This window comes from Amycolatopsis sp. 505 (assembly GCF_031625235.1).
In the GTDB taxonomy this organism is placed as follows: domain Bacteria; phylum Actinomycetota; class Actinomycetes; order Mycobacteriales; family Pseudonocardiaceae; genus Amycolatopsis.
The window spans coordinates 398,514-453,443 of record NZ_JACKQP010000006.1; the positions used below are offsets into that span (position 1 = coordinate 398,514).

Genomic DNA, 54,930 nt, shown 5'->3' on the forward strand with positions numbered 1-54,930 from the left:
GGCGATGAACGCGCGCAGCAGCGCGGCCAGGTTGGCGCCGCGCAGGCCGTAGAACGCGCGGGCGAACACCGGGAACGGGATGCCGTACTTCGTGCCGGCGTGGCTGTTGAGCAGCATCGGGGCCAGCACGATCAGGTTGCCGATGGTGATGGTGATCAGCGCCTGCACCCAGTTCATGCCGAGCGCGATGAGCGACGCGGCCAGGGCGTAGCTGGGGATGTTGTGCGCCATCCCCATCCAGAGCGCGAAGTAGTTGTAGGTGGTCCAGGTCCGTTTTTCGACGGGGACGGGGGCCAGTTCCTCGTTGAAGAACCGGCTGCCTTCGAGAGACCGGACGTCGGCGGGGTCGAGTTCGACCCGGCCGTCGTCGTGCACGCGCTGGGCTGCGGGTGTCGGCGCCATTGCGGAATCCTGCGCGCCTGGTCAGCGCCGGGGCAACGGCAGTCTGTTCACTCTTCGCTGATCAGGAGTGCAGTCTGTCGATTGCGCGAAGGGGCCTCGGAGTGCATGACCTGCGTCACACATCCGGCCGTCACGAACCGGCAAAGAGGGTGAAACGTCTCCACAGGATCTTCACACTTCACACGAACCGTCTCCACCGGGGGTGCTTAGGGTCGTGGTCATGGAACCGGGAGTGCGGCGGGTGCTCGTCGTCGAAGACGACGTCACGATCGCCGCGTCGATCGCGGCCCGGCTGCGGGCCGAGGGCTTCGGGGTGGACGTCGTCCACGACGGACCGGCCGCCGTCGCGGCGGAGGCGTCCGGGGAGCCGGACCTGGTCGTGCTGGACGTCATGCTGCCGGGTTTCGACGGCCTCGAGGTGTGCCGCCGGATCCAGGGGCGGCGGCCGGTGCCGGTGCTGATGCTGACCGCGCGGGCCGACGAGACGGACCTGCTGGTCGGGCTCGGCGTCGGCGCCGACGACTACCTCACGAAGCCGTTCTCGATGCGGGTGCTGACGGCGCGGGTGCACGCCCTGCTGCGCCGCGTCGACCGCTCGGCTTCGGTGGCGGGCACGCGGATCGTGCTGGGCGACCTCGAGATCGACGTCGACCAGCGGCGGGTGGCCCGGGCGGGGGTCGCGGCGCAGCTGACGCCGATCGAGTTCGACCTGCTGGTGCACTTCGCCCGGCGGCCGCGGGTGGTGCAGCCGCGGGAACGGCTGCTGTCGGAGGTGTGGGACTGGGACGTCCACAGCACGTCCGCGGGCACGCGGGCGGTGGACAGCCACATCAAGGCGCTGCGGCGGAAGCTGGGGGCCGATCTGATCCGGACCGTGCACGGCGTCGGCTACGCGTTGGAGGCGGGATCGTGAGCTTCATCCCGCGTCCGCTGGACCGGATCCGGTCGATCAAGCTGAAGCTGGCGATCCTGATGGTCGCCTCCGGCGGGATCGCGTTCGCGTTCTTCAACTGGCAGATCGGCTGGCTGCCGCCGAAGACGACGATCACCGCGATGGTGCTCGCGCTGGTGCTGTCGCAGGTGCTGGCCCACGGCATGACGCGCCCGCTGCGGGAGATGACGGCGGCGGCGCGCGCGATGGCCAAGGGCGACTACACGCGGCGGATCCGGGCGACCACCCGCGACGAGGTGGGCGAGCTGGCGCAGGCGTTCAACCAGATGGCGGGGGACCTCGGGGACGCGGACCGGCAGCGCCGCGAGCTGATCGCGAACGTGTCCCACGAACTGCGGACGCCGATCACGGCGTTGGGCGGGGTGCTCGAGAACCTCGTGGACGGCGTCGAGGAACCCGATCCGGGGACGCTGAAGACGGCGCTGCAGCAGACCGAGCGCCTGGCGACCCTGGTGGACGAGCTGCTCGACCTGTCCCGGCTCGACGCGGGTGCTTCTTCGCTGCACCTGACGTCGTTCTCGTTGTGGTCCCTGTTGTCCGAGGTGGTCGGGGAGGCGGCCTTCGCGGGCCGCGGGGTGACGTTCGAGGTGTCGGTGTCGCCGGAGGGGGCGGCGGTGACGGCGGACCGCGGGCGGTTGTTCCAGGTGGTGGCGAACCTGCTGGAGAACGCGGCCCGCCACGGCCCGGCGGGTGGGCAGGTCCGGGTGGTGGCCCAGGTGCGGCCGGGCGAGGTCCGCATCGACGTGTGCGACGAGGGGCCGGGCATCGCGCCGGCGGACCGGGAGCGGGTGTTCGAGCGGTTCACCCGCGGCGAGCGGCCCTCCGGCGGCGGGACGGGGCTCGGGCTGGCGATCGCCCGGTGGGCGGTGGAGCTGCACGGCGGGACGATCGGGGTGGTGGACCCGTCGCCGGGCACGGGGAGCCGGATCCGGGTGACGCTGCCGGCTTAGGTTCCGGGTTCCGCCCGGCTCCGGTGTCGCGAATGACTCATTCGGGACGCCCGAGGTCCCGAATGAGTCATTCGCGACCTTGGGGCGCCGGGCTCGGGCGGTGATGTTCGCTAAAGCAAACACAAAGGTGGGCGAGATGCCGAAGAGCAGTGTGGGCGGGGAACCGGGGAACCGGGTGCCGCGGGGGAAACGGACGGTGCGGGACGCGGCGGCGGCGGCCGACGGTGGGCCTGGGGTTGGTGGGGGTTCGGCGGGGGGCCGGTTGGCGGCTGAGGGTGGGCCGGGGGTTGGTGGGGGTTCGGCGGGGGGCCGGTTGGCGGCTGAGGGTGGGCCGGGGGTGGCTGGGGATTCGGCGGGGGGCCGGTCGGCGGCTGAGGGTGGGTCGGGGGTTGGTGGGGGTTCGGCGGGGGGCCGGTCGGCAACCGGCGGTGGGCCGGGGGTTGGTGGAGGTTCGGCGGGGGGCCGGTTGGCGGCCGAGAGTGGGCCGGGGGTTGGTGGGGGTTCAGCGGGGGCCCGGTCGGCAGAAGGCGCGGCTGGGGGCAGGCGGAGAAGCGGCGGAAATTCGGCCGGCGGGGTGGGAGTCCGCGAAGCCCCGGGCCGCGGTTCCGCCGCCTTCGCCGGCCCGGGTGGTCCGGTCTCCGGCGGTGGTGTTGCCGTCGCCGCTCCGTCCGTTCTCCTCCGGCCGATGCCGCCGCCGAAGTCCGCTGTCGTCCCCTTGCCCGCCGCCGTTCTGCCGGCAGCCGGGCTGGCCGGGGTGGCCGGGGCCCTGCTGCTCCCCGTCGACCGGCCCGGGGTCGGGTGGCTGCTCTGCGGGCTGGCCGTCGTCGTCGCCGTCGTGGTTGCCGATCGGCGCTCCCGGGACGGCGAGCCGAGCGCTCTCACCTGGCGCAACGCCGGGTGGGCCGCCCTCGCGCTCGCGTTGCTCGCCGTGGGCACCGTGCGGGCCTCCGGGTGGCTGTTCGCCCTCTGCGTCGTCGCCGCCGTCGTGGCCGGGTCCCTCTCCGTCGTCGGGGAACGGACCGTGCACTCCGTCCTCTACGACATGCTCGCCGTCCCGATCGAGGCCTTCCGGGCCATCCCGTGGGTCGGGCGCGGAGCCGGGCGCTTCGCCGGTCGCCGTGATGGGGTCGCGCGGCGGATCGCGCTCGCCGTGCTCGCCGCCGCCGGGCTCGTCGGGGTCTTCGTTCCGCTGCTGGCCAGTGCCGATGCCGCCTTCGCCGCCGTCGTCAGCGCGGTCGTGCCCGAGCTCAGCGTCGCGACGCTCGTGCGGTGGTGTTCCGTCTTCGCCGTCGTCACCCTGGTCGCCGCCGGGGCCTGCTACTTCCTGGCCGCTCCGGCGCCGCGTGCGTCCGCTGATCGTCCACATCGGACCGAATATGGTCTGGAGTGGACGTTCCCGCTCGGCGTTCTCGTGCTGGTGTTCGCCGTCTTCGTCGGGGTCCGGCTGGTCGTGTTGTTCGGCGGCACCGAGTACGTCCTGCGCACCAGCGGCCTGACGTCGGCCGAGTACGCCCGTGGCGGCTTCTGGCAGCTGTGCGCCGTCACCGTCCTGACGCTGGGCATCGTCGCCGCTGCGCTGCGGTGGGCGCCGAACGCGACGAAGGCCGACCGGCTCCGGCAGCGCGCCCTGCTCGGAACGCTCAGCGCGCTGACCCTGGTGCTCGTCGGCTCGGCGCTGAGTCGCATGTGGACATACCAGGAGGCGTACGGCTTCACCGTGCTGCGGCTGCTCGTCGAGGTCTGCGAACTCTGGTTCGGCGCGGTCTTCGTGCTGGTGCTGGCGGCACTGGTCCGGCTGCGCTCGGCGTGGCTGCCGCGCGCGGCGATCGGCACGGCCGCGGCGGCGCTGCTCGTCCTCGCCGTGCTCGATCCGGAACGCCTGATCGCCGACGCCAACCTCGACCGCGCGGCCGCCGGCAAGTCCCTCGACGACCGCTACTTGGCCCGCTTCTCCGCCGACGTGGTCCCGGTCGTCTCGGCCCGCCTGCCCGAACCGCTGCGCACGTGCGTGCTGCGGCAGGTCCTGCGCGACGACACCCCGGACGGCTGGCCGGCCTGGAACGCCGGCCGCTCGGCGGCCCGGGACATGACCTTCGGTCCGGTCACCGGCTGCGGCTGAACCGGACCGGTGGGTGGCGCGTGGTTAAGAGGTACGCGGAGCCACCGGGCCGTCGTGGGGGCGGCCCGGCGGCTTCCGCGCGTGCGAAAGCGTTCGAAAGCGGTCGGATGCGCTCAGAACGCGAAGACTTCGTCCGAATCCCGGTCCGCCTCGCAGCGGTTCGCGTAGGTCGTGTTGAACGACACCGGCTTGCCGTGCCAGGTGCCGATCGCCGTGGCCTCCACCGGGGCGTAGATCAGCGTGCACGCCTGGTGCCGGGCGTTGATCCGGGAGAAGTCGCCGCCGGCACCGGACAGCACCGCGCACGCCTTGTCGCGTTTGGGGTGCGTGCCACCCACCGGGTCGCACGTCAGGAGCACCGAGCCGATCCGGCCGGCGGTGTCGTGGGTGGTCAGCTGCAGCGTCGACGCCGGGGGTTGCGCCGGCGCCAGACAGCCGAGGCTCAGCAAGCAGGCTGCGAAGGGGAGTAGGGCCATATCGGTGTCATCGGCCGCCCGGAGTCGATCACTGTGCTGCACGTCCGGGTGAGTCTTCTTCGCTCGGCCGGGTGAGGTCCCAGGCCAGCAGCGCCACATACAGCGACAACATCGACTCCGGGTCCTCCAGCCGGACACCGAGCACCTGCTCGATGCGGGCGAGCTGCTGGTAGTAGGCCGTCCGCGAAGTGTGGGCCGCCGCGGCCGCCGCCGACTTGTTGCCGCCCTGCTCGCAGTAGTGCCGCAACGCCTGGACGAGCCGGCTGCCCGACGCCGCGTCGCGCTGGAGCAGCGGCCCGAGCTCTCGCGCCGCGAAGGCCGTCACGCGCTCGTCGCCGGAAAGCAAGTGCAGCAGGCCGCGCAGGCGGACATCGGACAACCGGTGCACCACCCGATCGGTGCCGGTGCCCAGCGCCGCCGCCGCGACCTGGCTCGCCTCCAGCAGCGTCCGGCGGGCTTCGGCGGGGGACGACACCGTCGTGCCGACCGCGAGCACGCCCGGGGCGCTGCCGCGGGCTTCGTGGACGTCGGTGGCGAGCCGGTGCAGCACGGCGTCGGCGTTGGCCTCCGGGGACAGCGCGATCAGCGCCCGCACGCCGAGGTCGTCCGTCGCCACCAGCGCCGACACCTTCGCGCGGCGGGCCGCCAGCACCGTCGCCTCGGCCAGCTCGCGCAGCACCGGCGGGGTCGACAGGGCCGGGCGCGCGGTCCCGGTCAGCCGCGGCCGGACCGCCAGCCCGGTCAGCTGCCGCCCGGGCAGCGGCACGGCCAGTGCCGAGGCGCGGGCCAGCAGCTCCGCCGTCGGCGCGGGTGAGGCGAGCAGCTCGGCGAGCACCGCGCGGTGGGCCTGGCGTTCGAGGCCGTCGGATTCCTTGGCGACCAGCCGGTGCACGGCCAGCGCGGACGCCGCCCGCTCGGCGACCACCCGGTGGCGGTGCGGCGGCTGGTCGGCGCAGACGAGGATCAGGCGTCCCCAGTCGTGCCCGCGCGCGCCGACCACGGTCACCAGCCAGCCCGAGCCCGGGTGGTAGCCGGTCCGCTCGCCGACCTGGACCACCCGCGAGCGGGCCGGCCAGCCGGTGAGCAGCTCGGCCGGGTCGGTGCCCGCCGCGTCGTAGGCGAGGACCTCGTGGGAGAGCGTCTCCAGCACCACCGGCTGCTCGGTGAGCCGGGCGACCTCGCCCAGCACGACGCCGGGTTCGGCGCCCGCGACCGTCAGCGCGGTGAACGTCTCGTGCACGCGCTCGGCGGCGCGCAGCTCGGCGACCTGGGCGTCGACGATCTGGCCGTTCACCGCTTCGGTGACGCTCACGAACCGCGTCTCCCGCGAGAGCGTGACCAGCGGCAGGCCGTGCTCCTCGGCCGCGCCGACCAGCGCCGCGGGCAGCTTGTCGCTCCAGTGCCGGACCAGCTCGACCACCACGCCCGCGGCGCCGACCCCGGCCAGGTCGGCGACGTACCGGGCCAGCGCCGGGCCGTCGTCGGGCAGCGCGACGCCGGTGGTCAGCACCAGCTCGCCGCCGCGCAGCAGGTGCGCGATGTCGGCGACTTCGGCGACGTGCGCCCAGCGCACCGGGGCGTCCAGCCCGGCGGCGCCGGCGACGACGTGCGGGCGGCCCTGGCGCAGCACCGGCAGCGCGAGGACCTCGGCGACGGTCGGGTACATGGCTCCTCGAGATGATCGGCAGGGACAGACTGTACGGCCGGCAGCCAACTGACGTACACGTTGCCGATGGCCTGGCGTGGCGCCTGCCCGGAGACTCGGGACGGGATGTTGCCGAGTGCGAGGAGTGCCCGCCGTGACCGACCGCATCAGCCACTGGATCGACGGGAAGCCGTTCGGCGGGACCGCCGCGCGTTCCGGCGAGGTCTTCGACCCGGCCACCGGGGAGGTCCGGGCGCACGTCGACTTCGCCGGTGACGCCGAGGTCGAAGCCGCCGTCGCCGCGGCCAAGGCCGCGCTGCCGGGCTGGCGCGGGACGTCGCTGGCCGGCCGGACGCGCGTGCTGTTCGCCTTCCGCGAGCTGCTGTCCGCGCGCAAGCACGAGCTGGCGAAGATCATCACGAGCGAGCACGGCAAGGTCGAGTCCGACGCGGCGGGCGAGATCGCCCGCGCGATCGAGAACGTCGAGTTCGCGTGCGGCGCCGCGCAGCTGCTCAAGGGCGGCTTCAGCGAAAACGCCTCGACCGGCGTCGACGTCTATTCGATCGCCCAGCCGCTCGGCGTGGTCGGTGTGATCTCGCCGTTCAACTTCCCGGCCATGGTGCCGCTGTGGTTCGTCCCCAACGCGCTGGCCTGCGGGAACACCGTGGTGCTCAAGCCGAGCGAGAAGGACCCGTCGGCGGCGGTGTTCATCGCGGAGCTGTTCGCCGAGGCGGGGCTGCCCGCGGGCGCGCTCAACGTGCTGCACGGCGACAAGGCCGCCGTCGACGGGCTGCTGACCCACGCCGACGTCAAGGCGATCTCGTTCGTCGGGTCGACGCCGATCGCGCGCTACGTCTACGAAACCGGCACCCGGCACGGCAAGCGCGTCCAGGCCCTCGGCGGGGCGAAGAACCACATGGTGGTGCTGCCGGACGCCGACCTCGACCTGGCCGCGGACGCCGCGGTGTCCGCCGGCTTCGGCTCGGCGGGGGAGCGGTGCATGGCGGTGTCGGTGGTGGTGGCCGTGGACCCGGTCGGCGACGCGCTGGTGGAGAAGATCACCGAGCGGATGTCCCGGCTGCGCGTCGGCGACGGCCGCGACCCCGCGTCGGAGATGGGGCCGCTGGTGACGGCGGCGCACCACACCCGTGTTTCGTCCTATGTGGACGCCGGGGTCTCCGAAGGTGCTTCGCTGGTCGTGGACGGCCGCGGGATCGAGGTGCCCGGGGACGGCTTCTGGCTCGGCCCGACGCTGTTCGACCACGTCCGCCCGTCGATGTCGATCTACACGGACGAGATCTTCGGCCCGGTGCTGTCGGTGGCCCGCACGGCTTCGTACGACGAGGCCCTGGAGCTGATCAACGCGAACCCGTACGGCAACGGCACGGCGATCTTCACCGGCGACGGGTCCTCGGCGCGGCGGTTCCAGAACGAGGTCGAGGTCGGGATGGTCGGCGTGAACGTGCCGATCCCGGTCCCGGTCGGGTATTACTCGTTCGGGGGCTGGAAGGACTCGCTGTTCGGCGACAGCCACGCGTACGGGCCGGAGGGGTTCCACTTCTTCACCCGGACCAAGGTGGTCACCTCCCGGTGGCCGGACCGCTCGCACGCCGGGGTCAACCTGGGCTTCCCGCGGAACTCCTGAGCGCGGCCCGGCTCGCGTCGTCCGCGGGACGGCCGATCAGCAGCTGCTGGCCGGCGTCCCGCACCGGCACGAGGACCTCGAAGTCGACGGTGAGCACCCCGGCGCTCGGGTGGCGCAGCACCTTGCTCCCGCGGCCGGTGCCCCGGACGTCCCGTTCCGCCCACCACCGCGCGAACTCCTCGTTGCCGCTGGTGCATTCGGCGATCAGCGCGGTCAGCACGGGGTCGTCCGGGTGCGCGGCCCACGCGGCGCGCAGGTGGGCGATCCCCTCCCGCACCACGCGTTCGCGGTCGACGTAGTACGCGCGGATCTCCGGGTGCACCAGGCACAGCCACATCGCGTTCCGCCGGGCCGGTGGCAGCTCGGCGAAATCCAGCAGCAGGTGGGCCATCTCCGCGTTCCACGCGAGGATGTCGAAGCGGTGGTTCAGCACCATGGTCGGCAGGGGCGACAGGTCTTCGACGAGCCGGGCGAGCGCCGGCTCCGCGGTGGTGACGGGGTCGCCGGTGCCGCGGGGACGTTGCCCGGTCAGGTCGTAGAAGTAGGCGCGTTCTGCCCCGGTCAGGCGCAACGCCGCCGACAGCGCCTCCACCACGGACGCCGAAGGGCGCAACCCGCGTGCCTGCTCCAGCCGTACGACGTAGTCGACGCTGACGCCGGCCAGCTCGGCGACCTCTTCACGGCGCAGCCCCGGGGTCCGCCGCGACCGGCGTACCGGCAGGCCGAAGTCGCGCGGGTCCAGGCGTTCCCGCCGGGTCCGCAGGAACGCGGCCAGCTCCCGGGTAGCGGTGATCATGCCCGGTCCAACCACCGGGGTGGGACTCGTGTTCCCAGGAAGTTCCCTCCCTTACCCCCGGTCCGCGGTGGTCCGAGGCTGGTGCCCGACGACCGAGCACAGGAGGACTCCGATGGCACTCACCCTCGACACCTACCGGCTGCTGGGCCGGTCCGGGCTGCGGGTTTCCCCGCTGGCGCTGGGCACGGCGACCTTCGGCACCGAGTGGGGCTGGGGCGCGGAGAAGGACGAGGCGCGCCGGCTGTTCGACACCTACGTCGAGCGCGGCGGCAACTTCGTCGACACCGCTCCCACCTACACCGGCGGCAGCTCCGAGCGCCTGCTCGGCGAGTTCGCGCGTGACCGTCGCGACAGCCTGGTGTTCGCGACGAAGTACTCGACGCTGCGCCGCCCCGGCGACCCGAACTCCGGCGGCCCGCACCGCAAGAGCTTGTTCGCGTCCGTCGAGGCCAGCCTCCGGCAGCTGGGCACGGACTACCTCGACCTGCTCTTCCTGCACGTCTGGGACTTCACGACACCGGTGGAGGAGATCCTGCGCGGCCTCGACGACCTGGTCCGCCGGGGCACGGTCCGGTACGTGGCGATGTCGAACGTCCCGGCCTGGGAGGTCTCGCGGATGCAGGCGATCGCCGACCTGCGGGGCTGGTCGCCGCTGATCGCGCTGCAGGTCGAGTACAGCCTGATCCGGCGGGACGCCGAACGCGACCTGATCCCGATGGCGCGGGAGCTCGGCCTCGGCGTGACGCCGTACTCGCCCCTGGGCGGCGGCGTGCTGTCGGGCAAGTACCGCGGCGCCGGGTCCGGGGAGAGCACCCGCCGCGGCTTCAACGCCGGGCTGGGCCTGGTCACCGACCGCACGCTCGCCGTCGCCGACGCCGTGACCGAGGTCGCGGCGTCGGCGGGGCACACGCCCGCTCAGGTCGCGCTGGCCTGGACGCTGCGGAACCCGGGCGTGACGGCCCCGATCGTCGGTGCCCGCACGCTCGCCCAGCTGGAGGGCAACCTGGGTGCCCTCGACGTCGAGTTCACGCCGGAGCAGCTGGCCCGGCTCGACGAGGTGAGCGCGATCGAGCTCGGCTACCCGCACGACCTGCTCGGCGGCGACCACCTCCGCGCGGTGACCCGCGGCGACCTGGTGATCGAGCCCCGGGCTACGCCGGGAGGACGTTGATCAGCAGCTTGGACCGCGGCGCGATCAGGACGGTGTTGTTCCGGCCGGGCTCGATCCGCTCGCGGAGCTTCCGATCGAGGGGGTAGGTCCGGCCGCCGGCGCGGAGGCTGAACGACTCGAGGCTCTTGAACCCTTCCGGGCTGCGGTGCAGGGCGATCGGGTACTCGTCGGTGAGGCGGCCGCTGTCGAAGTCGTGCGTCCAGCCGGTGACCGCGACCAGCCGGCCGCCGAACGCGTCGGCGAGCCGGCGCCAGCAGACGAACGCGAACCAGCCGGTGATCGCCAGGAGCGGGACCACCGTGCCCAGTACCTCTCCCGCGGTCTCCGCCACGAGGGCGATGCCCACCGTCACCACGAGACCGGCGACGGCCACGGCCGCCGTCATCCAGAAGGTCAGGTCGAGCAGCGTGCCGCGCTGCGCGGGGTGGAGCCGGCCGGTGCGGTTGGCCAGCTCCACCTCGGGCCGGTCGTTCACTCGGGGTGCTCCTTCTCGTAGGCCTCCTGGGCCTCGTGGTAGCGGTCGTACTGCTCGTTCTCCTGGCGGCGGCCCTCGATCGCCACGCCGATACCGTCGGCGAAATTGAACCCCGGCACCCCGTCGCCTTCCTGCCACTTCTTCTGGTTGAGGACGCTGCGGCCCTCCTCGGAGTACCGGCCCGGGCCTTCCAGCTTCTCCCGGAAGGGGACGTGCTCCTTGGCGGCGTCGCTCCAGCCCTTCGCGGTCTCCTCCGCCGACTTCGCCTCGCGGCCCGCCTGCTCGAGCTCGTTCGCCCGGCGCTCGATGCCCGCCGCCGTCTCGACGCTGCGGTCCACGATCCGGTCGGCCGCCTGGCCCGCCTTCTTCAGCGCGTTCGCCGCCCCTTCGAGGGCCGCCTTCGACTTGCCCGCGCCCTTCGCCAGGCCCTCCAGCTTCTCGACGATCTTCGCGATGCGCGTGCTGATCTTCTCCGCCAGCACCCCGCCCTCGATCACCGTGTCCGCGATGAACGCCGCGATCGTCCCGCCGAACGTGCACCACGAAGCCGCCAGCGCGGCCAGCGCCTTGACGATCAGCTCGCCGACGAACGACGAGATCAGGTCCCGAATAAGCCCGCGCTCGGTGCCGACCAGCGCCGCGCCGACGTTCATCGCCGTCGACGCGCCTTCGGCGTGCGAAGCCGCGCCGCGCAGGACGCCGACGTAGCTCTCGGCCGTCCGCTGGTACGCCTCCGCCGACCCGCAGTCGCTGAACGACTCCTGGACCCGCTTGGCCTTCCGCTCGTAGCTCTCGGCCGTCTCGGTGAGCTGCTTCGCGATGTTCGTCCAGGTCACGGCCTTGGCGGTGATCGCTTCGGGCTTGCCGGCGAGCTTGTCGAGGCCGTCCTTGAGGAAGGTGATGTGCTCGATGAGCCAGCCGACGCCCGCGCCGGCAAGGGTCCCGAGCGGGTCCATCGCCGCGCCGAGTAGGTCGAGGGCGTCCGTGCCGACGTCAAGCGCGAGGTTGCCCCAGTCGCCGTTGCGCGCGTCGGTGAGGGTGGCCGCGGCGTCGTTGAAGATCCCCGCGCCGCCGGTCTGCGCGTTGAGGTTGTCGAGCTCGCCCTTCGAGCCGTCGCCCATGCCGCTCCAGAAGCCGCCGGCCGGTTCGGCCGTCGCGACCAGCGGGTTCTCCGTCATGCGGGCAGCTCCTTGCCGATGCCTTCGAGCAGGCACTTCGTCTTCTGCTCGTGTTCGCGGAAGGCCGTGTGCGCGGTCTTCACCCGGTCCGCGACCTCGTGGCCGGCCTCGACCGCCGCGGTGAGGAAGCCGTCGGCCGTCGTCAGCCACCCCTGGATCGGGACCGCGAAGACCTGGCCGACCAGCCCGAACGCGTCGAAGTCGAGGGCCTGCGCGGTGCCCGCCGCGTCGAGGGCCTGCCGGACCTTGCCGGCGATCTCGCGGATCTCGTCCTCGTGCCCGCCGAGGACGTCGAAGTCGACCCTCAGACCCTGCCGGGTCATCAGAGCCCCCGGCGCAGGATCGGGCCGCCGAATTCGTCGTCGGACGGCGGTTTCCGGCGCGGTTCTTCGGCAGGCGGTTCCGGCGCCGGAATCTGTTCCTTCAGGAATTCCATCGCCTCGCTGCGCTCGCCGATCACCGGCGCCATGACCTCGGTCAGCTGCTGTGCCGCGTCGAGCTGGGCCCGCTTGGCGGTGGCCAGGACCGCCTGGGCCAGCCGGGTCCGCGGCAGCTCGTCCGCACGCGGCCCGAATCGGAGTTCCTGCAGCGCACCGGCGGTGTTGACGGTGACCGTGACGGCCCCGTCGGCGCTCGTGGCGGTCGCCGAGACACGCTGCAACCGCGCCTTCGCCTCGGCCGCGCGCCGGGCGATTTCGGGCATACCGGCCGAAGCCGGGTCAAAATTGTTCACGGCGACCTCGTCTGTCGGGGAAAGCTGCGTCGATCAGAGGGAGCAAACCGGTTTTCGGTTCCCCGTTCAAGCCGGAAAAGTATTTCGAGAACAATTCATGGGAGCCCGTTTGTGTGCTCTTTACCCGGCGGGGGCGGGCCGCGTTGAGCGCGACCGGCTCAGGCTTCCGTAAACTCGGATCGAGCAGCGAGCGAGGTAGGTGAGGAACCGGTGGCCAACGCGGAGGAACGCCGCTTCGACGTGCTGCGCGCGATCGTGGCCGACTACGTGTCCAACCAGGAACCCGTCGGGTCCAAGGCGATCGTCGAGCGGCACAACCTGGGTGTGTCCAGCGCCACTGTGCGCAACGACATGGCGACGCTCGAAGAAGAGGGCTACATCACCCAGCCGCACACCAGTGCCGGCCGCGTGCCCACCGACAAGGGCTACCGCCTCTTCGTCGACCGGCTCTCCGAGATCAAGCCGCTGAGCGCCGCCGAGCGCCGCGCCATCACCACCTTCCTCGACAGCGGCACCGACCTCGACGACGTCCTCAAGCGCTCGGTCCGGCTGCTCGCCCAGCTGACCCGGCAGGTCGCCGTCGTCCAGTACCCGATGCTGACCAACGCCAAGGTGCGGCACCTCGAAGTGGTGCCGCTCACCCCGGCCCGGCTGATGCTGGTGCTGATCACCGACAATGGGCGCGTCGACCAGCGCACCGTCGACCTCGGCGACGTCGTCACCGAAGAAGACGTCGCGCGGCTCCGCACCGTCCTCAACACGGCGATGTCCGGACGGCGGCTCAACGACGCCGCGGCGCGCGTCGCCGAGCTGCCCGACAAGTCGCCCGGCGAGCTGCGGGACGCGCTCATCCGCATCACCACCGTGCTGGTCGAGTCGCTGGCCGAACACCCGGAGGAGCGCCTGGTGCTCGGCGGCACCGCCAACCTGACGCGCAACGTCGCCGACTTCCCGGGCTCGCTGCGGCAGGTCCTCGAAGCGCTCGAGGAACAGGTCGTCGTCCTCAAGCTCCTGGCCGCCGCGCGCAACCCCGGTGCGATCACGGTGCGCATCGGTGAGGAAAATGAAGACGAGCAGATGCGCAGCACCTCGGTCGTCTCGATCGGCTACGGCCGCGACGACGTGGTGCTCGGCGGCATGGGGGTGGTCGGCCCGACCCGGATGGACTACCCCGGCACGATCGCCGCGGTGCGGGCGGTCGCCAACTACGTGGGGCAGATCCTGGCCGGCCGCTGAGCCGGGCAGAGCAGAAGGAGAAGCAGAGACGGTGGCGAGGGACTACTACGGCATCCTCGGGGTGGCCAAGAACGCGAGCGATCAGGAGATCAAGCGCGCGTACCGGAAGCTGGCCCGGGAGCTGCACCCCGACGTCAACCCGTCGGAAGACGCGCAGCACAAGTTCGGCGAGGTCACGACGGCGTACGAGGTCCTGTCCGACCCGCAGAAGCGCAAGATCGTCGACCTCGGCGGCGACCCGATGGACGGCGGCGCGCGCGGCGGGGGCGGCGGCGACCCGTTCGCCGGCTTCGGCGGCCTCGGCGACATCATGGACGCCTTCTTCGGCGCGGCCGGCGGTGGCGGCGGGCGCGGGCGCGGCCCCCGCAGCCGCGTCCAGCCCGGCTCCGACGCGCTGATCCGGCTCGGCCTCACCCTCGAGGAGTGCGCCACCGGCGTCGACAAGGAAATCGCCGTCGACACGGCCATCGTCTGCGACCTCTGCCGCGGCGCCGGCACCAGCGAAGGCACCTCGGTCAAGACCTGCGACACCTGCGGCGGCGCCGGCGAGGTCCAGTCCGTCCAGCGGTCGTTCCTCGGCCAGGTCGTCACCGCCCGCCCCTGCCCGGTCTGCCGCGGCTTCGGCGAGGTCATCCCCGACCCCTGCCGCCAGTGCGGCGGCGACGGCCGCATCCGCGCCCGCCGCAACGTCACCGCCAAGATCCCGCCGGGCGTCGGCGACGGCATGCGCATCCGGCTGTCCGGCCAGGGCGAAGTCGGCCCCGGCGGCGGCCCGGCCGGCGACCTGTACGTCGAGATCGACGAGACCCCGCACGAGGTCTTCGTCCGGCAGGGCCACGACCTGCACTGCAACTTCCGCATCCCGATGACCACGGCCGCCCTCGGCGCGACCGTGCCCATCTCGACCCTGGTCGACGGCGACTACGACCTCGACATCGAACCCGGCACCCAGCCCAACGCCGAGCTCGTCCTGACCGGCAAGGGCATGCCGCGGCTGCGGTCCTCCGGCCGCGTCGACGGCCGCGGCGACCTGCACGTCCACATCGACGTCGTGGTCCCGACCAAGCTCGACGAAGCCCAGCGCGACCTGCTGGTCGAACTGGCCCAGCAGCGCGGCGAAGAAGTCCCGACGCTGGCGTCCAACGGCACCAAGCACGGCGGGCTGTTCTCCAAGCTCCGCGCCAAGAACCACCGCTGAGCCGTGCCCGACACCACCCTGCCGGTCTTCCTCGCCGCCTCGGTCCCGGCCTCGGGCCGCACGGTCCTCGACGGCGAGGAAGCCCGGCACGCGGCGACCGTCCGCCGCCTGCGCGTGGGCGAACGGCTGATCCTCTCCGACGGCGCCGGCGCCATGGCCCGCTGCGTCGTCGAGGGCGTCCGAACCGGGCGCGACGCTCAGGTGACGCTGACGGTCGAGCAGCACTGGACCGAGGAGCCGCCGGCGTTGCGGGTCCTGGTGGCCCAGGCGCTGGCCAAGGGCGATCGCGGGGAGCTCGCGGTCGAGCTCGCCACCGAAGCCGGGGTCGACGCGATCGTCCCGTGGCGGGCTTCGCGGAGCGTCGCGAAGTGGGAGGACGGGGCGCGCGGGGAGAAGGCGCTCGCGCGGTGGCGGGCCACGGCCCGGGCAGCGGCGAAACAGGCGCGGCGGGCGCACGTGCCGGACGTCACCGAGCCGGTGACCACCGGGGAGCTGGCCGGGCTCGTGGCCACCATGTCGCTGGCCGTCGTCCTGGAGTCGGACGTCCCCGACCGGCTCGCCGACCTGCCGCTCCCCGACGCGGGAGACGTTTTGCTGATCGTGGGACCCGAGGGCGGGATCACGGACGAGGAACTCGCCGCGCTGCGCGAAGCCGGCGCCCGCGCGGTACGGCTGGGAACGACGGTCCTGCGCACCTCCACCGCGGCCGCCGTGGCACTGGGAGCCCTCGGAGCCCTCACCACCCGTTGGCAGTAGCCCACGGCGAAAATCGACGCCATATTTTTGCGCCCAGTTATGGCGCGATCACGCTCCGACCCGTTACTCTCATTTACTAACGCACCGACCATCGGCTCGGTGCGCACTGGGAAGAAAGACTCCGCCGGGCACCTCCCCCCTCGGTCCGGCGGCCGCCGCGGCCGCGGTGAGGCGACCCCCAGGCTTCACCGCCGCCGCGGCATCTCCTTGCTCGCTTCGCTCGCCGTCGAGCCGCGGCTTTGGTTTCGTCCTCTTCTCTGGGGGTCAAACCCCCAGACCCCCAGACGGGGGCAAGCCCCCGGACCCCCCGCGAGTCGGGTGGGTGGTTGCGTTGTGCTGGGCGTGTTGCTTGCTCGGCGGCCTTCGGCCTTCTCGCTGGTGGGGATCCGGTGTCGGTCTGGTGTAGGTCGATAGGGTGCTCTCATGAGCGGAACCGAGGCTGAGACGCTGTTCGAACGGATCATTGGTGGGGAGATCCCCGCCGATGTCGTGTACCAGGATGCGACCACCTTTGCCTTTCGGGACATTCGGCCGCAGGCTCGGGTTCATGTTCTCGTCGTTCCTCGGAAGCGGTACCGGAACGTTGCGGAGCTTGCTGCCGGGGATGCGCAGCTGCTGAGTGATGTCATTGCCACCGCCCGTAAGGTTGCCGAGCTCGAGGGCATCGTCGAGAGCGGCTACCGGGTCGTCTTCAACACCGATGAAGATGCCGGGCAGACCGTCTTCCACGTGCACGCCCACGTTCTGGGCGGCGAACCGCTCGGGCTGTTCGGGGCCCCGGACCAGGACTAGGGAAACCGGCCTGCGTCCGGTCGGTGGGTGCCAGTAGCATCGGTGGGGTCCGTTCTCCCTCACCGAGAAAGCAGGCCTGAGGCCACGTGGCCGGAACCGTACCGGGTGGTGCCGCCCGACCCGACGTCCCCGGAGACGTCGCCAAGACCGAGGATGCCGCCGTCCAGGCCGCGCAGTCCCGGTTTCCCATCCCCGACGCCGCGGCCCTGAGCCTGCTCGGCTCCCGCGACGAGAACCTCCGGGTCGCCGAGGAACTCCTCGCCGCCGACGTGCACGTCCGCGGCAACGAAGTCACCCTGACCGGGACACCCGCCGACGTCGCGTTCGCCGAACGCGTCTTCGCCGAACTCGTCCAGCTCGCCACCGGCGGCCAGCAGGTCGGACCCGACACCGTCCGGCGCACCATCGGCATGCTCTCCACCGGAGACGCCTCGCCCGCCGAGGTCCTCAGCCTCAACATCGTCTCCCGGCGCGGCAAGACCATCCGCCCCAAGACGCTGAACCAGAAGCGGTACGTCGACGCCATCGACAAGCACACCGTCGTCTTCGGCATCGGCCCCGCCGGCACCGGCAAGACGTACCTGGCCATGGCGAAGGCCGTCCAGGCGCTGCAGGCCAAGCAGGTCACCCGCATCGTGCTGACCCGCCCGGCCGTCGAAGCCGGCGAGCGCCTCGGCTACCTGCCCGGCACCCTGAACGAGAAGATCGACCCGTACCTGCGGCCGCTCTACGACGCGCTGCACGACATGGTCGAACCGGAGTCGATTCCGCGGCTCATGCAGGCCGGCACGATCGAAATCGCACCGCTCGCCTACATGCGCGGCCGCACCTTGAACGACGCCTTCATCATCCTCGACGAGGCCCAGAACACCACGCCCGAGCAGATGAAGATGTTCCTCACCCGGCTCGGCTTCGGGTCCAAGATCGTCGTCACCGGCGACATCACCCAGGTCGACCTGCCCAGCGGGCAGCGCAGCGGCCTGCGCGTCGTCCGCGACATCCTCACCGGCGTCGAGGACCTCCACTTCGCCGAACTGACCAGCCAGGACGTCGTCCGGCACAAGCTCGTCGGCGACATCGTCGACGCCTACGAGAAGTGGCAGGCCGTGCAGGACGCCCAGCAGAACGACGGCTGGAAGGGCAACCGGCGTTGAGCATCGAGATCGCCAACGAGTCCGGCGTCGACGTCGACGAGACGTCCATCGTCTCCGCCGCCCGCTACGCCCTCGACAAGATGGAGGTCAGCCCGCTCGCCGAGCTGTCCATCCTCCTCGTCACCCTCGACGTCATGGAAGACCTGCACGAACGCTGGATGGACCTCCCGGGCCCCACCGACGTCATGGCCTTCCCGATGGACGAGCTCGACTCCTCCCGCCGCCCCGACGCGCCCGACGCGTCACCGGCCCTGCTCGGGGACATCGTGCTCTGCCCGGCCTTCGCGAAGGACCAGGCCAAGACCGCGGGCCACGCCCTGATCGACGAGCTGCACCTGCTCACCGTGCACGGCGTGCTCCACCTCCTCGGCTACGACCACGCCGAACCCGCCGAGGAACGCGAGATGTTCGCCCTCCAGAAGCGCATCCTCGGCGAGTACCAGGAGGCCGTCGCCGCGCTGGAGAAGCGGGACGCCCAGCGCAACACCGACGACCGCGTCCTCGGCATCGCCGGCCTCGACGCACCCGCCGCCGCCGAGCCCACCGGGGAAACGCCCTAGGCGCCAGCCATGGAACAGCTCTTCTTCGCGATCGCGCTCGTCCTCCTGGCGGGCGTGTTCGCGGCGGCGGACGCCGCGATCAGCACCGTCTCCCAGGCCCGGGCCGACGGCCTCGCCCGGCTCGGCCTGCCCGGCGCCAGCCAGCTCGCCGCCGTCGTCGCCGAACGGCGCCGGCACATCAACCTGCTGCTCCTGCTCCGCCTCGGCTGCGAACTCACCGCCACCGTGCTCGTCACGGTCTTCGTGGGCACCCGGCTCGCCCCGCTCGGCCTCGCCGTGCTGGTCGCCGCGGTCGTCATGGTCGTGGTCAGCTACGTCCTCATCGGCGTCGGCCCGCGCACCCTCGGCCGCCAGCACCCCTACCGGATCGGCCGATACGTCGCCGGGCCCGTCCGGGTCCTCGGCTCCGTCCTCGGCCCGCTGTCCCGGCTCCTCATCCTCATCGGTAACGCCATCACCCCCGGCCAGGGCTTCCGCGAAGGCCCGTTCACCTCCGAGGTCGAGCTGCGCGAGCTCGTCGACATGGCCCAGGAACGCGGCGTCGTCGAGGACTCCGAGCGCGAGATGATCCACTCGGTCTTCGAGCTCGGCGACACCGTCGCCCGGGAAGTCATGGTGCCGCGCACCGAGATCGTCTGGATCGAGCGCACCAAGACCGTCCGGCAGGCCCTCGCCCTCGCGCTGCGCACCGGCTTCACCCGGCTGCCGGTGATCGACGAGTCCGTCGACGACATCGTCGGCGTCGTCAACATCAAGGACCTGATGACCGGCTACCTCGACCCCGACGGGCCGAGCACGGTCGTCGACTCGGTGATGAACCAGGCGTCCTTCGTCCCCGACTCCAAACGGCTCGACGAGCTGCTCAAGGAAATGCAGCGCTCGCACAACCACATGGCGATCGCCGTCGACGAGTACGGCGGCACGGCGGGCCTGCTCACCATCGAAGACGTCCTCGAGGAGATCGTCGGCGAGATCACCGACGAGTCCGACGCCGACGAGCGGCCCGAGGTCGAGGAGCTCGACGGCGGCGCCGTCCGCGTCTCGTCCCGGATGACCGTCGACGACCTGGGCGAGCTCTTCGGCATCGACCTCGAAGACCACGACGTGGAGACCGTGGGCGGGCTGCTCGCGGAACGACTGGGTAGGGTCCCGCTGCCGGGGGCCGAAGCCGAGGTCGCCGGCCTTCGGCTGTTCGCCGAAGGGGGCAAGGACCGGCGCGGCCGCATGCGGATCACCTCGGTGGTCGTGCACCCGGCCGACGCCGAAGCCATGACGGACCCGGTCGACCGGACGCGCCGCCGCACCCGCCTGCCCCACCCCGACGAACGCGACAGGAGCGTCGAACATGCCTGACCTCGAGGCCGAGGACCAGAAACTCGTCACGCTGGCCCGGTCCTCGCGCGCCCGCATCCAGGCCCCCGAGGGCGCCGCGGTCCGCGACACCGACGGCCGCACCTACGCCGCGGGCACGGTCGACCAGCCGTCGTTCAAGCTCACCGCGCTCCAGGCCGCGGTCGCCGCCGCGCTCTCCAGCGGCGCCGAGGGCATCGAGGCCGCCGCCGTCGTCAGCGAAGAGGGGCTGCTCAAGGGCGCGTCCGTGCACGCGGTCCGCGACATCGCGAAGTACGCGCCGATCATCCTGGCCGCCCCGGACGGCACGGTCCTCGAGGTGCTCGAGCGATGACCGAGCACCGTTCCGGCTTCGCCTGCTTCGTCGGCCGGCCCAACGCCGGCAAGTCGACGCTGACCAACGCCCTCGTCGGCACCAAGGTCGCGATCACCTCCAGCAAGCCGCAGACCACCCGGCACGCGATCCGCGGGATCGTCCACCGCGAGGACGCCCAGCTCGTCCTGATCGACACGCCCGGCCTGCACCGCCCGCGCACCCTGCTCGGCGAGCGGCTCAACGACATCGTGCACACGACGTGGTCCGAAGTGGACGTCGTCGGGTTCTGCGTCCCGGCGAACGAGAAGATCGGGCCCGGCGACAAGTTCATCGCCGCCGAGCTCCAGAAGATCGCCAAGCGGACCCCGGTCATCGGGATCGTCACCAAGACCGACCTCGTCCAGCCCCAGCAGGTCGCCGAACAGTTGCTTGCGCTGCAGCAAGTGATGGACTTCGCCGAGCTCGTCCCGGTGTCCGCGGTGGACGGCTTCCAGGTCGGCACCCTGGCCGACCTGCTCGTCCAGCGGCTGCCCGAGGGCCCGCAGCTGTACCCCGGCGGCGAGCTCACCGACGAGCCGGAGCAGACGCTGGTCGCCGAGCTGATCCGCGAGGCGGCGCTCGAGGGTGTCCGCGACGAGCTGCCGCACTCGATCGCCGTCACCGTCGAGGAGATGCTGCCCCGCGAAGGCCGCGACGACCTCGTCGACGTGCACGCGTTCCTCTACGTGGAACGGCCCAGCCAGAAGGGGATCATCCTCGGGCACAAGGGCGAACGGCTGCGCGAGGTCGGTGCCACCGCCCGCAAGAACATCGAGGCGCTGCTCGGCTCGAAGGTCTACCTCGACCTGCACATCAAGGTCGCCAAGGAGTGGCAGCGCGACCCCCGTCAGTTACGACGGCTCGGTTTCTGACCTGCGCGTTCCCCGTTCCGGGGAGCGGTGGCGGAATTCCTGGTCTCATTTCGGTCGCGGCGGGACGAAACGCGAGGCGCGTGATGATCTCGCCCCCTACAGTCGCGGCTTCGACCACACCGCGGCCGGTCGGGGCGGCCCGCGGACCCGGTGGTCGTCCGAGGAGCACGACGAAGGGGAACGACCGACCATGACCGACAGCCAGGGCATGCCCAACTACCCCGGCGACCAGCCGAACCAGCCCGGCGGCCAGCCGAACTACCCCGGTGGGCAGCCGGGCGGCTACCAGCCGGGCCCGCCCCCGAGCAACAACCTCGTGTGGGCCATCCTGACCACGATCCTGTGCTGCCTCCCGTTCGGCGTCGTGTCGATCGTGCAGGCCGCGAAGGTCAACGGCCTGTGGGCGCAGGGCCAGACGGCCGCCGCGCAGGAGGCCGCCAACTCGGCCAAGAAGTGGGCGATCATCTCGGCGATCGTCGGCGTCGCGTGGCTCGTGCTGTGGATCATCCTGATGATTGCGGGTGTCTTCACGTTCGGCACCGGCACGACGTCATACTGACGTAGCCGAGCAGCAGGAGGATCCCGGTGACCGACCAGTACCCGCCGCCGTACCCGCCCCCGGGCGGGCCGAACTACGGCTACGGCTACCCGCCGCCCAACCCCTACGGGCCGCCGCCGGACAACAACATGGTGTGGGCGATTCTCAGCACCGTGCTCTGTTGCCTGCCCCTGGGTGTGGTCGCGATCGTGAAGTCCAGCCAGGTGCAGTCGCTCTGGTTCCAGGGCGCCCACGCCGAGGCGCACAAGGCCGCGGCCGACGCCCGCAAGTGGGCGATGTGGTCGGCCATCTCGACCGGGATCCTCCTGCTGCTCTACATCGTGTTCATCGTGGTGATGATCGTGATCGTCGGCGTCAACGCGAGTCAGCTGACGCCGTGACCACGACCGTCTACACGGGATACCCGGCCCGCGGCGCCAAGGCCAAGCTGCGCGCGCTCGGCGCGCCGATGGCCGTCGCCGCCGGGCTCGGCGCGTGCTGCGTGGCGGTCTGGGTCGGCGACCCGACCACCCCGGGCGGGTTCCTGCCCGTGTGCCCGACGAAGGCGCTGCTCGGCATCGACTGCCCGGGCTGCGGCGGCATGCGGATGGCGTACAGCCTGATGCACGGCGACATCCCCGCGGCCCTGCACTACAACGCCGTGTCGTTCGTCGTCGTGCTGCTGATGGTGTGGAGCATGGCCGCGTGGATCCTCGGGCGCCTGCGCGGCCGCGCGATGGACAGCTGGCTGCACTGGCGCTGGACACCGCTGATCTTTTCCGTCGTGTTCGTCGTCTGGTTCGTCATCCGCAACCTCCCGTTCGCGCCGTTCACGGCCCTGCACGTCTGATCCCCGGCGGCCGGGAACCGGACGGCCACGGTCCGCGTCGGACGGACGACCGATTCACCCGGACAGCTGAAGCCTGGGCGGCGCGGCCGCAGGTGAACCGAGTACGCTCCCGCGGACCGGACCGACGAGAGCGGATCCGTTTCCGCGTGTCGGGGAAGTGACCAGCGAGGGGAAGACACCCAATGACCGATCCGTACGGTCAGCAATCCTTCGGGCAGCAGCCCGGTGGCCAGCCACCGTTCGGCCAGCCGCAGCCGGGGCAGGCGCCGTTCGGGCAGCCCGCGCCCTACGGCCAGCCGGCGCCGTTCGGGCAGCAGGCGCCGTTCGGTCAGCAGGGCAGTCCCTTCGGTCCCTCGCGGAACTACGCGAGCTGGGGGCAGCGCGCCCTCGGCTGGCTCATCGACATCGCCCCGATCCTCGTGCTGTACGTGATCCTCACCCCGCTCCTGTTCATCTTCGGGAACGTCGGCTCGCTGTGGGTCCTGGTGGGGGTGCTCGGCTGGCTGGGCCAGATCGCCTGGACCGTCTACAACCGGTGGATCACGCAGGGCAACACCGGCCAGTCGATGGGCAAGCGGTACGCCAAGATCAAGCTCGTCCGCGAGGACACCGGGCAGCCGGTCGGCCCGGGCATGGCGTTCGTGCGCGACCTGGCGCACGCCATCGACAGCGCGGTCTGCTACGTCGGCTGGCTGTGGCCGCTGTGGGACGACAAGTCCCAGACCCTCTCGGACAAGATCGTCGGCACCATCGTGGTCAACGCCGACGCGGCCGCCCCGTTCGGCCAGCCGGGCGGGCAGGCGTTCGCCGGCGGCTACCCGCCGCCGGGGCAGCAGCCCGGTCAGTTCGGCCAGCCGCCCTCCGGTGGCTTCCCGCAACCCGCGTCCGGTGGTTTCCCGCAGCAGCAGCCGCAGTCCGGCGGCTTCGAGCAGCAGCCCGCGCCGGGTGGCTTCGGCCAGCCGCAGCCGGGCGGGTTCGGCCAGCCGCCGTCGTCCGGTGGCTTCGCGCAGCCCCCGCAGCCGGGCGGCTTCGGGCAGCAGCCGCTCGCCCCGCCGCCGGGTGGGGGCGCCTTCGACGAGCAGGCGGAGCGCACCCAGATGCTGCGCCCGGGCTCCGGGAGTGCCTTCGACGAGCAGGCCGAGCGCACCCAGATGCTGCGGCCCGGCACCCAGGACGAGCCCGAAGCGACCCAGAAGATCCAGCCGGGCCAGTTCGGCCAGCCGCCGAACGAGCAGCGCTGAGGAGTTCCTTCCGCACCACCGCCGGAGTTCGCCCGGCGGGAAGTTCACGAATAGTTGGGGTACAACGTCATGACCAATCCCTACGGCCAGCAGCAGCCCTACGGCCAGCAGCCGCAGCAGCCGGGCTACGGCCCGCCCTCCGGCGGCATGCCCGCGCCCTACGGCCAGCCGGCGCCGTACGGGCAGCCCGCGCCGTACGGCCAGCCGCCCACCGGCGGCTTCGGCGCCCCCGGCTACGGCATGCCCGGCGGCGGCGACATCAACGCCATCAAGGACTACAAGGGCTGGGCGATCGGCTGCATCTTCCTGTTCTGGATCCTCGCGATCTTCGCGATCATGAAGTCCAACGAGGTCCAGACGTACAAGATGCAGGGCAACTACGCGATGGCGGAGCAGGCGTCGCGGACGACCAAGACGCTCTGCCTGATCGCCACGATCGTCGGCGGCCTCGGCTGCGTGACCGCGATCATCGTGTGGATCATCGCGATCGCGACCGCCACCACCTACTGCTCGGGCTACTACTGCTGATCCCGGTTTTTCCGTGGGGCGCTCCACCCCGGCATCACCCCGAAGTGGGACGATGTCGGGGTGGTGAACCTCTACCGCGACACCGGGGTGGTGTTGCGCACGCACAAGCTGGGTGAAGCCGACCGGATCGTCACCCTGCTGACGCGGCGCCACGGCAAGGTGCGTGCCGTGGCGAAGGGCGTGCGGCGGACTTCGTCGCGGTTCGGGGCCCGGCTGGAGCCGTTCGGCCACGTCGACGTGCAGTTCTACACCGGGCGCACGCTCGACGTCATCACCCAGGTCGAGACCGTCGACGCGTTCCAGCTGCCGCTGGTCGCCGACTACCAGCGCTACACCGCGGCCAGCGCGATCGCCGAAACCGCGGACCGGCTCTCGGCCGAAGAGGGCGAGCCGGTGCTCAAGCTGTACCTCCTCCTCTGCGGCGCGCTGCGGTCGCTCGCCGCCGGCGAACGCGACCCGTCCCTCGTGCTCGACGCGTTCTTCCTCCGCGCGATGTCCTACGCCGGGTGGGCCCCCGCGCTCACCGAGTGCGCTCGCTGCGGCCTGCCCGGCCCGCACGTCGCGTTCAGCGTCCCGGCCGGCGGTTCGATGTGCCACGACTGCCGCGTCCCGGGCTCCGTGCACCCCGCGCCCGAGGTCCTCGACCTGCTCACGGCCCTGCTGCACGGCGAGTGGGAGATGGCCGAGGCGACCCTGCCCGGCACCCGCCGCGACGCGAGCGGCCTGGTCGCGGCGCACCTGCAGTGGCACCTGGAGCGGCAGCTGCGCTCTCTTCCCCTGGTCGAGCGACGCGCCCGGGAAGCTGTGCCACCCGGGGCTTCGCCCCGAGTCGGGGGCTCCGCCACCCGAACCCCCCAAGGACAGGCGGCACCCAAGCAGTAGGGTCGGCCCGACCGGTTAACCCATTCAGGGAGGCTCGCAGTGCTGCGCAGGGGACGCGAGAACAAGGCGTCGCGATACGAGCTGCGGGCCCCGGATCCGCACCCGTCGGGCGCGAAACCGCCGGAAATCCCGCGGGAGCTGGTGCCCAAGCACGTCGCGCTGGTCATGGACGGCAACGGCCGCTGGGCCAACCAGCGCGGCCTGCCGCGGATCGAGGGCCACAAGCGCGGCGAAGCGGTGATGATCGACGTCGCCAGCGGGGCGGTCGAGCTCGGCGTCAAGTGGCTCTCGGTGTACGCGTTCTCGACGGAGAACTGGAAGCGCAGCCCCGAAGAGGTGCGGTTCCTGATGGGCTTCAACCGCGACACCATCCGCCGCCAGGTCGACTACCTCGGCTCGATCGGCGTGCGCATCCGCTGGGCGGGGCGGCGGCCGAAGCTGTGGGCGTCGGTGATCAAGGAGCTGCAGGCGGCCGAGGAGAAGACCAAGCACAACACGGCGCTGAACATGACCATGTGCGTCAACTACGGCGGCCGCGCCGAGCTGGGTGACGCCATGCAGCGGATCGCGCAGGACGTCGCCGCCGGGAAGCTGAACCCCGACAAGGTCACCGAGAAGACCATCGGGAAGTACCTGTACCAGCCGGACATGCCGGACGTGGACCTGTTCCTGCGGCCCTCGGGCGAGCAGCGGACGTCGAACTTCCTGCTGTGGCAGTCGGCCTACGCCGAGATGGTCTACCAGGACACGCTGTTCCCGGACTTCGATCGGACCCACCTGTGGCGGGCGTGCCTGGAATTCGCGAAGCGGGATCGCCGCTTCGGCGGCGCCGTCGACCAGGCGGCTTCTTCGTGAGCGCCACCGAAGCCGTCGAGACCGCGGAGCTGCTGACCCGGGCCCGGGAGGCGCTGGAGCGGTATCTCGAGGTGCACGTCGACGACGACGGCGCGCTGACGTTCTCCCACGGCGGCGTGCCGTGCGTGATCCAGGCGACCCGGCTCGGCGAAGGCCTCACCGTGCTCACGCTGACCTGCGTGGTCGGCTGGGACCTGGTGGACGAGCCCGCGCTGTCGATCGCCGTCGCCGAGCGGGCGGGGCAGGGTCTGTTCGGGACGCTCGGGGTCGGGCATTCGGACAACGGGGTCGACGTGACGCTGCGGTACGCGTTCCCGGCGGCCGGTCTGGACGCGGCCGCGCTCGGGACGTTGCTGATGCTGGTCGTGTCGACGGCGTCGCAGCTGCGGACCGATCTGCCCGGAATCGTGCCTGGCGACTGACCCGTCCGGGGTGGACTTTCCGCCGCGAACGGAGGATCGGGTACCGAAACGGACCGTAATCCTCCGTTCGCGGCCCGTGCGGGTCTCGTCTTGTCGGACGGCCCTGGCATCATCGCGGTCGTGAACATCGTTTCCGATACCGAGGCCGAGCCCGGCCGGCGCACGCGCCGGTTCCGGATCAGCTCGGTCGAAGTGCTGTGCGCGATCCTGCTGATCGCGATCCTGGCCCAGGGCTGGCTGCAGGACGTGTTCGACGTGCCCGCGCTGCGCACCGGCTCGACCGTGTTCGTCGCGGTCTGCGTGCAGGCGCTGCCGTTCCTGGTGCTGGGCGTGCTGATCAGCGGGGCCATCGCGGCGTTCGTCCCCGCGCGCGTGCTGGAGAAGGTGCTGCCACGCCGAGCGGGCGCGGCAGTCGGCGTCGCCGGGCTGGCGGGCGTCGCGCTGCCGGGGTGCGAATGCGCTTCGGTACCGGTGGCGCGGCGGCTGATGGGGCAGGGCGTGGCCCCGGCGGCGGCGTTGACGTTCTTGCTGGCGGCGCCGGCGGTGAATCCGGTGGTGCTGGTGGCGACGGCGGTCGCGTTCCCCGGCAAGCCGGAGATGGTCTTGGCGCGGTTCGCGGGCTCCCTCGCCACGGCGATGGTGATGGGCTGGTTGTGGGCCCGCTGGGGCAAGCTCGAGTGGATCACGGCGCGCGCGTTGCGGCGCCTCCCGGACGTGGCGGGCGGCCGGCGGTGGCGGGTGTTCGCCGAGACCGCGCGCACGGACCTGGTCGAGGCGGGCGGTTTCCTGGTGCTGGGGGCGCTGATCTCGTCGGCGCTGAACGTCCTGGTCCCGGCCCGGTGGTTCGGCGTCCTGGGCGACCAGCTGGTGCTGGGCGTGGTGGTGCTGGCGGTCCTGGCGGTGGTGCTGGCGCTGTGCAGCGAGGCGGACGCCTTCGTGGCGGCGTCGCTGACGGCGTTGCCCTTGCTGCCGAAGCTGGTGTTCCTGGTGGTGGGCCCGGCGATCGACGTCAAGCTGTTCGCGTTGCAGGCGGGCACGTTCGGGAGGTCGTTCGCGGTGCGGTTCGCGCCGGCGACGTTCGTGGTGGCGGTGGCCTGCGCGCTGGGGGCCGGATTCCTGGTGGGGGTCGCGTGAAACGGGAAACCCAGAACATCCTGCTGATCCTGCTCGGCGGCGCCCTGGTCAAGATCGCGGCCAACGGCGACTACCTGAGGTACGTCAAACCGGCCCAGCAGCCTTGGATCATCGCGGGCGGCGCGGTGATGGTGCTGCTGGGCGCGGTCGCGATCGTCCGCGACCTCGTGGCGTCCCGGCGCCCCGCACTAGACGACCCCGGTGGCCACGCCGAGTATGGCGGCCATGGCGGTCACGCTGAGTATGGCGAGCATGGCGGCCGCGCTGAGTATGGCGGCCATGGCGGTCACGCTGAGTATGGCGAGCATGGCGGCCGCGCTGAGTATGGCGGCCATGGCGGTCACGCCGAGTATGGCGAGCATGGCGGCCACGCCGAGTATGGCGGCCGCGGCGGCCCGGGCGAGCATGGCAGCCACGCCGCGCATGGCAGCGAGGCCGGGCTTGGCGGCCCGGGCGGGCATGCCAGCGAGGTCGAGCTCGGCGGCCCCGGCGAGCATGGCGGCCACGCCGCGCATCGCGACCACGCCGACCACGGCAGCCCCGGCGAGCATGGCGACCACTCGCACTCGGCCCGTCCGGCGTGGCTGCTGCTGGTCCCGGTGCTGGCGGTGTTCCTGGTCGCCCCACCGGCCCTGGGCGCGGACTCCGTGATCCGCACGGAGGCCCGCGCCCCCTCCAGCGCAGCCGTGGCCAACGCCGCGGCGTTCCCGCCCTTGCCGCCGGGGAACGTGGTGCCGTTGGCGGTGAACGATTTCGTCACCCGCGCGGGCTGGGACGCGGCGGGCACCCTGAACGGCCGCACGGTTTCCCTGACCGGCTTCGTCGTCCACACCGGAGGCAGCACCCTCCTGGCGCGCCTGGTGATCAGCTGCTGCGCGGCGGACGCGTTCCCGGTGACGGTCCGCCTCCGCGGCGGCCAAGCGGACCACCTGGCGAGCGACGCGTGGATCCAGGTGACCGGCCAGATCGTCCCGGGCACGGCGACGAAGGACAACAGCTACACCCCGGACTTCACCCCGGCCTCGGTGACACCGGTCCCGACCCCGAAGGATCCTTACGAATACTGACAAGATGGGTGGCTGGTCTTCCGTGCTGTGCGCGGCAACCCTGGTCGCGTGCGCGCCGGAGGGACGGCGAGACCGACGCGGTCGCCCGGCAGGTGGCCGCGGAGAGCGGTGCCCTGCCGCAAACCTCGGCGGCCCGGTAGGCGCGGAAGGCGCTCGACGCGACGCACGGCCACTCGCCGAGCTTCGCGGTGGTCGAGATGCGGAACACGCCGTCGGACGATCCGGACGCGGCACGATGCACCGAGAACGACGTGCTCGCCGCCCTGGCGGGGGCGATGCCGGCGATCGGTCGACCTACCGGACGGACTGCCTGCTCGGCCAAGGCCGCCCTGGAACGTCCGGGCTAGTGCTCGGCGCAGGTCCCGGTGATCTCCACCGTGTGCGAGATCTCCGAAAAGCCGTGCTCCGCCGCGATCTTCTCCGCCCAGCGCTCGACCGCCGGCCCCTCGACCTCGACCGTGCGGCCGCACCGCCGGCACACCAGGTGATGGTGGTGGTGCGCCGAGCACCGCCGGTAGATCGCCTCGCCCGAATCCGTGCGCAGCACGTCGATCTCGCCGGCCTCCGACAGCGACTGCAGCGTCCGGTACACCGTCGTCAGGCCGATGCCGTCGCCGCGTTTGCGCAGCTCGTCGTGGAGTTCCTGGGCCGAACGGAAGTCGTCGATCGTGCTGAGCAGCTCGACGACCGCGGACCGCTGCCGGGTGGATCGGCGCCCGGGGACCGGGGCCTGGCTGCGCGACGCGGCGGTGTTCATCACTTTCCTTCCTGCACGTGGGCGACGGCGTCGACCACGATGTGCGCCAGGTGGTCGTCGGCGAGGCGGTAGACGACCTCGCGGCCGCGGCGCTCGCCCTGGACCACCCCGGCCGTCTTCAGCACCCGCAGGTGCTGGCTGATCAGCGGCTGGGCGACGTCGAGCGCGTCCACCAGCTCGTGCACGCACCGGTCGGCCGCGCGCAGCTGCAGCACGATCGCGATCCGGACCGGGGCCGCCAGCGCGCGCAGCAGGTCGCCCGCGTCCGTCAGGACCGACTGCGGGGGGTGTGCCGGAGACCCTCCGGCCGCCGGGGCGCAGTCCGCGAGCCCCGGCTGGGCGCCACTCCCGGTGACCGTCGCCATTCCCGCCTCCACGCTGCCCGCGACCATGAATTCCGTAGTCATTGCCGATAACGGTGCCGCCCATCCTAGTGTTCCCCCGTCCGGGACCCCGGCCGCGGCGCCGAGCTGCGGGGTACGGCCGGTCGTATTACCCCGTTCGGGTGAGTTCGTGGGATATTGGCCCTGCGGCTTCGCATGTCGTCGCCGACGGTGCAAGGTTGTCGCGGAGCGTTTCGCCGTTTCCCGGACGCCGGCGACCCGTCCCGAGCAGAGCAGTGGGGAGACATGACGCGTTTGGTGACGAAGGCAGCCGCACTGGCCGCCGCGGTGTTTCCGCTGGTCGGCGTGGGTGTCGCGGGTGCGCAGACCCAGGCCGTCGACGAGAAGGCCGGCCCGGTCTCGTTCGCGAACATCGCCTCGGTGCGGATCGGGGACCAAGGCCAGCGCGGCGGCGCCCTGATCACCGAAACGCAACGATCCCCGCTGCTGCCCGGCCAGTCGAAGCTCGGCGCGGACCGCGTCTCGGTCCCCAAGGACGACGGCGAGCGGGCCACCTTCGGCGGGCACTACCAGATCGCCCTCGGCCGCTACAGCGCGTCACAGAACCCGTACCCGCCCGGGGTCCCGAGCCGCGACCACAACGTCTTCGCCGCGCTGCAGGCCACCACCGTGCCGACCGCCACCGCGGAGACCAACTACGCGCTGCGGGACACCTGGCAGGGCGGCACCAAGCCGGCCGACAACACCGTCCTCGTGCTCGAAGGCGCCAAAACCTCGGTCGACTGCACCGGCCCGGGCAAGCTGTCGACGACGTCGTCGGTGACCCGGCTGTGGGTGCGCCAGGCCGGTGGCGGGCTCGGCATCGTCCCGGTGCCCGGCGGCAACGCGGGTCTCCAGCTGAAGAACTTGCGCCTCGGCCCGCCCGGTGACATCACCAACGCCGACCCGGCGACCACGGTCTCCGACCTCGCGCTGACCCGCGTCACCGCCTTCGACCAGCTGATCCGCCAGGACGGCTGGCGCGGGGGCGACCACACCGCGGTCGCCGGCTGGCGGGTCGAGATCACCACGCACGTCAAGGACGCCCAGGGCACCGCGCTGCAGGACGTGAAGACGAACATCGTGCTCGGCGGGGTCAGCTGCTCGATCCCGAAGGGGTTCGTCGCGAAGGCCGGCGGCCCGGCCGGTGGCACGACCGCGACCCAGCCCGCGGTGCCGACGCAGGTCCCGGCCGGCTACCTCGGTGCGGCCGCGCCCGCCACCGACGGGGACGGCTCCCGCATCCCGCTCGGCATCGGCCTGCTCTTCGGCGGGGTGTTCTTCGCCGCCGTCGCCCTGCTGCTGGGCCGGCGGCGCAAGACCGGGACGGACTAGGTGCTGCGCACCGCCCTGGCCGCCGTCTCGGCGGCGCTGGCCGTGGCCGCCTTCGCGGCCGGGATCATCGTGCTGACCTGGCTGCCGCCGTCGGCGACGCCGGTGGCGGCGGCACCCCCGCCCGGCTCGCTGCCGGGCGAGAACGCGGCCCCGGCCGTGCTCCCCGCGGACAGCGAAACCGCCACCCAGCAGCGGCCGGGCACGGTCCGGCTGCCCGGCGGCGCCACCGCCCGCCTGGTCCGCACCGAACTCACCGACACCGGGGTGCTGCCGATCCCGCGCGGTCTCGGCGACGCGGCCTGGTGGGGCGCCAAGCTGGGCGCGGCCCAGGGAGCGGCGCTGCTGTCCGGTCACGTGAACTGGGAGGGCAGGCGCGGGCCGTTCGACGAGCTGTGGCGCATGCGGGCCGGCGACCGGGTCAGTGTGGTCGACGCGCGCGGCGGCCGGTGGGTCTACCGCGTCGACGACGTCGTCACGCTGCCGAAGGAGACGCTGCCGGCCCAGGCCGCCCGGTGGTTCGGGCAGGACGGCCCGCACCGGCTGGTGCTGGTGACCTGCGGCGGCGACTACGTCGGCGGCACCGAAGGCTACGACGAGAACCGCCTGGTGACGGCCGAGCTGGTGACGCGCCCCACCGGCTGAACAAGTTTCGCTGCAACCCGACGCGCCCTTCGCGGCATGCCTGTCTGTGCACTGGCCATGACAGCGAAGGAGCACAAGCCCATGCAGGAGCGGAACCCGGCGGAGCCGAAGAAGGGCTCCGGCCGCTGGTGGATCGTCGGCGTCGCCGGGGCGTTCGTGGTCGCGGCGCTGGTCGCGACCCTGCTCGTGTTCACCGGAAAGGATGAACCCGCCGGGGCGAACGGCACCGGAACGCCCGTCCCCGCCGCGAACCAGCAGGCCCCGCAGGGCACGCGGCCGGACACGGGCCAGGCGCCGGCGCAGCTGGCCCTGCCCGGCGGCGGCACCGCGAAGCTGATCCAGGAGGACCTCGACGCCGCGGGCGCGCTGAAGATCCCGGAGGGGCTCGACGAGGCCGCCTGGTGGGGCGCGAAGCTGGGCGCCGACCACGGCGTCGCGCTGCTGTCCGGGCACGTGAACTGGAAGGGCAAGAAGGGCCCGTTCAACGAGCTCTGGCAGGTCAAACAGGGCCAGGAGGTCAAGCTGACCGACGCCGCCGGCGGCGCTTGGGTGTACCGGATCGACGCCACCGAGACCGTGCATAAGTCGGACCTCGCCGGCCGGTCCGAGCAGCTGTTCGACCCCGACGGCCCGCACAAGCTGCTGCTGGTCACCTGCGGCGGCGAGTACGTCGGCGGCAGCGAGGGGTACGAGGACAACCGCGTCGTCACGGCGTCGCTGGTGTCGCGGCCGTAGGCTCACCTGCGCGAAAAGCGGTGGGCCCCGGCGGATACCCTGGACGTTCAGTCCTGAACCGTCCCCGCAAGCTTTTCGGAGCGTGGAGTGCCCACGAACACCATTGAGAAGATCATCAGCCTGTGCAAACGCCGTGGTTTCGTCTTCGCCAGCGGAGAGATCTACGGCGGCACCCGCTCTGCGTGGGACTACGGGCCGCTCGGGGTCGAGCTGAAGGACAACATCAAGCGCCAGTGGTGGAAGACCGTCGTCCAGGGCCGCGACGACGTCGTCGGCCTCGACTCGTCGGTGATCCTGCCGCGTGAGGTCTGGGTCGCGTCGGGGCACGTCAACGTGTTCACCGACCCGCTGATCGAGTGCCTGTCGTGCCACAAGCGGTTCCGCGCCGACCAGCTCGCCGAGGAGTTCGCGGCGCGCACCGGCAAGGAGACCAGCGAGGACGACCTGTCCGAGGTGCCGTGCCCGAACTGCGGCACGCGCGGCAAGTACACCCCGCCGCGGGACTTCAACATGATGCTGAAGACCTACCTCGGCCCGGTGGAGTCCGAAGAGGGCCTGCACTACCTCCGCCCGGAGACCGCGCAGGGCATCTTCGTGAACTTCTCCAACGTCCAGACGACGTCGCGGAAGAAGCCGCCGTTCGGCATCGGCCAGATCGGCAAGTCCTTCCGCAACGAGATCACGCCGGGCAACTTCATCTTCCGGACGCGCGAGTTCGAGCAGATGGAGATGGAGTTCTTCGTCGAGCCGGGCGAGGACGAGCGCTGGCACCAGTACTGGATCGACGAGCGCACGAAGTGGTACACGGACCTCGGCATCAAGGCCGACAACCTGCGCCACTACGAGCACCCGAAGGAAAAGCTCTCGCACTACGCGAAGCGCACCGTCGACATCGAGTACCGGTTCGCGTTCAACGCCGGTCAGGAATGGGGCGAGCTCGAAGGCATCGCGAACCGCACCGACTTCGACCTGACGACGCACTCGAACCACTCGGGTCAGGACCTGTCGTTCTTCGACCAGGCCTCGGGCCAGCGGTACCGGCCGTTCGTCATCGAGCCGGCGGCCGGTGTCGGCCGGTCGATGATGGCGTTCCTGGTGGACTCCTACGTCGAGGAAGAGGTGCCGAACGCCAAGGGCGGCACCGACACCCGCGTGGTGCTCAAGCTCGACCCGCGGCTGTCGCCGTTCAAGGTCGCGGTGCTGCCGCTCTCGCGCAACGCCGACCTGACCCCGAAGGCGAAGGAGGTCGCGGCGACGCTGCGCAAGCACTGGAACGTCGACTTCGACGACGCCCAGGCGATCGGCCGCCGCTACCGCCGCCAGGACGAGATCGGCACGCCGTACTGCGTCACGGTCGACTTCGACTCGCTCGAGGACCAGGCGGTGACGGTGCGCGAGCGCGACACGATGTCGCAGGAGCGCATCGCGATCGACAAGCTGGAGTCCTACCTGGCGGGCCGCCTCATCGGCTGCTGACCCCGCCCGGGCCCAGGCACCCCTGACACCTGTCACGGCCAAGTCGTGACGCACGATCCGGGGGCCCGGGCCCGCCGGGCGGCAGCCTGGGGGCATGCGAGAAACAGACATCCAGGCGGTGGCGGCGGGGGCCGCGATCCACCTCACCGGCCTGCGGAAGCACTACGGCGGCGTCCACGCGGTCGACGGCGTCGACCTGACCATCGCCCCGGGCGAAGTGGTCGCCCTGCTCGGCCCCAACGGCGCGGGCAAGTCCACCACCGTCGACATGATCCTGGGCCTGACCAGCCCCGGTGCCGGCGACGTGCGCGTGTTCGGGCGCAAGCCGATCGACGCCGTGCGGGCCGGCCTGATCGGGGCGATGCTGCAGGGCGGCGCCCTGATGGACGACCTCACCGTCGGCGAGACCGTCGGCATGGTCGCGGCCCTGCACCGCAACCCGATGCCGGTCGCCGAGGCCCTGCGCGCCGCCGGTGTCGAAGAACTGGCCGGCCGTCGCGCCAACAAGCTTTCCGGTGGGCAGAAGCAGCGGGTCCGCTTCGCCGTCGCCCTGGTCAGCAACCCGGACCTGCTGATCCTCGACGAGCCGACGGCGGCGATGGACGTCGGCACCCGCCGCGAGTTCTGGCAGTCGATGTACTCCTTCACCGAGTCCGGCCGTACGGTCCTGTTCGCCACGCACTACCTCGAAGAGGCGGAGGAGTTCGCCGACCGGGTGGTGCTGATGCGCCGGGGCCGGATCGTCGCCGACGGCAGCGTCGCCGAGGTCCGCGCGCTGGCCGGCGGCCGCACCCTGCGCGCCGCCGTCCCTGGCGCCACCGACGCCGTCATCGCCGCGTTGCCCGGCGTCAAGGAGTTCGAGCTGCGCGGCGACCGCGTCGCGATCTCCAGCGGCGACTCCGACGCCACGCTCTGGGCGCTCAAGGCCGCGGTTCCGGCCGTGCACGACGTCGAAATCAGCGCCGTCGGCCTCGAAGGCGCCTTCCTGTCCCTGACCGCCGACGAGACCGCGGAGCCCGTCCGATGAACGCCACCTACCTGCTCACCGAGATCCGCCGGAACTTCCGGGCGCCCCGTTTCCTGATCTTCGTCGTCGCCTTCCCGGTGCTGATGTTCCTCTTGCAGGCCAACGTCTTCACGAAGACGAGCGATCCGGACCACGCGCAGATCGCGGCCGTGATCATGATCAACATGATGACGTTCGGCGTCTTCGCCGCGGCGACCAACAGCGGGGCCCGGCTGGCCCTCGAACGCGCGGTCGGCTGGCAGCGCCAGCTGCGCCTGACCCCGCTCACCGGCACCGGGTACCTGGCGGGCAAGGGCATCTCCGGGATGCTCGTGGGGCTGCCCGCGCTGGTCCTCGTGCCGCTGCTGGGCGTGCTGGCCGAGGGTGTGCACGTCGACGCGAGCGGCTGGGTGCGGATCTTCGCCGGCATCTGGCTCGGCACGATCCCGCTGGTGCTGCTCGGCCTGCTGCTCGGCCAGTTCGGCACGCCGGACTCGATGCAGCCGATCAACATGCTCGTCACGCTCGGGACGGGCTTCCTCGGCGGGCTCTGGATCCCGATCGAGTCGATGCCCGGCTGGATGCACGACGTCGCCCAGATCATGCCGACCTACTGGGTGCTGCAGGTCGCGCGACCGGCGGTGACCAGCGACATGGTGGTCTCGCTGCCGCACGCCGCCGGTGTGCTCGGCGCGTGGACGGTCGTGCTCGGAGCCCTGGTGATCAGGCGTTACCGTAAGGACAGCGCCCGCGTCTGAGGGCCGGAGGGGAACGACGATGGCGAAGCGCCGGTTCGGTCTGGACAGCAAGGAATCCTGGTGGGAGGACCCGCTTCCGGACGCCGCCGACCGCGGGCCCGGCGGCCCGCGCTGGCCGATCATGTCGATGGTCTTCCTGCTGCCGTTCCTCATCCCGGTCACGCGCTCGCTGCTGGCCGAGCCCGCGGTCACCCCCGGGCTCGTCGCCACCTTCGTCTTCGTCTACGCCTACTCCGCGTGCTACGCGGTTTTCCCGTACTTCTTCCGCCGGGAACGCCGGGTGAAGCTGGCCTTCGGGATCACGATGAACGTGCTGGGGCTCGCCTCGCTGGCGCTGGCCGCCGGCAGCGGGTTCGTCCTGCTCTACGGCACGGCGGTGGTCGTGTTCCTGGTGCCCGCCGCCTGGTCGGTGATCATCGACCTGTCCACGGTGGCGCTCGGCGCGGTGATCCTGCTGGCGCAGGGCCGGTTCGTGGAAGACTACGGCGACCTGATCACCGTCTTGTCGATCACGCTGGCGATGTTCTTCATGGGCAACCTCGTCCGCGCGGTCCGGCGGCTGGAACGCGCGAACGAGGAGATCGCCACCCTCGCCGTGGCGAACGAGCGGCAGCGCCTGGCCCGCGACCTGCACGACCTGCTCGGGCACAGCCTCACCACGATCACCGTCAAAGCGGGGCTGGCCCGGCGGGTGCTGGAGAGCGCCGGCGACATCCCGCGCGCGGTCGAGGAGATCCGCGAGGTGGAGAGCCTCACCCGCAGCGCGCTGTCCGACGTCCGCGCGACCGTGTCAGCAAACCGCGAGGTGTCGCTGTCGGCGGAACTCGTCGGCGCCCGGGCGGCGCTGCGGGCCGCGGAGATCGACGCCGACCTGCCGCACGCGGTCGACAACGTCCGCCCCGAGTTCCAGCCCACCTTCGGGTACGTGCTGCGCGAAGCCGTCACGAACGTGCTGCGGCACTCCGGTGCCAAGCGGGTGCGCGTGCGGCTGGGCGACACCTGGCTCGAGATCGAGGACGACGGCACCGCCACCGACGTCGTCGCGGGCAACGGCCTGCGCGGGCTGACCGAGCGGCTGGCCGCGGCCGGGGGCACGCTGCGGACGTCGGGCCGGCCTGGGGGAGGATTGCTCGTGCGGGCGGAGATCCCGCTCCCCGAACCGAGCCCGGCCACCCCGGCCGTGCGCGCCGAACCCGCGGGAGGACTCGCTTGATCCGGGTGCTGCTGGCCGACGACCAGGCCATGGTCCGCGGGGCCCTGGCCACCGTGCTGGGCCTGGAGAACGACATCGAAGTGGTCGGGCAGGTCGGTTCCGGCGACGAGGTGGTGGCCGCCGCGCGCGAGGTCGAGCCGGACGTCGCCCTGCTCGACGTCCAGATGCCCGGGAAGGACGGCCTGGAGGCCGCGGCCGACCTGCGGAACGCCCTGCCGTCGTGCCGGGTGATCATCTGCACGACGTTCGGCCGTCCCGGCTACCTCGCCCGCGCGATGGCGGCGGGCGCGGCCGGCTTCGTCGTCAAGGACGCGCCGCCGGAGCAGCTCGTCGAGGCCGTCCGGCGAGTCCACAGTGGACTCCGGGTGGTGGATCCGGCGCTGGCCGCGGAATCCCTCGCCACCGGCGCCAGCCCGCTCACCGGGCGGGAGCGGGACGTGCTGCGGGAGGCCAAGGACGGCAGCACGGTGGCCGACGTCGCCCGGGCGCTGCACCTCTCGGAAGGCACCGTCCGCAACCACCTCTCCGCGGCGATCGGGAAGACCGGCGCGCGGACGCGGGCCGAAGCGGTGCGGGTCGCCGAGGAGCGTGGGTGGCTCTGAGCCGCCTCTGAAAGAATGGCCCGGATGGGTACCGCTGAACGCACCAAACCGTCGGTGGCGAGCTGGGCACGCCGGATCGTCCTCGGCACGCTCCTCGTGCTGGTCGCGCTCGTCGGCGGCACGGCGTTCCGGGTCTGGCAGGTGGCCCGCGTGAACGACCGGACACCCGCCGACGTCATCGTGGTGCTGGGCGCCGCGCAGTACAACGGCAGGCCGTCGGAGATCTACGCCGCCCGGCTGGCGAAGGCCAAGCAGCTCTACGACGCGGGCGTCGCGAAGACGATCGTCACCGCGGGCGGCAAGAAGGCCGAGGACAACTTCACCGAGGCCCGGGCCGGCCAGCTGTGGCTGACCCGGCGCGGCGTGCCGGCGTCGGCGACCCTCGCCGTCGGCGAAGGCAGCGACACGCTGCGCAGCCTGCGCGCGGTCGCCCAGCAGGTCGAGGCCCGCGGCTGGCGGACGGCGGTGCTGGTCAGCGACCCGTGGCACTCCTTCCGCGCCCGGACCATGGCCGACGACCTGGGCCTGGACGCCTGGACCGCGCCGACGCACAGCGGGCCGATCGTCCAGGAGCGCGTCACCCAGGTGCGGTACATCGTCCGCGAGACCGGGGCGCTGCTGTACTACCGGCTGACGAAGACACCCGCGGACGATCTGTTCGCCACTTTCCTGGGCTGAGCGTTTTGTCGGTGGCCACGTTTACGCTGGTCGGGTGAACTACACCGAGCACGACACCGCCCGCCTGCTGCCGGAGGCGGCCAAGGGCGCGGCGCTGCCCGGCGCCCGGGCAGACGGGCGCAGCGCGTTCTCCCGCGACCGGGCCCGGGTGCTGCACTCCGCGGCGCTGCGGCGGCTGGCCGGCAAGACCCAGGTGGTCGGGCCGGGGGAGGGCGCCGAGGTCACCGGTGTCCCGCGCACGCGGCTGACGCACTCGCTGGAGGTCGCCCAGATCGGCCGGGGCATCGCCGAGGAGCTGGGCGCGGACCCGGACCTGGTGGACACCGCGGGGCTGGCGCACGACATCGGCCACCCGCCGTTCGGGCACAACGGCGAGCGCGCGCTCGACGAGGTGGCCGGCGCGTGCGGCGGGTTCGAGGGCAACGCGCAGACGTTGCGCATCCTCACCCGGCTGGAGCCGAAGCTGCTGTCCGCCGAAGGTGACCCGGTGGGGCTCAACCTGACCCGCGCGTGCCTGGACGCGACCACGAAGTACCCGTGGCCACGGCGGCCGGGTCAGGTCAAGTACGGCGTGTACAGCGACGACGTTCCGGTGTTCGAGTGGTTCCGGGAGGGGGCACCGGCCGAGCGGCGGTGCCTGGAAGCGCAGATCATGGACTGGGCGGACGACGTCGCGTATTCGGTGCACGACGTCGAGGACGGCGTGCTGGCCGGCCGGATCAAGCTGCGCGTGCTCGCCCACCCGGACGAGCGGGCGGCCGTCGCCGAGGCGGCCGCCAAGCACTTCTCGGCGCAATCGGTGTCCACTTTGGAGGATGCGGCGGCGGAACTGCTGGCGCTGCCGGTGGTGGCGGCGCTGGCGTCGGCCGAGCCGGACGGGTCACCGGGCGCCCAGGTCGCGTTGAAACGGCTGACGAGCGAGCTGGTCGGCCGCTTCACCACGGCGGCCGTCACCGGCACGCGCGAGAGGTTCGGCGAAGGCCCGCTGAGCCGCTACGGGGCCGACCTGTGCGTCCCGGAGCGGGTCGCCGCGGAGGTGGCCCTGCTGAAGGCGCTGGCCCTGCGGTACGTGATGAGCGACCGCCGCCGGCTGGCGATGCAGGAGGGCCAGCGCGAGCTGCTGATCGAGCTGGTCCACGCGCTGGCCCGCCGGGCCCCGGAGTCCCTCGACCCGCTGTTCGTCCCGGCCTGGAACACGGCCGCGGACGACGCCGGCCTGCTCCGCGTGGTGGTCGACCAGGTCGCCTCCCTCACCGACGCCCAAGCCCACGTCTGGTACTCCTGGCACGTCACCCGCCTCCACCGCTGACCCGCGCCGTGATCGGAGCGCCGACACGCGTGATTGGGGAGTCGACACGCGGCAAGGCCCGGCCCACGCCGTGTCGACCCTCTAATCACGCGAGTTGACCCTCTGATCACGCGTGTTGACCCTTCAATCACGCGAAATGCCTAGGGGTGCATGGGCGGGGCCGCGAAACTTTCGGGTGAATTTGTCATCCTCTGGTGGAGTTGCGCGTGGGCGGCCGGTGGGGGTCGGCGGTCCGGTAGTCTCGCCCGCATGGCCACGGACAGCCACCTCCGGTTCGCCCTCGCCGTCCACGCGGCCCTCGGTGCCGGGGGCGGGAACACGTGCTTTTCGCCGTACTCGGTGGCCAGTGCGCTGACCCTCGCCGCGCGAGCCGCCCGGGGGGAGACGCGGGACGAGCTCGTCGCCCTGCTCGGTGACCCCGGCGCGCAGACCGTCCTGCTGCGGGAGGCCGCCCAGCTCGCCGAGGACGACGCCGAGCTGGCCGTGGCCAACACGCTGTGGGCCGACGACCGGCTCCCGCTCGAAGACTCCTTCAAGGCCGAGCTCGCCGAATGGCCCGGGGCCGCCGTCGCGAGCGCGCCCTTCGAAAAGGAACCCGAGACCGCTCGCGCCCTCATCAACGACGACGTCGAGCGCACCACGCGCGGGCTGATCCCGCAGCTGCTTCCGCCCGGCTCGATCAGCGACGACGTCGCCGCCGTGCTCGTCAACGCCCTCTACCTCAAAGCCGCGTGGAAACTGCCCTTCCGCGAAGCCAACACCAGCGACGCGCCGTTCCACGCCCCGGCCGGCACCCGGGACGTGCCGACCATGTGGCTCAGCGAGAGCCTCGGCTACGCGCACTCCGGCGGCTGGCAGGCGGTGCAGCTGGCCGCGGCGGGTGGCCTGCAGGCCGTCGTGCTGCTGCCGGACGGCGAGCTCGCCGAGGCGGAATCCCAGCTCGACCAGGAGAAGCTGACGAACCTGCTCGGCAAGGTCCGCGCCAAGCCGGTCGAACTCTCGCTCCCCAAGATCTCGCTCGACGTGTCCAGCAAGCTTTCCGGCGTGCTGCACGGCCTCGGCGTGCGGACGATGTTCACCGACCGCGCCGACCTGACCGGGCTCTCGCCGGATCCGCGGCTGACCGTGTCCGAGGTGCTGCACCAGGCCGTGCTGCGCGTCGACGAACAAGGCTTCGAGGGGGCTGCGGCCACCGCGCTGGTCATGCGCCTCATGTCGATGACGATCGACGACCCGGTCGCCGTGGCGGTGGACCGGCCGTTCCTGCTGCTGGTCCGGCACGCCGGGACCGGGGCGCTCTACTTCCTCGCCAGGGTGGTCGAACCGTGAGCCTGAAGTCCGAAGCCGTTCCCGAGCTGGTGCCGCCCGCTCCCGAACCACCGGAAGGCCCGAAGCGCTGGGCGTGGCAGGACTCCGCGATCGCCGGCGGGTTCCTGCTGTTCACGATCCTGCTCTACAACGGGCTGTGGTTCGACCTCAAGCGCGGTTACCTCTGGAACGGCGGCGCCGACCAGAGCCAGTGGGAGTGGTACTCGACGGTCGTCGCGAAGGCCGTCCTGCACTTCCAGAACCCGTTCACCACGGACCTGCAGAACTACCCGCACGGCGTCAACATGGCGGCCAATGCGGCGATGTTCGGCCTGAACATCCCGCTGGCGCCCCTGACACTGACCTTCGGCGCGACCCTCACCTGGGCGATCGTGCTCACCGCGGGCCTCGCCGGCACCGCGCTCGGCTGGTACTGGGTGTTCTCCCGGCACCTGGTGCCGAACCGGACGGCGGCCGCGATCGGCGGCGCGTTCTGCGGCTTCGCGCCGCCGATGATCTCGCACGGCAACGCGCACCCGAACTTCGTCGTGCTGTTCGTGCTGCCGTTCATCGCGCTCAAGACGATCCAGGTCGCGCGCGGCGTCCGCCCGGTGCGCAACGGCATCGTGCTCGGGCTGCTCGTCGCGTGGCAGATCCTGCTGGGCGAAGAGCCGCTGGCCATCTTCGCCCTCGCCTTCATCGTGTTCGCGGTCGCGTGGCTGATCCCGCACCGCGCGGAGATCCGCGGCATGCTGGCCCCGCTGGGCAAGGGCATCGGGATCGGCGCGGTCGTCGCTCTGGTGATCACCGGATTCCCGTTGTACTGGCAGTTCTTCGGCCCGCAGAGCTTCCACTCGCTGCTGCACGGCTCGGCGGGCAACGACACGGCGGCGTTCACGCGGTTCGCGACGCAGTCGGTCGCCGGCGCGCCCGAGGCGGCCGCGGACGTCTCGATGAACCGCACCGAGGAGAACGCGTTCTTCGGCTGGCCGCTGATCGTGCTCATGGTGATGCTGACGATCTGGCTGTGGCGCGACGTCGTTTCGCGGGCGCTCGCGATCACGATGTACGTGATGGCCCTGCTGTCGCTCGGCATCGAGATCACCGTGGCGCACGAGGACACCGGCATCGCCGGCCCGTGGAAGTGGCTGGGCCAGCTGCCGCTGCTCGACTCACTGCTCGAGTCCCGGCTCGCGATGGGCTGCATTCCCGTCGTGGGCGCGCTCCTGGCGATCGCGACGCACCGCGTCTGGACCGCGGCCGCCGAGCAACCGGAACCCCTCGAAGGCAAACAGCGGTTCCCCCTGAAGATGATCTGGATCGGCGCGGTGGTGGCCGTGCTGCTCCCGATCGCGCCGACGGAGCTGGTGACGCACCAGCGGCCGCTCTCGCCGCCGTTCTTCGCCGACGGGATCTGGCGCCAGTACATCGCGCCGGGCGGTTCGCTGGTGCCGGTGCCGCTGCCGAGCACCGGGGAGGCCGAGCCGCTGCACTGGCAGGTCGACGCGGGTCTCGGCTACCCGATGCCGGAGGGCTACTTCGTCGGACCGACGTCCCCGACCGACCGCCGCGGCCGCTACGGCGCCGTCCCGCTGCCGACGTCGGACCTGTTCGCCCAGGTGGAGCGCACCGGCCAGGCGGCCGAGGTCACCGAGGCCGACCGTACCCAGGCGCTCGCGGACCTGCGTGCCTGGAACGCCGACGTGCTCGTGGTCGGGCCGCGCCAGAACCAGGAAGCGCTGAAGTCCACTGTGGAGCTGCTGCTGCGCAAGCCGGCGGAGTTCGTCGGCGGCGTGTGGATCTGGGACGTCCGCCCGCTGACGGCGTCGTCGTGACCACTGTGGACGATCAGGGCCGCCCGGAGCCGCTCTACGACGGCGACGAAACCACCACGCTCCTCGGCTTCCTCGACTTCCACCGCGCGACGCTGGCCTGGAAGTGCGCCGGCCTGGACGCGGCGGGCCTGCGCGCGACCCACCCGCCGTCCACGATGACCCTCGGCGGACTGCTCAAGCACCTGGCCTACGTCGAGGACCACTGGTTCTCCCACGTGCTGCACGGCCGTGACCGGATGGCGCCGTTCGACGCGGTCGACTGGGCGGCCACGCCGGACTGGGACTGGGATTCGGCCGCGGACGACACCCCGGAGCGGCTGCGCGAACTCTGGGCGGCCGCGGTCGAGCGCTCCCGGGCGGCCGTGACGGAAGCGCTGGCCGGCGGCGACCTGGGGCAGCGCGCCCGGCGCGCCCGGCGGGACGGCGGCACGCCGACCCTGCGCTGGATCCTGGTCCACCTGGTCGAGGAGTACAGCCGCCACAACGGCCACGCCGACCTGGTCCGCGAGGCGGTCGACGGCAGCACCGGGGAGTAGTCAGCCTCCGGGCCGGGCGATCTGGAAGACGTTGCCGAACGGGTCGCGGACCATCGCCCGCCGGTCGCCGTAGGGCATGGCGGCCGGTTCCTCCAGGCTCGTCGCGCCGCAGTCGAGGGCGCGGCGGTACGTGGCGTCCACATCGGCGACGTAGACGTGGAGGAACGCCGGGAACAGTTCCCGGTCGCCTTCGGCCGAGACCATGACCAGCGAGTCGCCGAGGCGGAGCTGGGCGGGGCGCCCGCTCTCGACCTCGCCGGTCGCGCCGAAGACCGTGCGCAGGAACGCGACGGCGGCGACGAGGTCGCGCACCACCATCCGCGGGACCACCGTCGGGAAACCCGGGTTCATACCGGCCCACCCAAGCCGGTTCCGGCCGGACGCACAAGTCAGAGCCGCAGGCCGACCAGCTTGACCAGGAACCGGTCGAGCTGCTCGACCGCGGGCGGCCACGGCAGGTCGGGCTCGTTGATCCGCTGGGCCAGCATGCCGTTGACGGCGGTCCGCAGGTCGATGGCGACCGTCGTGGCGTCGTCGGCCGGAGCCACGCCGGCGTCCATGCACGCCTGGACCGCCTCGATCGTGCGGGCGACCATTACCTCCTTGAACGGCATCCCGTGCCGCCGGTGGACCGCGCTCTCGTGCAGCACCTTGTACAGCCCGGAATGCTCCTGCGCCCACGCGGCCTGGGCGAGGATCCGGGCGCGGAGCGCGGCCGCGGGGCCGTCGGCCGCGGCGGCCGCCTCGTCACCGACGCGGACGAGGTCCTCGTGGCATCGCTGCATGGCGGCCAGCACGAGCGCGTCGCGGTCCGGGAAGTGCAGGTAGACCGACGTCGCCGCGATCGACACCGCCCGCGCCACGGCCCGCAGCGACAGCGCTTCGTCGTCGGCGAGCTCGTCGAGCATCCGGACGGCGGCCGTGACGATTTCTTCGCGCAGCAGCTCGCCCTGGCCACGGGCGTTCGGACGGCGCCTGGTGTCTTCCATCGTCGCCCAGTGTAGCTGGACAGCCTTTGCGCTACAGGTGTAGCGTAATTCGCACTACAGCCGTAGCGCTACGAATGTCATCCGACTGAGGGAGTGCTGTTGACCACCATCGAAACGCCGTCGGACTTGGAACGCCTCGACCCGGTTTACGCGCAGATGGCCGGGGCCACCGCGCGGTTCGCCGGGGCGATCCCCGAGCTGGCCGACCGCGAGAAGACGTTCCTGTGCGTCACGGCCGATGTCTGCCAGGCGAGCCTGGGCTCGGCGTTCGAGGCGCACGTGCGGGCCGGGCTCGCGGCCGGGGTGTCCACCGCGGACCTCCGCGAGTTGCTGCGGTTCGTCTCCTACGACTGCGGTTACCACGCCGCGACCGCCGGCCTCGAGCGGATCTCCGCGCTCGAGGCGGAACTCGGCCTGGCGCGTCCGGACGCCGAACCCCTCGCCCCGGAACTCGTGTCGACCGGGCCGGAGGCGGCACCCAGCCCGCTGCCGCCCCCGGTGCGGGCCCGGCTGGCCGAACTCGACCCGCACTTCGCCGAGTTCTTCGACCTGCAGTCACGCATGCGCACCGGCCACGGGCCCGGCACGCTCAGCGAACGCGAGCGCGGCCTGGTCAGCCTCAGCGTCGACGTCCATTACCAGACCCTGGCCGACACCTTCCGCACGCACGTCGGGCGCGCGCTACGGGGTGGCGCGGCACCGGAAGACGTGCGCGCGGCACTGCGGTTCATCGCCCAGTTCGGCGTCACGCGTGCCTGGCACGCCTGGGAAGTGCTGAACGAGATCCTCGCTCAGCCGAGCACCTCGTCCGCGAGCCGGCCGAGGTAGCCGGCGAAGCGCTCGCGGTCCTCCTGCGGCCAGTGGCCCACCAGCGCGTCGAACGCCTGGCGCTGGTGAGCCTGCGAAGCCTCGAGGAACTCCTTCGCGAACTCCGTCAACGTCAGCACCGCCCGGCGTGCGTCGCGGGTCGACGTCGAGCGCTCGACGAAGCCCGCTCGAGCCGCTTCGCTCACCATCCGGCTGGCCACCGAGCGGTCGATGCCCAGTTGGCGCGCCACGTCCGCGACCGTCACCTCGTCGCCGGCCGTGCCGTCGATCGCCTGGATGACGAACAGGTTCGGCACGGTCCACGACGGCGGGGTGCCGGCGGCGAAGCGGTCGACGACGTCCGGGGCCCACTGGCGCGCCCAATGGCGGACCAGGCGGAACAGGGCCGGGCCGCCCTCACTTGATGTGTGCATAAGGCACGTTATAACGTGTGCTTTATGCACACATCTCGGAACGTCGCCTACGCCGGTCTCCTGCTCGGCATGGCCATGGCCCAGCTGGACGGCCTGGTCCTCACGGCCGCCCTGCCGTCGATCGGCGCCGGCCTGCACGCCCGCACCGGGCTGGTCGCGGTCACCGCCGCCGGGCTGCTGACCCTGACCGTCGCGACGCCGCTGCACGGCCGGCTCGGCGACCTCTACGGCCGCCGGATCTCCTTCGCGCTGTCGGTGCTCCTGTTCGCCGCCGCCTCCGCCTGGTGCGCCGCCGCACCCGATCTCGGCTCACTGATCGCCGCCCGCGCGCTGCAGGGCCTGGGCGGCAGCGGGCTGATCGTCACGGCGATGAGCGCGCTCGGCGAGCTGTTCGACCGCGACGAGCTGCTGCGCCGCCAAGGCTGGCAGACGGCCGTCTTCGCGGCGGCCACCCTCGGCGGCCCGCCGCTGGGCGGGCTGCTCGCCGCCGGTCCCGGCTGGCGGTGGATCTTCCTGATCAACCTGCCGTTGAGCGTGCCCGCTTTGCTGCTCGGCTTACGCGGGCTGCCGGCGAAAGCGCGTCAGGACAAGGAAAAATTCGACGTTCCGGGCGGTGCGCTGCTGGCCGTCGCGGGGACCGCCGTCGTCGCGCTCGGCACCGTCGACGCGCTCGCCAGGAGTCCACTGTGGACGTCGATCCTGCTCGGAACCACCGTGGTGACGAGCTTCCTGTTCGTCCGGCGGCAGCGCCGTACGAAGAGCCCGCTGATCTCGCCGAAGGTGTTCGCGGACGCCGTCCTCAAGCGCGCGGTGGTGGTCAACGGCCTGGCGGGCGCGGCGCTCTACGGCACCTTCACCTACGTCGCCCTGGTCGCCGCGCTCGGCGCCCGGGCGGCGGCCACCGGGCTGCTGCTCGTCGCCATGACCGCGGGACAGCTCGTCCTCTCGACGTCCTTCGCCGCGCTGGCCCGGCGGCACCCGGACCTGACGGCGTGGGGCCGGGCCGGCTGCCTGCTCGGCACCGCCGGACTGGCCGCGATCGCCGTCGCCGCCGCCTTCGACGGCAGCCCCTGGCTGCTCGCCCCGGGTCTGTTCGCGATCGGCGCGGCCTTCGCCGTCTGCACGTCCGCCTACACCGTCCTCGGTCAGACGCGGGCCGACCGGGCGCTGCTCGGCGTGACGCTCGGATCGCTGACCTTCGCCCGGCAGGCCGGCGGCCTCGCCGGGACCGCGGTGTTCGGGTGGCTCGCGCTGGCCACGACCGGCGGGCTCGCCGCACCCGGCCTCACCGTCGTGTTCGCCGCGGCGGCCGGGGCGATGCTGGTGGCGTGGTTCACAGCGCCCGGTGTCACGTCTGCGGACGCCGTCTCGTCCAGGCCGTAGACACCGGACGAAGGAGAACGACATGCCGCGCATCCCCGCCAAGAAGACGTCCGAGGCTGGGCTCTTCCTCAAGCTCGTCTACCGGATCGCCGGCCGCCGCTTCGGCGCGGTGCCCGAGCCGATGGCCGTCACCGCGCACCACCCCGGGCTGCTGCGGACGTCCGTGGTCCACGAGCTGCTGGCCGAGCGCGCGTCGAAGACGGTCCCGGCGAACGTGCGGGAGCTCGCCGTCTACCGGGTCGCGACGCGGATTGGCTGCTCGTGGTGCGTCGACTTCGGCACCATGCTGCAGAAGCACGACGGCCTCGACATCGAGCGGCTCACGAAGATCGACGACTACGCGACTTCCCCCGCCTTCAGCCACCAGGAGCGGCTGGCGCTCGCCTACGCCGACGCGATGTCCGGCGACCAGGTCACGGTGACCGACGAGCAGGTCGCCGAGCTCGAGCGGGAGTTCGGCCGCGAGGGCGTCCTGGAGCTGACCTACCAGATCGCGCTGGAGAACTCCCGCGCCCGGATGAACAGCGCACTCGGCATCGTCGACCAGGGGTTCACCTCCGGCGACGCGTGCCGCGTCCCGCTCCCGTAGGAGGCGCCGAACCCGACCCCGGGGGGACGCGCCGCCGGGGTCCGCCGCGGGACCGTTCTGCGCATGCACCTCGTCGCCAGTGAACGGATCAAGCTCTTCAGCATCACCACGCCCTGGGTGTGCGGCATCTTCACCCTGGTCGCGCTGGCCTTCCCGGCCGTGATCTCCGCCCTCAGCGCGGGAGAGGCCCACCTGCCGCCCACGGTCGCGAGCACCCAAGCCGGCTACCAGCTCGCCCTGGTCGGCGTGCTGGTGCTGGCCGCGCTCGCGGTGACCGGCGAATACCACTCCGGCACGATCCACGGCACCTTCCAGGCCGTGCCGAGCCGGACGCCGGTGCTGTTGGCCAAGGCCGCGCTGGTCGCCGGGTACGCCTTCCTGCTCGGCGAAGCCGCCGCGTTCGCGGCCTGGCTGCTGGCGCGGGTCCTCGCCCCGGGCGCCGACCTGGCCCTGGACAGCGGCGCCGACTGGCGGATCGTCGCCGGGACCGGACCGGTGTTCGCGTTGGCCGCCGTCTGCGGGGTGGGCGTCGGCCTGCTCGTGCGCTACACCGCCGGCGCGGTCGCGGTGGTCGTCGCCTACCCGCTGATGGCGGAGAACGTCGTCCAGCTGATCCCGCGCGCCGGCCAGGAGATCCACCGGTGGCTGCCGCTGAACGCCGTCACGAAGTTCCTCAGCGGCCGCGGCGAGGCGAACGCGGGCCGGGACGGCGGCAACGCCGGCGTCCTGTCCGACTCGCCGCTGAGCCCGGGCTGGGCGCTGGCCTACTTCGCCGCCTTCGCCGCCGTCCTGCTGGCCGCCGGGATCGCGGCGGTCAAGCGCCGGGACGCGTGATCCGGGTCAGCTTGTCCGGGTTGACCATGTCGTAGATCGCCACGATCCGGCCGTCGCGGATGCTGACCGACTGGACGTGCTCGTCGAGGTCGAAGAAGCCCTCCTGGCCCGGTTGCGGAGCCAGGTGCAGGCCCAGGTCGCCGTTGACGAGCACCGGCGTGCCACCGGTGAGGATGCCGGGCGCGTACTTCCTGGTGAGCCCGATGAAGAAGCGGGCGATCTTGTCCGCGCCGACAATGAGGTTGCGGGCGGTACGGCCCTTGCCGTTCGAGTCGCCGACGAGCACGACGTCCGGGGCCAGCAGCTCGGTCATCGCCCGGACGTCCCCGGCCTGCAGCGCGGTGACGAACATTTCGAGGATCTTCGCCTGGTCCTCCAGCGGGACGCGCGGTGCCGGGTCGGCGTCGGCGAGGGCCTTGCGGCCGCGGGAGGCGTACTGGCGGGCGGCGTCGACCGAGACGCCGAGGGCGTCCGCGATCTCCGAGAACGGCACCGAGAAGGCGTCGTGCAGGACGAAGGCGACGCGCTGCTCCGGCGTCAGCTTGTCGAGGACGACCAGCGCGGCCATCCGCAGGCCGTCGTCGCGGACCGCGACGTCGAGGGGGTCCTCGCTCACCGGCCGCCCGAACGGCGTGACGACCGGCTCCGGCAGCCAGTTGCCGACGTAGCGCTCCCGCTGCGCGGCGGCCGACTTGAGCCGGTCGAGGCAGATCCGGCCGACGACCGTGGTCAGCCAGCCCCGCAGGTCGCGGATCGCCGCGCGGCCGGCGTCGTCCAGGCCGGCCAGCCGGAACCAGGACTCCTGGACGGCGTCCTCGGCGTCGGCGCGGGTGCCGGTCAGCCGGTAGGCGACGCCGATGAGGTGACTGCGGTGCTCGGCGAACCGCGCGGCGAGTGCGTCCTGGGCGGTGGGCGTGGAGGCCATGCCCCGAGTGTGCCGCAACCGGCAAAGCTAGAGTGGGTGACGTGGCAGGACGGATTCGGGAGAGCGACATCGCGGAGGTGCGCGAGCGGAACCGGATCGACGAGGTCGTCGGGGAGTACGTGGCCCTGCGCCGCGCCGGTGGGGGCAGCCTGAAGGGCCTCTGCCCGTTCCACAACGAGAAGACCCCGTCGTTCAACGTCCGCCCGACGCACGGCACCTTCCACTGCTTCGGCTGTGGCGAAGGCGGCGACGTCATCAAGTTCATCCAGAAGATCGACCTGATCTCGTTCGTGGAAGCCGTCGAGCGGCTGGCCGACCGGGTCGGCATCCGGCTCACCTACGAGGGCGGCGGCGCGACGATCCAGCGCGACCGCGGCAGCCGCACCCGGCTGGTCGAGGCCCACCGCCTGGCCCAGGAGTTCTACGCCGAGCAGCTGCTCACCGACGAGGCGCGCCCGGCGCGGGACTTCCTGTCCGAGCGCGGGTTCGACGCCGCGATGGCGAAGACGTTCGGCTGCGGATACGCACCCGGCGGCTGGGACAAGCTGACGAAGTTCCTGCTCACCCGCGGCTTCGAGGTCAAGGAACTGCTCACCGCGGGGCTGTCCAAGGAGGGCCAGCGCGGCCCGATGGACCGGTTCCACCGGCGGCTGGTCTGGCCGATCCGCGACGTCGGCAACGACGTCGTCGGCTTCGGCGCGCGGCGGCTGTTCGACGACGACCGGATCTCCGCGAAGTACCTCAACACGGCCGAGTCGCCGATCTACAAGAAGTCCCAGGTCATGTTCGGCCTCGACCTGGCCAAGCGCGAGATCGCGAAGCGGCACCAGGTCGTCGTGGTCGAGGGCTACACCGACGTCATGGCGATGCACGCGTCGGGCGTGCCGACGGCGGTGGCGTCGTCGGGCACGGCGTTCGGCGAGGACCACATGAAGGTGCTTCGCCGGCTGATGATGGACGATGACGCGTTCCGCGGCGAAGTCATCTTCACCTTCGACGGCGACGAAGCGGGCCAGAAGGCGGCGCTGAAGGCGTTCGAGGGCGACCAGACGTTCGCCGGCCAGACGTACATCGCGGTCGCGCCGGACGGCATGGACCCGTGCGAGCTGCGGCTGGCCAAGGGCGACAGCGCGGTGAAGGACCTGGTCGCGCGGCGGACCCCGCTGTTCGAGTTCGTCATCCGCAGCACGCTCAAGAACTACGATCTCGACTCGGTCGACGGCCAGGTCGCGGCGCTGCAGAAGACCGTGCCGATGGTGGCGTCGATCAAGGACCGCGCGGCCCGCGACGGCTACGCGTCGAAGCTCGCCTGGTGGGTGGGCTGGCAGGACGTCGCCCAGGTCGTCAACCGCGTCCGCGGGGCCGCGGGCGCGACGGACAAGCGCGGCGGGGCCCCGCTGCGGCAGCCCGCGCGCGCCCAGCAGGCCGCCCCGGCGGCCCCGGCGCAGGACCTCGCCCGCCCGGCCCCGAAGGACCCGCGGTTCGCCGTGCAGCGCGAGGCGCTGAAGGCCGCCCTGCAGCAGCCCGCGATCGCCGGGCCGGAGTACGACGCGCTGCCGCTGGAGGCGTTCACCCACCCGGTGTACGTCGCGGTGCACGAGGCGGTGCTCAAGGCGGGCGGCGCGGGTTCGGGCCTGACCGGCCCGGCGCTGCTGGACGCGGCGGCGCCGCACTGTCCGGAAGGGACGGTCCGGCGGGTGCTGTCCGAGCTGGCGGTGGAACCGTTGCAGGCCAAGGACGAGGTCGACTCCCGGTACATCTCGTCGATCCTGGCGCGGTTGCAGGAGGGGCTCGTCGGGCGGCAGATCGCGGAGATCAAGGGCAAGCTGCAGCGGCTGTCGCCGGTCGAAGCGCCGGACGACTACCGCGCGCTGTTCGGCGACCTCGTCGCGCTGGAGCAGTACAAGAAGTCGCTGGGCGAGCAGGCGGCCGCCGGCGCGTGGAGCTGAGATGAGTTTCCTGCGCCGGTTGCTCGGCGACCGCACCCCCGACGGGTTCGCCGGAACTCTGGAGCCGGGCGAGGAAGTCGTCGACAGCGCCCCCGTCGAGGGCGGCGGCCACCTGGTCGTGACGGCCCTGGGCCTGTGGATCCCGGCCGGCGACAGCGCGCGGCGCGTCGGCTGGCACCTCGTCGGCAAGGCGACCTGGGCGGACGGCGTCTTCACGCTGACGGAGTCGGCCGAGGTCGGAACGGCGGGTACGGCGGTCGTGCTGGCCGACCTGCCGCCGGTGCGCTTCCGGCTGCCGGCGCCGGGCAAGGTGCCGCGCGAGGCCTACCAGCGCGTCGAGGGCTCGATCCGCTCCCGGCACCGGCAGGAGATCGGCGCCGGGGGAGCGTGGTTCGTCCAGCGCAAGGTGCCCGGCCGCGACGGCAGCGTGCTGCAGGTCCGGCCCGACCCGGGCACCGACGTCGAGCTGGTGACGGCCATCGCCGAGCAGGTCGCCGCGAAGCTGGTCAACCCGGCCGAATAACAGTACGCTCGTACTCAGTACAAGCGTACTGTTATGGGAGGCGGCCGTGTGGGATCCGGGCAAGTACCTCGACTACGCCGACCTGCGGGCCCGGCCGTTCCACGACCTGGTCTCGCGCATCGGGGCCGCGTCGCCGCGGCGGGTCGCCGACCTGGGCTGCGGCCCGGGCAACCTGACGGTTTCCCTGCGTGACCGCTGGCCCGAGGCGGCGCTGGAGTGCAGCGATAGTTCACCGGAAATGGTGGCAGCGGCCCGTGCTCGCGGTCTGGGCGCGCAGCTGCTCGACGTCCGCGACTGGCAGCCGGCGCCCGACACCGACGTCGTGGTGTCGAACGCCGTCCTGCAGTGGGTCCCCGACCACGCTCCGCTGCTTCGGCGATGGGTGTCGTCGCTGCCTGCGGGGGCGTACCTGGCCGTGCAGGTGCCGGGCAACTTCAACGCGCCTTCGCACGTGCTCACGCGCTCGCTGGCGGCGTCCCAGGCCTGGGCGTCCCGCTTGGAGGAGGTGGTGCTGCGCGAGGACGACGCGGTGTCGACCCCGGCGGAGTACGCGAACCTCCTGGCCGACGCGGGCTGCACGGTCGACGCCTGGGAGACGACGTACGTCCAGCCCCTGACCGGGCCTTCGCCGGTGCTGGAATGGATCACCGGAACGGCGTTGCGCCCGATCCGCGCGGCCCTGCCGGACGCGGAGTGGGAGCGGTTCCGCGCCGAACTGGCCCCGCTGCTGGACTCGGCGTACCCGGAGCGGGCCGACGGGGTCACCTGGTTCGAGTTCCGCCGGGTGTTCTTCGTGGCGCGCGTCAGCGCTTGAGCTTCTCCCCGATCTTCGCGCGCGCCACCCCGGCGGCGCCTTGGACCATCGGGTGGTCGACGACCCGGCGGTAGGTGCGCACGAGCTGCTCGTACCGCCCCCGGCCTGCCTTGGCGCCCAGTACGTACCCCAGGCCGGCCCCCAGCAGGAACTTCTTCATCCGCGTCCACGCCTTCCGTCGTTAGGTCGTCCGACTGTCCATTGTCCAGGAAAACCGCGCGGGCGGGGGCGGTTGCGCTAAGTGGGGGGTGGTGCACGGGGCTTCCGGGGCATGGTCTAAAGTTCTTCTCGTCGGTCGGAGAGACCGGCACCGGAAGTGAGCAACATTCCCCTGTAGCTCAACTGGCAGAGCATTCGGCTGTTAACCGGAGGGTTCTTGGTTCGAGTCCAAGCGGGGGAGCAAGGCCCAGGTCAACGACCTGGGCCTTTTTGCTACCCATGGGTAGGGGCGATTTAGTGTCTATCTTGACGGTCGTCCAATGATCGGCCTGCTGGCCTGCAGGACCGGGCTGCCGCGGTCCGTTGGCTGGCCGCGTCTGCACAAAGACGCAACCCTGTGGGCTCGGCGGCTGACCGGGTGCGCCATGCCCGGGCGAACTTGCTGAGCCACCGCGTCTCGGTGGAGTAACTGCTCGGCGAGCCGGGCGCTGCGCTGCAGGACGTTCGGCCGGGACACCCGCTGTCGGGTAGCAACTCGCGAATCGCCGGCACCGCTCCGCGTGTCTGCGCGCGTCGTGCCACGGGGACCGGTCTACTTAGAAGGCCGACCTGCTGGTGCCTCGCGCTCGAGCCGAGGGAGCACTCCGAGCCCCGGTTTCATCGGGCGTCCGCTCGATGGTGTTCCGGAGAGAAGGGAAGGCGGTTGATCTTGACTTCGCGTCGGGATCGACGACGTGACAGCGAGAGGTGTCGGATCACCGTCACGATCACGGGTTCCGTGACCGTGACGGCGGCCCGGCTGGTGGATCTCCTGGAGGAGGCTGCAGCCGCGTTGCTGACGGCATCATCGACGCCGGATGACCGAGCACTCTCGTCGGGAAGTGATCAGCCAGCGGTGGGGCCGCCTCTTCAGAGGCGTTCGACGCGGTCGGCCTGCGGGCCCCGGTCGCTCTGACGCACCGCGTACCGGACCCGGTCACCCTTCTGCAGCGGCTCCGACCCCTTGATCACGGACGCGTGGGCGAAGAGATCGTCGCCGCCTGCGTCCGGGGTGATGAAGCCGAAGCCGCGTTCGGCGTCGTAGCGCGCGACGACGCCCTCGCCGCCTCGTACGGGCACGTCCCGCGCCGCCGGCCCCGCGGCCGCGGCAGGGGCCGGCCGCTGCGGCGCCGCCTGGGGCTCGGCGCCCCGGACCAGGTGCACGTCGCGGGCCTGCGGGCCCTTGTCTCCACTGGCCACCTCGTAGGCGACGCGGTCGCCCTCCGTGAGCCACGTCAGCCCCTCGGCCAGGGCCCGGGCGTGAACGAAGACGTCCCCGGCGCCGGAGTCGGGGTTGATGAAGCCGAAGCCCTTGTCCTCGTCGTACCAGGCCACCGTGCCGTCGGCACCGTCCGCGATACCGGCCGCAGCGGGTGAGCCGGCGCCTGCTCCCAGCGGGATCACGTGCCCGGCCTGCGGGCCGCGCTCGCCTTCGACGATCAGGAAGGCCACCCGCTGCCCCTCGGTGACCACCCCGCCGGTCACGATGGCGGAGCTGTGCACGAAGATGTCGGCGCCGCCGCCGTCCGGCGACGCGAAGCCGTACCCCTTGCCCGGCTCGTACCAGTTGATGGTGCCGAGCAGGCCCACGGCGCTGCCGGTGGCCGCATCGGCGGTGACGCGAACGCGCAGCGCCTGGGGCCCGCGGTCGTTCTCGCCGATCTCGAACACGACGGCCTGACCCTCGCGGAGCACTTTCCCGCCGCCGTCCCCGACGATCTCGGAGGCGTGCACGAACACGTCCGGCGAGCCGTCCTCGGGCGCGAGGAAGCCGAAACCACGTTCGGCGTCGAACCAACGGACAGTCCCTTGCGGCATCAAAGACTCCAGGTCGAGAGGGCGGACACTGCCCCCAGTCTCCCTGACAGACCTCCGGTCCGTCGGCCGGGCCCACGGGCGGGCGGTGCGGAGCCACGGGCGGGCCGTTGGTTCACCTGGCGACACGCCGAGTTGAGACCAGGTCTCAGGCGCGAGATCTCGGACACCTTGGCCCGGATCAGCGCGCTCAGGCCTGACCTGGTTCAGGACGCACCACCGACAGCTCCGCTCTTCAACTGTGACCACAGACGGCGTGGTCGAGGTAGTCCGCCGGTGCCGGCTCAGGCCGGCGAACAGCACCCGAACCACCACCGCGAACTCGAGGACTGCGCTGGACGTGGTCGAAGCCGTTGTCCCCGAGGTCAGCACCAGCTTCAGGGAGCAGGGGGTTGTTCCGGGCTCCCCGGGCCGATGGACGTGGCGGCTCGGAGCAGGTCGGCGGCCAAGCGCCGGAGTTCCCCGATGTCCTCACTGGTGTTCTCGTACTGTGTGGGTGTGAGGTCGGGGAACTGGCGGTGGATCTCGGCGACCACCGTATCGACCAGCAGCCATGGTGGCAGGTCACGGATGCCCTGGGTGTAGTTGTGGGGGCCCAGGTGTTCCTCGCCGTGGATCGAGGAGGTCCAGTTCAGCAGGGACCGGGAGTGGTATCTGGTGCTAATGGAAACAGATGTCCCGCTGGTTTCGGTGGTGCGGGTGGGTGCCGAGGTCGCCGTTGTCCGGGAGTTGTGGGAACGGTTGCAGCAAGCGGTGCGCGAGTAC

At 72.0% G+C, this 54,930-nt stretch carries 60 protein-coding genes, 1 tRNA gene and 1 pseudogene (2 of these 62 running past the window's edge); 46 read left to right on the forward strand and 16 right to left on the reverse strand.

The window, feature by feature from the left end; genetic code table 11:
* Positions 1-402: the beginning of an NCS1 family nucleobase:cation symporter-1 gene (locus tag H5965_RS23785; RefSeq protein WP_310972412.1), read on the reverse strand. It extends 1,158 nt beyond the left edge of the window; only the first 402 of its 1,560 coding nucleotides appear in the window; its start codon is at positions 400-402; the stop codon falls past the left edge of the window.
* Positions 403-622: 220 nt separating this feature from the next.
* Between H5965_RS23785 and H5965_RS23790 the strand changes: the two genes are divergently transcribed.
* From H5965_RS23790 to H5965_RS23800, 3 genes are all read left to right on the forward strand, one after another.
* Entirely contained in the window at positions 623-1,315 is a 693-nt protein-coding gene (locus H5965_RS23790; protein ID WP_310972413.1) for a response regulator transcription factor, read from the forward strand.
* Positions 1,312-2,304 (forward strand): ATP-binding protein, encoded by a 993-nt coding sequence (locus H5965_RS23795; protein ID WP_310972414.1) that lies wholly within the window; start codon positions 1,312-1,314, stop codon positions 2,302-2,304. Before H5965_RS23790 ends, H5965_RS23795 begins: the two co-directional genes overlap by 4 nt.
* 685 nt (positions 2,305-2,989) lie before the next feature.
* On the forward strand, positions 2,990-4,423 hold the full coding sequence (locus H5965_RS23800; RefSeq protein WP_310972416.1) for a DUF4173 domain-containing protein: 1,434 nt from the start codon (positions 2,990-2,992) through the stop codon (positions 4,421-4,423).
* Between the two features lie 113 nt (positions 4,424-4,536).
* Here the strand turns inward: H5965_RS23800 and H5965_RS23805 are convergent, their stop codons facing one another.
* Together H5965_RS23805 and H5965_RS23810 are read right to left on the reverse strand one after the other, a co-directional pair.
* Positions 4,537-4,899: an SSI family serine proteinase inhibitor gene (locus H5965_RS23805; RefSeq protein ID WP_310972417.1), complete on the reverse strand. Its 363-nt coding sequence runs from the start codon at positions 4,897-4,899 to the stop codon at positions 4,537-4,539.
* Between the two features lie 28 nt (positions 4,900-4,927).
* The gene (locus H5965_RS23810; RefSeq protein WP_310972418.1) at positions 4,928-6,565 is read right to left on the reverse strand and encodes a PucR family transcriptional regulator ligand-binding domain-containing protein; all 1,638 of its coding nucleotides are present in this window, start codon (positions 6,563-6,565) and stop codon (positions 4,928-4,930) included.
* Positions 6,566-6,698: 133 nt separating this feature from the next.
* Here H5965_RS23810 and H5965_RS23815 point away from each other — a divergent pair, with 133 nt between their 5' ends.
* On the forward strand, positions 6,699-8,189 hold the full coding sequence (locus H5965_RS23815) for a CoA-acylating methylmalonate-semialdehyde dehydrogenase (protein WP_310972419.1): 1,491 nt from the start codon (positions 6,699-6,701) through the stop codon (positions 8,187-8,189).
* Here the strand turns inward: H5965_RS23815 and H5965_RS23820 are convergent.
* Positions 8,161-8,985, reverse strand: a complete 825-nt coding sequence (locus tag H5965_RS23820; protein ID WP_310972421.1) for a helix-turn-helix transcriptional regulator — start codon at positions 8,983-8,985, stop codon at positions 8,161-8,163. The two genes, H5965_RS23815 and H5965_RS23820, sit on opposite strands and share 29 nt — an antisense overlap.
* A gap of 112 nt (positions 8,986-9,097) precedes the next feature.
* On the opposite strand from H5965_RS23820, the gene H5965_RS23825 reads away from it, so the two are divergent.
* Complete coding sequence (locus H5965_RS23825; protein ID WP_310972423.1) at positions 9,098-10,156, forward strand: aldo/keto reductase; 1,059 nt, start codon at positions 9,098-9,100, stop codon at positions 10,154-10,156.
* On the opposite strand, the gene H5965_RS23830 is transcribed toward H5965_RS23825, so the two are convergent.
* Genes H5965_RS23830 through H5965_RS23845 form a run of 4 tightly spaced genes read right to left on the reverse strand, consistent with a single transcriptional unit; the run spans position 10,137 to position 12,512 of the window.
* Positions 10,137-10,631 carry a hypothetical protein gene (locus H5965_RS23830; protein ID WP_310972424.1) on the reverse strand — a complete coding sequence of 165 codons (495 nt, stop codon included), beginning with the start codon at positions 10,629-10,631 and terminating at the stop codon, positions 10,137-10,139. The two genes, H5965_RS23825 and H5965_RS23830, sit on opposite strands and share 20 nt — an antisense overlap.
* A complete protein-coding gene (locus H5965_RS23835) occupies positions 10,628-11,809 on the reverse strand; it encodes a hypothetical protein (RefSeq protein WP_310972426.1) in 1,182 nt (393 codons plus the stop codon). Before H5965_RS23835 ends, H5965_RS23830 begins: the two co-directional genes overlap by 4 nt.
* Entirely contained in the window at positions 11,806-12,132 is a 327-nt protein-coding gene (locus H5965_RS23840) for a type VII secretion target (protein WP_310972427.1), read from the reverse strand. Before H5965_RS23840 ends, H5965_RS23835 begins: the two co-directional genes overlap by 4 nt.
* Positions 12,132-12,512 (reverse strand): YbaB/EbfC family nucleoid-associated protein, encoded by a 381-nt coding sequence (locus H5965_RS23845; protein WP_310972429.1) that lies wholly within the window; start codon positions 12,510-12,512, stop codon positions 12,132-12,134. Before H5965_RS23845 ends, H5965_RS23840 begins: the two co-directional genes overlap by 1 nt.
* Positions 12,513-12,752: 240 nt before the next feature.
* On the opposite strand from H5965_RS23845, the gene hrcA reads away from it, so the two are divergent.
* The 19 genes and pseudogenes from hrcA to H5965_RS23945 all read left to right on the forward strand — a co-directional run.
* Positions 12,753-13,778, forward strand: coding sequence for a heat-inducible transcriptional repressor HrcA (gene hrcA, locus H5965_RS23850; RefSeq protein ID WP_191307451.1), 1,026 nt, complete (start codon positions 12,753-12,755; stop codon positions 13,776-13,778).
* Positions 13,779-13,809: 31 nt separating this feature from the next.
* On the forward strand, positions 13,810-14,976 hold the full coding sequence (dnaJ, locus tag H5965_RS23855) for a molecular chaperone DnaJ (protein WP_310972431.1): 1,167 nt from the start codon (positions 13,810-13,812) through the stop codon (positions 14,974-14,976).
* A 3-nt stretch (positions 14,977-14,979) separates the two neighbouring features.
* Entirely contained in the window at positions 14,980-15,732 is a 753-nt protein-coding gene (locus H5965_RS23860) for a 16S rRNA (uracil(1498)-N(3))-methyltransferase (protein WP_310972432.1), read from the forward strand.
* Between the two features lie 423 nt (positions 15,733-16,155).
* Positions 16,156-16,524 (forward strand): histidine triad nucleotide-binding protein, encoded by a 369-nt coding sequence (locus tag H5965_RS23865; protein ID WP_310972434.1) that lies wholly within the window; start codon positions 16,156-16,158, stop codon positions 16,522-16,524.
* An 86-nt stretch (positions 16,525-16,610) separates the two neighbouring features.
* The gene (locus H5965_RS23870) at positions 16,611-17,678 is read left to right on the forward strand and encodes a PhoH family protein (RefSeq protein WP_310972435.1); all 1,068 of its coding nucleotides are present in this window, start codon (positions 16,611-16,613) and stop codon (positions 17,676-17,678) included.
* Complete coding sequence (ybeY, locus tag H5965_RS23875; RefSeq protein WP_310972436.1) at positions 17,675-18,238, forward strand: rRNA maturation RNase YbeY; 564 nt, start codon at positions 17,675-17,677, stop codon at positions 18,236-18,238. The genes H5965_RS23870 and ybeY overlap by 4 nt, the downstream gene beginning before the upstream one ends.
* Positions 18,239-18,247: 9 nt before the next feature.
* Positions 18,248-19,591 carry a hemolysin family protein gene (locus H5965_RS23880; RefSeq protein ID WP_310972438.1) on the forward strand — a complete coding sequence of 448 codons (1,344 nt, stop codon included), beginning with the start codon at positions 18,248-18,250 and terminating at the stop codon, positions 19,589-19,591.
* Complete coding sequence (locus H5965_RS23885; RefSeq protein WP_290060591.1) at positions 19,584-19,922, forward strand: cytidine deaminase; 339 nt, start codon at positions 19,584-19,586, stop codon at positions 19,920-19,922. Before H5965_RS23880 ends, H5965_RS23885 begins: the two co-directional genes overlap by 8 nt.
* Positions 19,919-20,815 carry a GTPase Era gene (gene era / locus H5965_RS23890; protein WP_310972441.1) on the forward strand — a complete coding sequence of 299 codons (897 nt, stop codon included), beginning with the start codon at positions 19,919-19,921 and terminating at the stop codon, positions 20,813-20,815. The genes H5965_RS23885 and era overlap by 4 nt, the downstream gene beginning before the upstream one ends.
* 190 nt (positions 20,816-21,005) lie before the next feature.
* Complete coding sequence (locus H5965_RS23895) at positions 21,006-21,374, forward strand: CD225/dispanin family protein (protein WP_310972442.1); 369 nt, start codon at positions 21,006-21,008, stop codon at positions 21,372-21,374.
* Positions 21,375-21,400: 26 nt separating this feature from the next.
* Complete coding sequence (locus tag H5965_RS23900; protein ID WP_310972444.1) at positions 21,401-21,754, forward strand: CD225/dispanin family protein; 354 nt, start codon at positions 21,401-21,403, stop codon at positions 21,752-21,754.
* Positions 21,751-22,203 carry a DUF2752 domain-containing protein gene (locus H5965_RS23905; protein WP_310972445.1) on the forward strand — a complete coding sequence of 151 codons (453 nt, stop codon included), beginning with the start codon at positions 21,751-21,753 and terminating at the stop codon, positions 22,201-22,203. Before H5965_RS23900 ends, H5965_RS23905 begins: the two co-directional genes overlap by 4 nt.
* A 182-nt stretch (positions 22,204-22,385) precedes the next feature.
* Positions 22,386-23,444: an RDD family protein gene (locus H5965_RS23910; RefSeq protein ID WP_310972447.1), complete on the forward strand. Its 1,059-nt coding sequence runs from the start codon at positions 22,386-22,388 to the stop codon at positions 23,442-23,444.
* Positions 23,445-23,513: 69 nt separating this feature from the next.
* On the forward strand, positions 23,514-23,972 hold the full coding sequence (locus tag H5965_RS23915; protein WP_310972449.1) for a CD225/dispanin family protein: 459 nt from the start codon (positions 23,514-23,516) through the stop codon (positions 23,970-23,972).
* 60 nt (positions 23,973-24,032) lie between these two features.
* The gene (recO, locus tag H5965_RS23920; protein WP_310972450.1) at positions 24,033-24,854 is read left to right on the forward strand and encodes a DNA repair protein RecO; all 822 of its coding nucleotides are present in this window, start codon (positions 24,033-24,035) and stop codon (positions 24,852-24,854) included.
* A gap of 39 nt (positions 24,855-24,893) precedes the next feature.
* Positions 24,894-25,709 carry an isoprenyl transferase gene (locus H5965_RS23925; protein ID WP_310972451.1) on the forward strand — a complete coding sequence of 272 codons (816 nt, stop codon included), beginning with the start codon at positions 24,894-24,896 and terminating at the stop codon, positions 25,707-25,709.
* Positions 25,706-26,131, forward strand: coding sequence for a YbjN domain-containing protein (locus H5965_RS23930; RefSeq protein WP_310972452.1), 426 nt, complete (start codon positions 25,706-25,708; stop codon positions 26,129-26,131). Before H5965_RS23925 ends, H5965_RS23930 begins: the two co-directional genes overlap by 4 nt.
* Positions 26,132-26,257: 126 nt before the next feature.
* On the forward strand, positions 26,258-27,265 hold the full coding sequence (locus H5965_RS23935) for a permease (RefSeq protein WP_396136943.1): 1,008 nt from the start codon (positions 26,258-26,260) through the stop codon (positions 27,263-27,265).
* A gap of 527 nt (positions 27,266-27,792) precedes the next feature.
* Positions 27,793-28,332, forward strand: a pseudogene (locus H5965_RS23945) (TIGR03943 family putative permease subunit); the annotation flags it as partial.
* 343 nt (positions 28,333-28,675) lie between these two features.
* Here H5965_RS23945 and H5965_RS23950 read toward each other — a convergent pair.
* Together H5965_RS23950 and H5965_RS23955 are read right to left on the reverse strand one after the other, a co-directional pair.
* Complete coding sequence (locus H5965_RS23950; RefSeq protein WP_310972454.1) at positions 28,676-29,089, reverse strand: Fur family transcriptional regulator; 414 nt, start codon at positions 29,087-29,089, stop codon at positions 28,676-28,678.
* Positions 29,089-29,454, reverse strand: a complete 366-nt coding sequence (locus tag H5965_RS23955) for an ArsR/SmtB family transcription factor (protein ID WP_396136944.1) — start codon at positions 29,452-29,454, stop codon at positions 29,089-29,091. Before H5965_RS23955 ends, H5965_RS23950 begins: the two co-directional genes overlap by 1 nt.
* A gap of 264 nt (positions 29,455-29,718) precedes the next feature.
* Between H5965_RS23955 and H5965_RS23960 the strand changes: the two genes are divergently transcribed.
* The 13 genes from H5965_RS23960 to H5965_RS24020 all read left to right on the forward strand — a co-directional run bounded on the left by H5965_RS23960 (position 29,719) and on the right by H5965_RS24020 (position 42,905).
* Positions 29,719-30,807, forward strand: a complete 1,089-nt coding sequence (locus H5965_RS23960; RefSeq protein WP_310972457.1) for a hypothetical protein — start codon at positions 29,719-29,721, stop codon at positions 30,805-30,807.
* Positions 30,808-31,449 carry a class F sortase gene (locus H5965_RS23965; RefSeq protein ID WP_310972459.1) on the forward strand — a complete coding sequence of 214 codons (642 nt, stop codon included), beginning with the start codon at positions 30,808-30,810 and terminating at the stop codon, positions 31,447-31,449.
* Positions 31,450-31,530: 81 nt separating this feature from the next.
* Complete coding sequence (locus H5965_RS23970; RefSeq protein WP_310972461.1) at positions 31,531-32,184, forward strand: class F sortase; 654 nt, start codon at positions 31,531-31,533, stop codon at positions 32,182-32,184.
* Positions 32,185-32,271: 87 nt separating this feature from the next.
* A complete protein-coding gene (locus H5965_RS23975; protein WP_310972463.1) occupies positions 32,272-33,660 on the forward strand; it encodes a glycine--tRNA ligase in 1,389 nt (462 codons plus the stop codon).
* 94 nt (positions 33,661-33,754) lie between these two features.
* Positions 33,755-34,687 (forward strand): ABC transporter ATP-binding protein, encoded by a 933-nt coding sequence (locus tag H5965_RS23980; protein ID WP_310972465.1) that lies wholly within the window; start codon positions 33,755-33,757, stop codon positions 34,685-34,687.
* Complete coding sequence (locus H5965_RS23985; protein ID WP_310972467.1) at positions 34,684-35,424, forward strand: ABC transporter permease; 741 nt, start codon at positions 34,684-34,686, stop codon at positions 35,422-35,424. The genes H5965_RS23980 and H5965_RS23985 overlap by 4 nt, the downstream gene beginning before the upstream one ends.
* A gap of 19 nt (positions 35,425-35,443) precedes the next feature.
* A complete protein-coding gene (locus tag H5965_RS23990) occupies positions 35,444-36,637 on the forward strand; it encodes a sensor histidine kinase (protein WP_310972468.1) in 1,194 nt (397 codons plus the stop codon).
* Positions 36,634-37,239: a response regulator transcription factor gene (locus H5965_RS23995; protein WP_310972469.1), complete on the forward strand. Its 606-nt coding sequence runs from the start codon at positions 36,634-36,636 to the stop codon at positions 37,237-37,239. Before H5965_RS23990 ends, H5965_RS23995 begins: the two co-directional genes overlap by 4 nt.
* A 24-nt stretch (positions 37,240-37,263) precedes the next feature.
* Complete coding sequence (locus H5965_RS24000; RefSeq protein WP_310972471.1) at positions 37,264-37,917, forward strand: YdcF family protein; 654 nt, start codon at positions 37,264-37,266, stop codon at positions 37,915-37,917.
* A gap of 34 nt (positions 37,918-37,951) precedes the next feature.
* Positions 37,952-39,226: a deoxyguanosinetriphosphate triphosphohydrolase gene (locus H5965_RS24005; RefSeq protein WP_310972473.1), complete on the forward strand. Its 1,275-nt coding sequence runs from the start codon at positions 37,952-37,954 to the stop codon at positions 39,224-39,226.
* A gap of 249 nt (positions 39,227-39,475) precedes the next feature.
* Positions 39,476-40,555, forward strand: coding sequence for a serpin family protein (locus H5965_RS24010; RefSeq protein ID WP_310972474.1), 1,080 nt, complete (start codon positions 39,476-39,478; stop codon positions 40,553-40,555).
* The gene (locus H5965_RS24015) at positions 40,552-42,369 is read left to right on the forward strand and encodes a glycosyl transferase (protein WP_396136933.1); all 1,818 of its coding nucleotides are present in this window, start codon (positions 40,552-40,554) and stop codon (positions 42,367-42,369) included. Before H5965_RS24010 ends, H5965_RS24015 begins: the two co-directional genes overlap by 4 nt.
* Positions 42,366-42,905 carry a DinB family protein gene (locus tag H5965_RS24020; protein ID WP_310972475.1) on the forward strand — a complete coding sequence of 180 codons (540 nt, stop codon included), beginning with the start codon at positions 42,366-42,368 and terminating at the stop codon, positions 42,903-42,905. The genes H5965_RS24015 and H5965_RS24020 overlap by 4 nt, the downstream gene beginning before the upstream one ends.
* Here the strand turns inward: H5965_RS24020 and H5965_RS24025 are convergent, their stop codons facing one another.
* Entirely contained in the window at positions 42,906-43,256 is a 351-nt protein-coding gene (locus H5965_RS24025) for a VOC family protein (RefSeq protein WP_310972476.1), read from the reverse strand.
* Between the two features lie 38 nt (positions 43,257-43,294).
* A complete protein-coding gene (locus H5965_RS24030; RefSeq protein ID WP_310972477.1) occupies positions 43,295-43,894 on the reverse strand; it encodes a TetR/AcrR family transcriptional regulator in 600 nt (199 codons plus the stop codon).
* Between the two features lie 99 nt (positions 43,895-43,993).
* On the opposite strand from H5965_RS24030, the gene H5965_RS24035 reads away from it, so the two are divergent.
* Positions 43,994-44,722 (forward strand): carboxymuconolactone decarboxylase family protein, encoded by a 729-nt coding sequence (locus tag H5965_RS24035; protein ID WP_310972478.1) that lies wholly within the window; start codon positions 43,994-43,996, stop codon positions 44,720-44,722.
* Here the strand turns inward: H5965_RS24035 and H5965_RS24040 are convergent.
* Positions 44,686-45,135 (reverse strand): MarR family winged helix-turn-helix transcriptional regulator, encoded by a 450-nt coding sequence (locus tag H5965_RS24040; RefSeq protein ID WP_310972479.1) that lies wholly within the window; start codon positions 45,133-45,135, stop codon positions 44,686-44,688. The genes H5965_RS24035 and H5965_RS24040 overlap by 37 nt on opposite strands.
* 24 nt (positions 45,136-45,159) lie before the next feature.
* On the opposite strand from H5965_RS24040, the gene H5965_RS24045 reads away from it, so the two are divergent.
* The 3 genes from H5965_RS24045 (at position 45,160) to H5965_RS24055 (ending at position 47,941) form a co-directional block, all read left to right on the forward strand.
* A complete protein-coding gene (locus tag H5965_RS24045; protein ID WP_310972481.1) occupies positions 45,160-46,518 on the forward strand; it encodes an MFS transporter in 1,359 nt (452 codons plus the stop codon).
* Between the two features lie 22 nt (positions 46,519-46,540).
* Complete coding sequence (locus H5965_RS24050) at positions 46,541-47,107, forward strand: carboxymuconolactone decarboxylase family protein (protein ID WP_310972482.1); 567 nt, start codon at positions 46,541-46,543, stop codon at positions 47,105-47,107.
* Positions 47,108-47,170: 63 nt separating this feature from the next.
* Positions 47,171-47,941: a hypothetical protein gene (locus tag H5965_RS24055; RefSeq protein WP_310972483.1), complete on the forward strand. Its 771-nt coding sequence runs from the start codon at positions 47,171-47,173 to the stop codon at positions 47,939-47,941.
* On the opposite strand, the gene H5965_RS24060 is transcribed toward H5965_RS24055, so the two are convergent.
* Complete coding sequence (locus tag H5965_RS24060) at positions 47,922-48,866, reverse strand: sigma-70 family RNA polymerase sigma factor (RefSeq protein ID WP_310972485.1); 945 nt, start codon at positions 48,864-48,866, stop codon at positions 47,922-47,924. The two genes, H5965_RS24055 and H5965_RS24060, sit on opposite strands and share 20 nt — an antisense overlap.
* A gap of 41 nt (positions 48,867-48,907) precedes the next feature.
* Between H5965_RS24060 and dnaG the strand changes: the two genes are divergently transcribed.
* Genes dnaG through H5965_RS24075 form a run of 3 tightly spaced genes read left to right on the forward strand, consistent with a single transcriptional unit; the run spans position 48,908 to position 52,152 of the window.
* The gene (gene dnaG / locus H5965_RS24065) at positions 48,908-50,815 is read left to right on the forward strand and encodes a DNA primase (RefSeq protein ID WP_310972486.1); all 1,908 of its coding nucleotides are present in this window, start codon (positions 48,908-48,910) and stop codon (positions 50,813-50,815) included.
* Position 50,816: 1 nt separating this feature from the next.
* Positions 50,817-51,338 (forward strand): hypothetical protein, encoded by a 522-nt coding sequence (locus tag H5965_RS24070; RefSeq protein WP_310972488.1) that lies wholly within the window; start codon positions 50,817-50,819, stop codon positions 51,336-51,338.
* 46 nt (positions 51,339-51,384) lie between these two features.
* Complete coding sequence (locus tag H5965_RS24075) at positions 51,385-52,152, forward strand: trans-aconitate 2-methyltransferase (protein WP_310972490.1); 768 nt, start codon at positions 51,385-51,387, stop codon at positions 52,150-52,152.
* Here the strand turns inward: H5965_RS24075 and H5965_RS24080 are convergent.
* Positions 52,142-52,312 carry a hypothetical protein gene (locus tag H5965_RS24080; RefSeq protein ID WP_003097798.1) on the reverse strand — a complete coding sequence of 57 codons (171 nt, stop codon included), beginning with the start codon at positions 52,310-52,312 and terminating at the stop codon, positions 52,142-52,144. The two genes, H5965_RS24075 and H5965_RS24080, sit on opposite strands and share 11 nt — an antisense overlap.
* 167 nt (positions 52,313-52,479) lie before the next feature.
* Here H5965_RS24080 and H5965_RS24085 point away from each other — a divergent pair.
* A tRNA-Asn gene (locus H5965_RS24085) sits at positions 52,480-52,552 on the forward strand.
* Positions 52,553-53,220: 668 nt separating this feature from the next.
* Here the strand turns inward: H5965_RS24085 and H5965_RS24090 are convergent.
* Positions 53,221-54,168 carry a cold-shock protein gene (locus H5965_RS24090; RefSeq protein ID WP_396136934.1) on the reverse strand — a complete coding sequence of 316 codons (948 nt, stop codon included), beginning with the start codon at positions 54,166-54,168 and terminating at the stop codon, positions 53,221-53,223.
* Between the two features lie 660 nt (positions 54,169-54,828).
* Between H5965_RS24090 and H5965_RS24100 the strand changes: the two genes are divergently transcribed.
* Positions 54,829-54,930 carry the beginning of a hypothetical protein gene (locus H5965_RS24100; RefSeq protein ID WP_310972492.1) on the forward strand. It continues 201 nt past the right edge of the window, so 102 of the gene's 303 nt are visible here — the first part of the coding sequence; its start codon is at positions 54,829-54,831; the stop codon falls past the right edge of the window.

Bases quoted from the DNA above. Each gene is read 5' to 3' on its own strand.
- H5965_RS23790 (WP_310972413.1), top strand. From the start codon at position 623: ATGGAACCGGGAGTGCGGCGGGTGCTCGTCGTCGAAGACGACGTCACG.
- H5965_RS23800 (WP_310972416.1), top strand. From the start codon at position 2,990: ATGCCGCCGCCGAAGTCCGCTGTCGTCCCCTTGCCCGCCGCCGTTCTG.
- H5965_RS23805 (WP_310972417.1), bottom strand. From the start codon at position 4,899: ATGGCCCTACTCCCCTTCGCAGCCTGCTTGCTGAGCCTCGGCTGTCTG.
- H5965_RS23810 (WP_310972418.1), bottom strand. From the start codon at position 6,565: ATGTACCCGACCGTCGCCGAGGTCCTCGCGCTGCCGGTGCTGCGCCAG.
- H5965_RS23820 (WP_310972421.1), bottom strand. From the start codon at position 8,985: ATGATCACCGCTACCCGGGAGCTGGCCGCGTTCCTGCGGACCCGGCGG.
- H5965_RS23825 (WP_310972423.1), top strand. From the start codon at position 9,098: ATGGCACTCACCCTCGACACCTACCGGCTGCTGGGCCGGTCCGGGCTG.
- H5965_RS23835 (WP_310972426.1), bottom strand. From the start codon at position 11,809: ATGACGGAGAACCCGCTGGTCGCGACGGCCGAACCGGCCGGCGGCTTC.
- H5965_RS23840 (WP_310972427.1), bottom strand. From the start codon at position 12,132: ATGACCCGGCAGGGTCTGAGGGTCGACTTCGACGTCCTCGGCGGGCAC.
- H5965_RS23845 (WP_310972429.1), bottom strand. From the start codon at position 12,512: ATGCCCGAAATCGCCCGGCGCGCGGCCGAGGCGAAGGCGCGGTTGCAG.
- H5965_RS23865 (WP_310972434.1), top strand. From the start codon at position 16,156: ATGAGCGGAACCGAGGCTGAGACGCTGTTCGAACGGATCATTGGTGGG.
- H5965_RS23880 (WP_310972438.1), top strand. From the start codon at position 18,248: ATGGAACAGCTCTTCTTCGCGATCGCGCTCGTCCTCCTGGCGGGCGTG.
- H5965_RS23885 (WP_290060591.1), top strand. From the start codon at position 19,584: ATGCCTGACCTCGAGGCCGAGGACCAGAAACTCGTCACGCTGGCCCGG.
- era (WP_310972441.1), top strand. From the start codon at position 19,919: ATGACCGAGCACCGTTCCGGCTTCGCCTGCTTCGTCGGCCGGCCCAAC.
- H5965_RS23895 (WP_310972442.1), top strand. From the start codon at position 21,006: ATGACCGACAGCCAGGGCATGCCCAACTACCCCGGCGACCAGCCGAAC.
- H5965_RS23910 (WP_310972447.1), top strand. From the start codon at position 22,386: ATGACCGATCCGTACGGTCAGCAATCCTTCGGGCAGCAGCCCGGTGGC.
- H5965_RS23915 (WP_310972449.1), top strand. From the start codon at position 23,514: ATGACCAATCCCTACGGCCAGCAGCAGCCCTACGGCCAGCAGCCGCAG.
- H5965_RS23950 (WP_310972454.1), bottom strand. From the start codon at position 29,089: ATGAACACCGCCGCGTCGCGCAGCCAGGCCCCGGTCCCCGGGCGCCGA.
- H5965_RS23955 (WP_396136944.1), bottom strand. From the start codon at position 29,454: ATGGCGACGGTCACCGGGAGTGGCGCCCAGCCGGGGCTCGCGGACTGC.
- H5965_RS23960 (WP_310972457.1), top strand. From the start codon at position 29,719: ATGACGCGTTTGGTGACGAAGGCAGCCGCACTGGCCGCCGCGGTGTTT.
- H5965_RS23970 (WP_310972461.1), top strand. From the start codon at position 31,531: ATGCAGGAGCGGAACCCGGCGGAGCCGAAGAAGGGCTCCGGCCGCTGG.
- H5965_RS23980 (WP_310972465.1), top strand. From the start codon at position 33,755: ATGCGAGAAACAGACATCCAGGCGGTGGCGGCGGGGGCCGCGATCCAC.
- H5965_RS23985 (WP_310972467.1), top strand. From the start codon at position 34,684: ATGAACGCCACCTACCTGCTCACCGAGATCCGCCGGAACTTCCGGGCG.
- H5965_RS23990 (WP_310972468.1), top strand. From the start codon at position 35,444: ATGGCGAAGCGCCGGTTCGGTCTGGACAGCAAGGAATCCTGGTGGGAG.
- H5965_RS24000 (WP_310972471.1), top strand. From the start codon at position 37,264: ATGGGTACCGCTGAACGCACCAAACCGTCGGTGGCGAGCTGGGCACGC.
- H5965_RS24010 (WP_310972474.1), top strand. From the start codon at position 39,476: ATGGCCACGGACAGCCACCTCCGGTTCGCCCTCGCCGTCCACGCGGCC.
- H5965_RS24025 (WP_310972476.1), bottom strand. From the start codon at position 43,256: ATGAACCCGGGTTTCCCGACGGTGGTCCCGCGGATGGTGGTGCGCGAC.
- H5965_RS24030 (WP_310972477.1), bottom strand. From the start codon at position 43,894: ATGGAAGACACCAGGCGCCGTCCGAACGCCCGTGGCCAGGGCGAGCTG.
- H5965_RS24040 (WP_310972479.1), bottom strand. From the start codon at position 45,135: ATGCACACATCAAGTGAGGGCGGCCCGGCCCTGTTCCGCCTGGTCCGC.
- H5965_RS24045 (WP_310972481.1), top strand. From the start codon at position 45,160: ATGCACACATCTCGGAACGTCGCCTACGCCGGTCTCCTGCTCGGCATG.
- H5965_RS24050 (WP_310972482.1), top strand. From the start codon at position 46,541: ATGCCGCGCATCCCCGCCAAGAAGACGTCCGAGGCTGGGCTCTTCCTC.
- H5965_RS24055 (WP_310972483.1), top strand. From the start codon at position 47,171: ATGCACCTCGTCGCCAGTGAACGGATCAAGCTCTTCAGCATCACCACG.
- H5965_RS24060 (WP_310972485.1), bottom strand. From the start codon at position 48,866: ATGGCCTCCACGCCCACCGCCCAGGACGCACTCGCCGCGCGGTTCGCC.
- H5965_RS24070 (WP_310972488.1), top strand. From the start codon at position 50,817: ATGAGTTTCCTGCGCCGGTTGCTCGGCGACCGCACCCCCGACGGGTTC.
- H5965_RS24080 (WP_003097798.1), bottom strand. From the start codon at position 52,312: ATGAAGAAGTTCCTGCTGGGGGCCGGCCTGGGGTACGTACTGGGCGCC.
- H5965_RS24090 (WP_396136934.1), bottom strand. From the start codon at position 54,168: ATGCCGCAAGGGACTGTCCGTTGGTTCGACGCCGAACGTGGTTTCGGC.